The 57,671-nt window shown below is 44.5% G+C and carries 53 protein-coding genes (2 of these 53 running past the window's edge); 17 read left to right on the top strand and 36 right to left on the bottom strand.

Going from position 1 to position 57,671, the window contains the following annotated elements; translation table 11 throughout:
- Positions 1-1,210 carry the 3' portion of a transglutaminase domain-containing protein gene (locus tag L7D49_RS11050; RefSeq protein ID WP_238080899.1) on the top strand. It extends 515 nt beyond the left edge of the window, so the window shows 1,210 of its 1,725 coding nt (coding positions 516-1,725); the start codon falls outside the window, past its left edge; it ends in the stop codon at positions 1,208-1,210.
- Between the two features lie 98 nt (positions 1,211-1,308).
- Here the strand turns inward: L7D49_RS11050 and L7D49_RS11045 are convergent, their stop codons facing one another.
- Entirely contained in the window at positions 1,309-1,686 is a 378-nt protein-coding gene (locus L7D49_RS11045) for an SET domain-containing protein (protein WP_238080898.1), read from the bottom strand.
- Positions 1,687-1,847: 161 nt separating this feature from the next.
- Between L7D49_RS11045 and L7D49_RS11040 the strand changes: the two genes are divergently transcribed.
- The 5 genes from L7D49_RS11040 (at position 1,848) to L7D49_RS11020 (ending at position 7,206) form a co-directional block, all read left to right on the top strand.
- Entirely contained in the window at positions 1,848-2,636 is a 789-nt protein-coding gene (locus L7D49_RS11040) for an EcsC family protein (RefSeq protein ID WP_238080897.1), read from the top strand.
- A gap of 115 nt (positions 2,637-2,751) precedes the next feature.
- Positions 2,752-3,891 (top strand): YibE/F family protein, encoded by a 1,140-nt coding sequence (locus tag L7D49_RS11035; protein WP_238080896.1) that lies wholly within the window; start codon positions 2,752-2,754, stop codon positions 3,889-3,891.
- On the top strand, positions 3,888-4,661 hold the full coding sequence (locus L7D49_RS11030; protein ID WP_238080895.1) for a YibE/F family protein: 774 nt from the start codon (positions 3,888-3,890) through the stop codon (positions 4,659-4,661). Before L7D49_RS11035 ends, L7D49_RS11030 begins: the two co-directional genes overlap by 4 nt.
- Positions 4,662-4,740: 79 nt before the next feature.
- Positions 4,741-5,172: a hypothetical protein gene (locus L7D49_RS11025; protein WP_238080894.1), complete on the top strand. Its 432-nt coding sequence runs from the start codon at positions 4,741-4,743 to the stop codon at positions 5,170-5,172.
- A gap of 402 nt (positions 5,173-5,574) precedes the next feature.
- A complete protein-coding gene (locus L7D49_RS11020; RefSeq protein ID WP_238080893.1) occupies positions 5,575-7,206 on the top strand; it encodes a midas domain-containing protein in 1,632 nt (543 codons plus the stop codon).
- A 169-nt stretch (positions 7,207-7,375) separates the two neighbouring features.
- Here L7D49_RS11020 and L7D49_RS11015 read toward each other — a convergent pair whose 3' ends face one another.
- The 5 genes from L7D49_RS11015 to L7D49_RS10995 all read right to left on the bottom strand — a co-directional run bounded on the left by L7D49_RS11015 (position 7,376) and on the right by L7D49_RS10995 (position 11,622).
- A complete protein-coding gene (locus L7D49_RS11015; protein WP_238080892.1) occupies positions 7,376-7,816 on the bottom strand; it encodes a hypothetical protein in 441 nt (146 codons plus the stop codon).
- 189 nt (positions 7,817-8,005) lie between these two features.
- Positions 8,006-8,644 (bottom strand): FusB/FusC family EF-G-binding protein, encoded by a 639-nt coding sequence (locus L7D49_RS11010; protein ID WP_238080891.1) that lies wholly within the window; start codon positions 8,642-8,644, stop codon positions 8,006-8,008.
- Between the two features lie 300 nt (positions 8,645-8,944).
- Complete coding sequence (locus L7D49_RS11005; protein ID WP_238080890.1) at positions 8,945-10,306, bottom strand: MATE family efflux transporter; 1,362 nt, start codon at positions 10,304-10,306, stop codon at positions 8,945-8,947.
- 50 nt (positions 10,307-10,356) lie between these two features.
- Entirely contained in the window at positions 10,357-11,040 is a 684-nt protein-coding gene (locus tag L7D49_RS11000; protein WP_336246387.1) for a helix-turn-helix transcriptional regulator, read from the bottom strand.
- Positions 11,041-11,181: 141 nt separating this feature from the next.
- Positions 11,182-11,622 carry a DUF4362 domain-containing protein gene (locus tag L7D49_RS10995; RefSeq protein ID WP_238080888.1) on the bottom strand — a complete coding sequence of 147 codons (441 nt, stop codon included), beginning with the start codon at positions 11,620-11,622 and terminating at the stop codon, positions 11,182-11,184.
- 137 nt (positions 11,623-11,759) lie between these two features.
- On the opposite strand from L7D49_RS10995, the gene L7D49_RS10990 reads away from it, so the two are divergent.
- On the top strand, positions 11,760-12,212 hold the full coding sequence (locus L7D49_RS10990; protein WP_238080887.1) for a hypothetical protein: 453 nt from the start codon (positions 11,760-11,762) through the stop codon (positions 12,210-12,212).
- A gap of 635 nt (positions 12,213-12,847) precedes the next feature.
- Here L7D49_RS10990 and L7D49_RS10985 read toward each other — a convergent pair.
- The 7 genes from L7D49_RS10985 to L7D49_RS10955 form a co-directional block, all read right to left on the bottom strand.
- On the bottom strand, positions 12,848-13,444 hold the full coding sequence (locus L7D49_RS10985; RefSeq protein WP_238080886.1) for a histidine phosphatase family protein: 597 nt from the start codon (positions 13,442-13,444) through the stop codon (positions 12,848-12,850).
- A 34-nt stretch (positions 13,445-13,478) separates the two neighbouring features.
- Positions 13,479-14,255 carry a GNAT family N-acetyltransferase gene (locus L7D49_RS10980; RefSeq protein WP_238080885.1) on the bottom strand — a complete coding sequence of 259 codons (777 nt, stop codon included), beginning with the start codon at positions 14,253-14,255 and terminating at the stop codon, positions 13,479-13,481.
- Between the two features lie 45 nt (positions 14,256-14,300).
- Positions 14,301-15,221 (bottom strand): hypothetical protein, encoded by a 921-nt coding sequence (locus L7D49_RS10975; RefSeq protein ID WP_238080884.1) that lies wholly within the window; start codon positions 15,219-15,221, stop codon positions 14,301-14,303.
- A gap of 464 nt (positions 15,222-15,685) precedes the next feature.
- Positions 15,686-15,991, bottom strand: coding sequence for a DUF2628 domain-containing protein (locus L7D49_RS10970; RefSeq protein ID WP_238080883.1), 306 nt, complete (start codon positions 15,989-15,991; stop codon positions 15,686-15,688).
- Positions 15,992-16,344: 353 nt separating this feature from the next.
- Positions 16,345-16,728 (bottom strand): YbgA family protein, encoded by a 384-nt coding sequence (locus L7D49_RS10965; protein WP_238080882.1) that lies wholly within the window; start codon positions 16,726-16,728, stop codon positions 16,345-16,347.
- 35 nt (positions 16,729-16,763) lie between these two features.
- Positions 16,764-17,297: a hypothetical protein gene (locus L7D49_RS10960; protein ID WP_238080881.1), complete on the bottom strand. Its 534-nt coding sequence runs from the start codon at positions 17,295-17,297 to the stop codon at positions 16,764-16,766.
- 27 nt (positions 17,298-17,324) lie between these two features.
- On the bottom strand, positions 17,325-17,882 hold the full coding sequence (locus L7D49_RS10955; RefSeq protein WP_238080880.1) for a DUF4256 domain-containing protein: 558 nt from the start codon (positions 17,880-17,882) through the stop codon (positions 17,325-17,327).
- A gap of 126 nt (positions 17,883-18,008) precedes the next feature.
- Between L7D49_RS10955 and L7D49_RS10950 the strand changes: the two genes are divergently transcribed.
- Complete coding sequence (locus tag L7D49_RS10950) at positions 18,009-18,716, top strand: DNA alkylation repair protein (RefSeq protein WP_238080879.1); 708 nt, start codon at positions 18,009-18,011, stop codon at positions 18,714-18,716.
- Between the two features lie 73 nt (positions 18,717-18,789).
- On the opposite strand, the gene L7D49_RS10945 is transcribed toward L7D49_RS10950, so the two are convergent.
- Together L7D49_RS10945 and L7D49_RS10940 are read right to left on the bottom strand one after the other, a co-directional pair.
- Complete coding sequence (locus L7D49_RS10945; protein WP_238080878.1) at positions 18,790-19,251, bottom strand: CoxG family protein; 462 nt, start codon at positions 19,249-19,251, stop codon at positions 18,790-18,792.
- Between the two features lie 14 nt (positions 19,252-19,265).
- Positions 19,266-20,945 (bottom strand): FAD-binding protein, encoded by a 1,680-nt coding sequence (locus L7D49_RS10940; RefSeq protein ID WP_272493174.1) that lies wholly within the window; start codon positions 20,943-20,945, stop codon positions 19,266-19,268.
- Positions 20,946-21,144: 199 nt separating this feature from the next.
- On the opposite strand from L7D49_RS10940, the gene L7D49_RS10935 reads away from it, so the two are divergent.
- On the top strand, positions 21,145-21,738 hold the full coding sequence (locus L7D49_RS10935) for a TetR/AcrR family transcriptional regulator (RefSeq protein ID WP_238080877.1): 594 nt from the start codon (positions 21,145-21,147) through the stop codon (positions 21,736-21,738).
- 58 nt (positions 21,739-21,796) lie between these two features.
- On the opposite strand, the gene L7D49_RS10930 is transcribed toward L7D49_RS10935, so the two are convergent.
- Positions 21,797-23,005 (bottom strand): MFS transporter, encoded by a 1,209-nt coding sequence (locus L7D49_RS10930; protein ID WP_238080876.1) that lies wholly within the window; start codon positions 23,003-23,005, stop codon positions 21,797-21,799.
- 529 nt (positions 23,006-23,534) lie between these two features.
- Between L7D49_RS10930 and hpaB the strand changes: the two genes are divergently transcribed.
- Together hpaB and L7D49_RS10920 are read left to right on the top strand one after the other, a co-directional pair.
- Entirely contained in the window at positions 23,535-24,983 is a 1,449-nt protein-coding gene (hpaB, locus tag L7D49_RS10925) for a 4-hydroxyphenylacetate 3-monooxygenase, oxygenase component (RefSeq protein ID WP_238080875.1), read from the top strand.
- Positions 24,984-25,305: 322 nt separating this feature from the next.
- Entirely contained in the window at positions 25,306-25,845 is a 540-nt protein-coding gene (locus L7D49_RS10920) for a GNAT family N-acetyltransferase (protein ID WP_238080874.1), read from the top strand.
- Between the two features lie 298 nt (positions 25,846-26,143).
- On the opposite strand, the gene rlmD is transcribed toward L7D49_RS10920, so the two are convergent.
- Both rlmD and L7D49_RS10910 read right to left on the bottom strand, forming a co-directional pair.
- Positions 26,144-27,541 carry a 23S rRNA (uracil(1939)-C(5))-methyltransferase RlmD gene (gene rlmD / locus L7D49_RS10915; protein WP_238080873.1) on the bottom strand — a complete coding sequence of 466 codons (1,398 nt, stop codon included), beginning with the start codon at positions 27,539-27,541 and terminating at the stop codon, positions 26,144-26,146.
- Between the two features lie 172 nt (positions 27,542-27,713).
- A complete protein-coding gene (locus tag L7D49_RS10910) occupies positions 27,714-28,595 on the bottom strand; it encodes a LysR family transcriptional regulator (protein WP_238080872.1) in 882 nt (293 codons plus the stop codon).
- A gap of 134 nt (positions 28,596-28,729) precedes the next feature.
- Between L7D49_RS10910 and hutG the strand changes: the two genes are divergently transcribed.
- The 3 genes from hutG to L7D49_RS10895 all read left to right on the top strand — a co-directional run bounded on the left by hutG (position 28,730) and on the right by L7D49_RS10895 (position 32,114).
- Positions 28,730-29,677 (top strand): formimidoylglutamase, encoded by a 948-nt coding sequence (gene hutG, locus L7D49_RS10905; protein WP_238080871.1) that lies wholly within the window; start codon positions 28,730-28,732, stop codon positions 29,675-29,677.
- A 3-nt stretch (positions 29,678-29,680) separates the two neighbouring features.
- Positions 29,681-30,874, top strand: a complete 1,194-nt coding sequence (gltS, locus tag L7D49_RS10900; protein ID WP_238080870.1) for a sodium/glutamate symporter — start codon at positions 29,681-29,683, stop codon at positions 30,872-30,874.
- Positions 30,875-31,064: 190 nt separating this feature from the next.
- Complete coding sequence (locus L7D49_RS10895; protein WP_238080869.1) at positions 31,065-32,114, top strand: ATP synthase beta subunit C-terminal domain-containing protein; 1,050 nt, start codon at positions 31,065-31,067, stop codon at positions 32,112-32,114.
- Positions 32,115-32,182: 68 nt separating this feature from the next.
- Here L7D49_RS10895 and L7D49_RS10890 read toward each other — a convergent pair whose 3' ends face one another.
- From L7D49_RS10890 to L7D49_RS10835, 12 genes are all read right to left on the bottom strand, one after another.
- Entirely contained in the window at positions 32,183-32,773 is a 591-nt protein-coding gene (locus L7D49_RS10890; protein WP_238080868.1) for a hypothetical protein, read from the bottom strand.
- Between the two features lie 112 nt (positions 32,774-32,885).
- Positions 32,886-33,878, bottom strand: coding sequence for a tRNA dihydrouridine synthase (locus tag L7D49_RS10885; RefSeq protein WP_238080867.1), 993 nt, complete (start codon positions 33,876-33,878; stop codon positions 32,886-32,888).
- 183 nt (positions 33,879-34,061) lie between these two features.
- Positions 34,062-35,126: an alanine/ornithine racemase family PLP-dependent enzyme gene (locus tag L7D49_RS10880; RefSeq protein WP_238080866.1), complete on the bottom strand. Its 1,065-nt coding sequence runs from the start codon at positions 35,124-35,126 to the stop codon at positions 34,062-34,064.
- A gap of 23 nt (positions 35,127-35,149) precedes the next feature.
- A complete protein-coding gene (locus L7D49_RS10875; RefSeq protein ID WP_238080865.1) occupies positions 35,150-36,559 on the bottom strand; it encodes an alanine/glycine:cation symporter family protein in 1,410 nt (469 codons plus the stop codon).
- Between the two features lie 1,067 nt (positions 36,560-37,626).
- Positions 37,627-38,697 carry a S26 family signal peptidase gene (locus tag L7D49_RS10870; RefSeq protein ID WP_238080864.1) on the bottom strand — a complete coding sequence of 357 codons (1,071 nt, stop codon included), beginning with the start codon at positions 38,695-38,697 and terminating at the stop codon, positions 37,627-37,629.
- Positions 38,690-39,196: a sigma-70 family RNA polymerase sigma factor gene (locus tag L7D49_RS10865; RefSeq protein WP_238080863.1), complete on the bottom strand. Its 507-nt coding sequence runs from the start codon at positions 39,194-39,196 to the stop codon at positions 38,690-38,692. Before L7D49_RS10865 ends, L7D49_RS10870 begins: the two co-directional genes overlap by 8 nt.
- 274 nt (positions 39,197-39,470) lie before the next feature.
- Positions 39,471-40,271 carry a histidine racemase CntK family protein gene (locus L7D49_RS10860; protein WP_238080862.1) on the bottom strand — a complete coding sequence of 267 codons (801 nt, stop codon included), beginning with the start codon at positions 40,269-40,271 and terminating at the stop codon, positions 39,471-39,473.
- 194 nt (positions 40,272-40,465) lie between these two features.
- Positions 40,466-41,776 carry a Na+/H+ antiporter family protein gene (locus L7D49_RS10855; RefSeq protein WP_238080861.1) on the bottom strand — a complete coding sequence of 437 codons (1,311 nt, stop codon included), beginning with the start codon at positions 41,774-41,776 and terminating at the stop codon, positions 40,466-40,468.
- Between the two features lie 155 nt (positions 41,777-41,931).
- Positions 41,932-43,422: a histidine ammonia-lyase gene (hutH, locus tag L7D49_RS10850; protein ID WP_238080860.1), complete on the bottom strand. Its 1,491-nt coding sequence runs from the start codon at positions 43,420-43,422 to the stop codon at positions 41,932-41,934.
- 176 nt (positions 43,423-43,598) lie between these two features.
- Positions 43,599-44,870, bottom strand: coding sequence for an imidazolonepropionase (gene hutI, locus L7D49_RS10845; RefSeq protein WP_238080859.1), 1,272 nt, complete (start codon positions 44,868-44,870; stop codon positions 43,599-43,601).
- Positions 44,867-46,546, bottom strand: coding sequence for a urocanate hydratase (gene hutU, locus L7D49_RS10840; protein WP_238080858.1), 1,680 nt, complete (start codon positions 46,544-46,546; stop codon positions 44,867-44,869). Before hutU ends, hutI begins: the two co-directional genes overlap by 4 nt.
- Before the next feature lie 199 nt (positions 46,547-46,745).
- Positions 46,746-48,221 carry a response regulator transcription factor gene (locus tag L7D49_RS10835; RefSeq protein WP_238080857.1) on the bottom strand — a complete coding sequence of 492 codons (1,476 nt, stop codon included), beginning with the start codon at positions 48,219-48,221 and terminating at the stop codon, positions 46,746-46,748.
- A 270-nt stretch (positions 48,222-48,491) separates the two neighbouring features.
- Between L7D49_RS10835 and L7D49_RS10830 the strand changes: the two genes are divergently transcribed.
- A complete protein-coding gene (locus tag L7D49_RS10830; RefSeq protein WP_238080856.1) occupies positions 48,492-50,402 on the top strand; it encodes an FUSC family protein in 1,911 nt (636 codons plus the stop codon).
- 53 nt (positions 50,403-50,455) lie between these two features.
- On the opposite strand, the gene L7D49_RS10825 is transcribed toward L7D49_RS10830, so the two are convergent.
- Entirely contained in the window at positions 50,456-50,893 is a 438-nt protein-coding gene (locus L7D49_RS10825) for a VOC family protein (RefSeq protein ID WP_238080855.1), read from the bottom strand.
- A gap of 127 nt (positions 50,894-51,020) precedes the next feature.
- The gene (locus L7D49_RS10820; protein ID WP_238080854.1) at positions 51,021-51,782 is read right to left on the bottom strand and encodes a glucose 1-dehydrogenase; all 762 of its coding nucleotides are present in this window, start codon (positions 51,780-51,782) and stop codon (positions 51,021-51,023) included.
- Positions 51,783-52,039: 257 nt separating this feature from the next.
- On the opposite strand from L7D49_RS10820, the gene L7D49_RS10815 reads away from it, so the two are divergent.
- Both L7D49_RS10815 and L7D49_RS10810 read left to right on the top strand, forming a co-directional pair.
- A complete protein-coding gene (locus L7D49_RS10815; protein WP_238080853.1) occupies positions 52,040-52,567 on the top strand; it encodes a sigma-70 family RNA polymerase sigma factor in 528 nt (175 codons plus the stop codon).
- Positions 52,560-53,894 (top strand): DUF4179 domain-containing protein, encoded by a 1,335-nt coding sequence (locus L7D49_RS10810; protein WP_238080852.1) that lies wholly within the window; start codon positions 52,560-52,562, stop codon positions 53,892-53,894. The genes L7D49_RS10815 and L7D49_RS10810 overlap by 8 nt, the downstream gene beginning before the upstream one ends.
- A gap of 284 nt (positions 53,895-54,178) precedes the next feature.
- Here the strand turns inward: L7D49_RS10810 and L7D49_RS10805 are convergent, their stop codons facing one another.
- From L7D49_RS10805 to L7D49_RS10790, 4 genes are all read right to left on the bottom strand, one after another.
- A complete protein-coding gene (locus L7D49_RS10805; RefSeq protein WP_238080851.1) occupies positions 54,179-54,751 on the bottom strand; it encodes a hypothetical protein in 573 nt (190 codons plus the stop codon).
- A 488-nt stretch (positions 54,752-55,239) separates the two neighbouring features.
- Complete coding sequence (locus tag L7D49_RS10800) at positions 55,240-55,761, bottom strand: GNAT family N-acetyltransferase (RefSeq protein WP_238080850.1); 522 nt, start codon at positions 55,759-55,761, stop codon at positions 55,240-55,242.
- A 91-nt stretch (positions 55,762-55,852) separates the two neighbouring features.
- On the bottom strand, positions 55,853-57,313 hold the full coding sequence (locus L7D49_RS10795; protein WP_238080849.1) for a PH domain-containing protein: 1,461 nt from the start codon (positions 57,311-57,313) through the stop codon (positions 55,853-55,855).
- Positions 57,310-57,671: the 3' portion of a PH domain-containing protein gene (locus L7D49_RS10790; protein WP_238080848.1), read on the bottom strand. Its footprint extends 139 nt past the window's final position; 362 of the gene's 501 nt are visible here — the last part of the coding sequence; its start codon lies beyond the right edge, outside the window; the stop codon is at positions 57,310-57,312. Before L7D49_RS10790 ends, L7D49_RS10795 begins: the two co-directional genes overlap by 4 nt.

The following is a 57,671-nucleotide window of genomic DNA, read 5'->3' as shown; positions in this document are numbered from 1 at the left end:
CAAAGTTTTCAACGTAAATCCAAGTATACAACGAGACATGACGTTTACTCCCTTTGCTCAAGAAGCCGGGTTGAAGATACAAGATCCGGATAGTGGATACTTAAAGGGAAATAAAGTTTTTACACTGACAGGAACAATCGATTCAATAAACGAAGATAAAAATCTGCTTATGGTAGAACTCACAAAGGACACACAATCTTGGAAACATATCATCCCCATTAAAAATGGTGAGTTTTCATATGATATTCCTTTATTTTATGGAAAGGGCGTACACAAATTAAAAGTCTATGTCCCCGACAAGGAAAGAGATAACTATTATCAAGATGGTACCGTCCTATATATCGATAACGAGTCAGACCTTGTGACAGAGCCCATCATTTATATGACCACCTATGAAGAACGGGGGGTCCATCTCATTTCTCCTGCTTATGGTGGTCAAGAAACCGATTTGACGTATCGAATAAAGGGAAGCATCGATAAAGATGCTCCCTTTGCAAAAGAAACAACGCATCTTTACATTTCAACGAAAAAGGATGGCGAAGAGGCACTCGACGTGATCCCAGTCGAACATTATCAATTTGATGACGAATTCTATTTACGATTCGGTCCAGGAACATACGAAGTAACTGTAAGTGTTCCGGAAATAAAAGAAAAGAATAGCGACAGGTTTTATTATTATAATGTAGCTCAATTCTCCGTAACCAATACTGCGAAGGATCAACGTGATTTATTGCCATCTCGCGGGGTTCAATCTGATTCTCCGAAAATCATTTCAATTGCCAATGACCTGATGAAGAATTCGATGACAGAGCGAGAAAAAGCCAAAGCAGTTTATGAGTATACTGCCAAAAACATATCCTATGATGTGGATAAGATGAAGAATAGCGAATTTGAGTGGGATGATAGTGCATTGAAAGTGCTCGAATTGCAAACAGGGATTTGCCAAGATTACACGTATCTTGCTATTGCCCTGCTGCGAGCAGGCGGCATGGAAGCGCGTTATGTTGCTGGGACTGCAGGAGCCGGTTTTAATTATTCCCGCCACGCTTGGGTCGAAGTAAAGGTAGATGGCGAATGGCTGACTATGGATCCCACATGGGGTTCGGGTTACATTGAAAAGGATAAATTTGTAGCACACTATAATGAGGATTATTTTGAACCGAATAAAGAAGCATTTAAAACGCACACTCGGCACGGTGTAGAGTACTAATACAGCAAGACAGAGAAAAACGTCAACTTTTACAATGAAGCTGACGTTTTTTCATAAAGAAGCTTTACATCGAAGCAATTGGCATTCAGAACACCAGCCTACTCCTTGTCAAACCAAAGTTTTTCTTGATCTTCTTCGTCACCGTTGTAATTAATCAAAATCTCTTCGCCCGCTTTAATATCCGTATACGCAAAAAAATCAAACGTATGCTTGTCGAATCGAATCTCATAGGTCGCATTCGGTTGATAGGAATGATTGAAAAGCATTCCGTAACCAAGAAGAATGGCGGTATGATTAATGCCATATTCAAAAGCATAATCAGCCAATATCGTTTGTTCAATGTGGTGATGTTGGTCGTTTGGATAAGCAATTACAGGAGCTTCATGCAACAAGGTCCCTTTTTTAATGTCGCAAGTCGCGAATACTCCCCTGTTAAATTCTCCATCACTTATCGTAGATGTTTTCACTTCAATCATGCTGTTCACCCGCCTAACTTTAAAATTCACCTGCTAACTATAACATTAATTTCCCCATGGCGTCCTTTTATTTACTTTCTCTTGCCCTCTCTTAATGAAAATGAACCTTTACGAAAGCAAATACGTATTACTAGTATTCATAGAAATCGGAGGAGTGCGCAGTGACTGAATCACAAGAGTGGTTGGCAAATGAGTTAGTAAAAATAGAGGACTGGGAAAAGGATCAGAAGGATTTATGGTTTTGGGAGAAGCTCGGCCGGCTCCCATTTAAACTTTTGGACAAATGGACACCCGCTTTCATTCAAACGAAAATCGGAACACTGCTTGACGAACTTGGGCAATATATTCAAACCGGGGGCAGCTATTTAAGCTCCGTTTCAAAGCTCCCTTCTTATTATCCGAATCTGTCCGTGGATACACTGGAACAGGTAAAGCATCTACCTATCGCTACGATGGATGATGCGGTAGATAAAATTACGGTAAACAGAAAAAAGATAGCGACTCTTCAAGGAGCGAGCACAGGTGTCGGAGGCATCTTTACCTTATCCATCGATATCCCGCTATTGCTTGGACTGCAAATCAAAACCTTGCAGGACATCGCCATTTGTTACGGTTTTGATCCAAATGATAAAGAGGAACGTGTATTTGTCGTCAAATGCATGCAATTCGTTGCGGCAGACATCGTCGGGAAGGAAGCCATCTTGGCGCAACTCTCCCAATTTGATTCGCAAGATGAGATGAAGCGGGAAGTCCTTTCTGAACTGCAAGGCTGGCGGGAAGTTGTATTTTCGTACCGGGATCAATTCGGCTGGAAGAAGCTGTTTCAAATGATTCCAATCGCAGGGCTTGTTTTTGGTGCCTTCACAAACCGGGCTGCCTTGCAAGACCTTGCGGAAACCGGGAAGATGCTGTACCGCAAAAGACGGATTCTAGATAGATTGGATTCGTGAATAATCGACTCCTCCTCTTGCTAACGTTTGACGGACGAAAACTATTTGGTCTATCCTTTTAGTCGGTGCCCGTCCGTACAAACGGTTCACGCAGACCCCAAGGAGGTGTCCCCTGTTGAATGGATTTTTGACTAATCGCAATAAACCCGGGAGGAAACAGATTTCATTTTACACTGTCCTGTTCATTTGCTTTATCGTTTCCATCCTATTCGTGAATCACAACTATTCTTTTTATGACCGTCCGATCGCCAAAGTCGTTCAGGCTAATCTGATGGAAGAAACAAACATAACGGATCCAGTTCAAAACAAAGATATTTTATATAAACAGCAGCTCGTCGCAGTTCTGCAAAATGGAGAAGAAAAAGGGCAATCGATTCAATTGGTAAACGAGTACTCCGCTTCCGGCGCATTCGACCAAGAATACAACGTAGGCAATGAATTATTCGTACTTCTGGAAAAGGATCCAGCAGGAACGATAAAATCGCCAGCGATCATTTTGGATGTCAAAAGGGACAAGTACGTCGTTCTCCTCGCATGGATATTCATCTTTGCTTTGTTAATCGTCGGCAAACGGCAAGGATTGTTTGCCATCGCCAGTTTCGTAATCAATGTACTGATTTTATCCTTCGCGCTGGATCTTTACGTTAAACACTCCGCAGTTAATCTACTCGTTGTCTGCGGCATTTGTATTTTATTGTTTACTGCCATCTCCTTACTGTTCGTCAGCGGCTTCACCGAAAAAACATATGCCGCCATCGTCGCGACACTTCTCGGGACGTTCGCTTCTCTGGCCATCACGTTTGCAATCATTTGGCTCACATCAGGCAATGGCTTGCGTTACGAGGAAATGCAATTTGTGACGCGACCTTATAAGATCGTGTTTATGGGCGGCCTCTTTATCGGCTCTCTCGGTGCCATTATGGATGTGGCCATTACAATGTCGTCCTCCCTGTTCGCGCTGTATGAACGGAACCCCGACATCTCTTTCCAAGCTATTAAAAAGTCGGGCCGGGAAATCGGACGGGATATAATGGGAACCATTACAAACATCTTGTTCTTTGCCTACATAAGCGGGTCGATCCCAATGCTCATCTTGTTTTTACGGAATGCCTCAGCCCTCGGCTACACCCTGTCGATGAATCTCTCGCTCGAGATTGCCCGTGCATTAGCAGGCGGCATCGGCATTGTTCTTACCATTCCGATTGGCCTGTACACCACCCTATTTTTCATTAAACGAAAGAAGGCCGGCGTATGAACACAATCACTTGGCTAGGAGCCATTCTATTGTTATTGATGGTACTGATCGGTGGGAAAAATGGCGTGCGCTCATTCATCTCGCTATTCCTCAACTTTGGCGTGCTCTTCATTGCAATGTTTTTCATGCTCAGTCCGACCGTTAATCCAATTCTGATTACCTTCATCGCAAGTATTCTGATCGGATGCATCAATTTGTTCTATATTAATGAAGTGAACCGGAAAACAGTGACAGCCTTCCTCTCTACGATGATCACCATATGCATCTTGCTGTTTTTCATTGTCATCGTCTCGGAAACCCTAATGATCCAAGGGTTCGGCGAAGAGGAGACCGAAGCCCTCAGCGGACTGTCCCTTTACATTGGCGTCGACTTCATAAAGATTGGCGTATCCGTCATCATCATGAGCACCATTGGCGCAGTCATGGATGTGGCCATCTCCATCGCTTCCTCCATGCATGAAATGTTTCGCAATAACCCGGCTATCAGCAAAAAAGAGCTCTTTGCATCAGGCGTCCATATCGGCCGGGATATTTTAGGCACGGATACCAACACATTATTTTTCGCCTTCTTCGGCGGCTACTTGGCACTACTCATCTGGTTTAAAGACTTGCATTACTCCTTCGGTGACATCATCAACTCCAAAATATTCAGCTCAGAACTAGCACTCATCCTGTGCGCCGGCACCGGAATCGCCCTCGTCATCCCGATTACCGCCTGGATCAACGTCTATGATCTGTTTCGGAAGAAGAAGGCCGTAGAGCAGGAGTAATTGGAGGGTGCGCGGGGGTCTAGTGCTTTATTTTGTTTATTGGCGTTCAGCTTGAGGTATTGGTGTTCGGCCGGAGTTATTGGCGTTCGGCTCGAGTTATTGGCGTTCAGCTCGGGTTATTGGCGTTCAGCCTAAGTTATTGGCGTTCAACTTGAGTTATTGGCGTTCAGCTCGAGGTATTGGCGTTCAGCTCGAGGTATTGGCGTTCAGCTCGAGGTATTGGCGTTCAGCTCGAGGTATTGGCGTTCAGCCTGAGTTATTGGCGTTCAGCCTGAGTTATTGGCGTTCAGATCAGGTTTCTGGCGTTCGTCCCGATATTCTGGCGTTCAGACCAGGGTTCTGGCGTTCGTCCCGATATTCTGGCGTTCGTTCCGATATTCTGGCGTTCAGACCAGGGTTCTGGCGTTCGTCCCGATATTCTGGCGTTCAGCCCTGCTATCTAGCGATCACATATCCATCCAATTCGAGTACCTTCTCGAGGATGGATTATTTTTTTGCCTTCAGATTGTAATACATTGTAATACAAACTGCTAGATCATTCTGACCACTTCCTCCTGCCATCAAAAAGTAATGCGAGGCCTTCATGACCTACAATAATAGTGAGGAATAAATTGGCATTACACCATCCAATAGATTAGATCCCATCCTTTTTCTGTCTGAAGATTGTATTACAACGGTTAATATTTCCTCCGTTACTTGTTAATTGGTTGTTACACCACTGTCATTTTCATTTGGTATCGTTATGTACAAGCAGACGGGGCACTGCTGCGCAAGTTGGTTAGCCGAACATGACCCCAGATTCTCAGCTTGCAGTCGAAGGAGGCAGATAGATATACCGACATACTGATTCCGAGCTGTTCATTTGATGTAATCGTCCAGATCAAAAAAATGTGAAAAAGGAGTTTGATTATTCTTGGTTAAAGAAACGAACCCAACAGAAAAACGCACAAAAAAGATCTTGCCATTTGTCATGTCCACTTCCATGCTAACTGCAGCCATTTTCGGTGCAGGCGGCTCAGCTTTTGCGGCTGAAAAACAGGACCAGGAGTTTAAGAATCATGGAGCGGAAGTATCCCATTATGCGACCAGCATTCCAGGCTCCCCTGAAAAAGGTAAATTCATGCGCACCATCGCTAACAAGAACCTTGTAGCTGCAACGCCAGACGAAGAGGAACCGGATCAACCGGCAGATGATGAAGAAGCTACGAATACACCAAGTGATGAGGATGTAACGACAGATACTCCTGTAGATGAAGAAGAAGCTGTGGAAACTCCGGCAGACGATGAAGTAACTGCTGATACGCCTGCTGATGATGAAGAAGCTACAGACACTCCAGCAGACGATGAAGTAACTGCCGATACGCCTGCGGATGATGAAGAAACTGCGGAAACTCCGGCAGACGATGAAGTAACTGCTGATACGCCTGTAGATGATGAAGAAGCTACAGACACTCCAGCTGACGATGAAGTAACTGCCGATACGCCTGCGGATGAAGAAGAAGATGCGGAAACTCCGGCAGACGATGAAGTAACTGCTGACACGCCTGCAGATGAAGAAGAAGCTGTGGAAACACCGGCGGACGAAGATGTGACTGCCGATACGCCTGCGGATGATGAAGAAGCTGCGGAAACACCAGCAGACGATGAAGTAACTGCCGATACGCCTGCGGATGATGAAGAAGCTGCGGAAACACCAGCAGACGATGAAGTAACTGCCGATACGCCTGCGGATGATGAAGAAGCTGCGGAAACACCAGCAGACGATGAAGTAACTGCCGATACGCCTGCGGCTGAAGAAGCTGTGGATCAAACAGAAAAGCCAGCTGACGAAAATATCAATGAAGATACTTCGACAACTGACTCATCAACCAACTCTATTATATCAGACGAGCATGTCAATGAATATAGAACCATCTTACAAAATTATGTAAGTTTAATTGATTATTATAACCTACTCATCCAAGACCATTTAGGTATCGAAGTGCCGAAAGGCGAGGATGAGAAAGTCCCGGCTGACGACGCCGATACGGAAACGCCAGTTGGCGATGAAGCGGCGGATGACAAACCAGCTGCTGAGGACAGTGTAGTTGAGACACCGGCAGACGATGAAATCGTTATTGAAAAGCCGGATGTTGAGGAAAACACAGATGAAAAGCCAGCTGTTGATGAAGTTGTTGCTGAAACTCCAGCTAACGACGAAGCTGCTGCTGAGGAACCAACTGCTGATGATAACGCTGCTGAAACTCCAGCTAACGACGAAGCTGCTGATGAGGAACCAACTGCTGATGAAAACGCTGCTGAAACTCCAGCTAAAGACGAAGCTACTGCTGAGGAACCAGCTGCTGACGAAAACGCCGCTGAAACTCCAGCTAACGACGAAGCTACTGCTGATGACAGCGTGACGGAAACACCTGTGAATACAGAAGATGCAGTTGAAGTTCCAAGCACAGAAGCTGTCCAAACAACGGTATGGGACAAGTTAGTTGGATATTACCAGCAAGTTGTTTCTGCATACAGCTCACTATTTGGTTCATTGAAAAAGTAAGATTGTTCAACCAACACAATTGAATAGCAACACATCCAACAGGGATTTGTTGAGAAATTCCTGTCTAACCGGAAAACTTCCGGATCATAAAATCTCTATCGTTGATTGACCATCGAAAAGCCCTTGGAAACTTCACTGTGAAGCGTTCCAAGGGCTTTTTTCTATTATCTTATTTCACAAACACATTAAAAATCAGTCCCATGGAGACCATGAAGAACAGCATGATCGATGCGCCCAACATCAGCAAATATTTAAGCCGCAATTGAAACAAGCCTTTATGGTCCCGAACTGAGTTGGTTTGCCGAAACCAGCGCTTTTGCCCGCATTCATCACAATAAAAGCGATAGCGTGTTTTATGGACCGTGACAGAAGCCGGGCCTGCTTTGACCGTGGCACTCTGCTCTTTCTGCATTGTGAAATGAAATTTCCAATTTGTGTCCGATAGTTTAATTGCCTTCTTATGAGGACAATCAACGGATTCGAATTCATATTGAAATTCATCATACCAATCTGCACTTCTCAGTTCCTTTTGATAGCGCTTGGTGATGAAGATAATCATGGTGACGAAAAGTACTACGAGAATTCCGATGGCGATGAGTAGCAATTTCAAACAGACGCCTCCTTTTCTAGATAGGAAATTGGCTTAGGAAGATAAACTTTAGGCTACCACACACACTATTTCGCTTCAAGTAAACTTATAGGCTTAAAAGTATCGATTGCAGTAGAAAAAGTTCTCTTACGAACCTTCTAAAAAACCCCCGCCACACATGAACATGTGGCAAGGGGCTTCCAAGCTTACTTATTTTATATTCTCAACAAACGTTTCGATTTTTTTCAGCGACAATACATGCTGGTTGCAATCATCCGCGTCTTGGCAAATGTAATTTCCTTTTTTCGTATAAGTGCCGATGCTCTCGCCTTTTGTTTTCGTCATAAACATACAAACAGGTGTGAGCCGGTTGCATATGGAACAAATTTGCTTGGTCCTAGTTTCTTCATACGTGCCTGTCAGTCCAACCAGGCCTTTTGAAGTCGGCACAACCATATATCTCTTTTTCGTTCCGATATCGTCAAAACTAATAAATGTCATTCGTCGAAAGTTCAATTTTTCCTTCGGCAGCTTCATCTTCTTCACTTTCGGGAAAAGCTTTTTCAGCTTTTGCTCCGAAGGCTCCTGAAATGGAATGATAGATTTCTCCAACTCCAATAGGTACTGTTCGGCCGTCTCTTTATCGGCAACTTGTACCATTTCGTTGAGCATCTCCCGTTGCGCATCCGTCAATACGGAGAACGATTCGACCACTTTTTCAATTGATAGGGATTCCATCGCGTCGATTACATGTGGGTCATTCACCGTTGCATGGCCGTTTACCAAGTGGAGTACTTGCCGTTTAATTAAATTGAATTGATCGTTGCGAATAAAGGGTTCTCTTTTCATTTCTGTCAGCTCCTCTGTTTTGATTGTTTCTAAACAAAGCGCAAAGCCTTCCTTTCAGAAATGGAGAAACTCCCATCAAGCGATTAACCTATCGTTCGCCCCATGCAAAGTATCGCCTTTTCATCTTCTGGCTTTGCATGAGTCCTTGTTGAAGCTGGCAATGCCATTTGTCTTGCCATCTTCACATCACCTCCCGATGATTCACCCTGTCTCTTCCCGGGCTACATCCTCTATCATACTGCTATCTTTTTTCCGTGGCAAGAATGGAACGGGCGAAGAAACGATCTCTGGTTCTCCGCCTCAAAGCCTTCTGCTCCAGACGCCCCGACTCAAAATCAATGAAATAAATAACGTCGCTGCATCGGCCAGTGGGATAGCGAAAAATATAGAGAACGCGGGACTGACATTCCAGATACTATAGGTGCCAAACAGCCACGGCAGCATGACAACGAGCGGAACCATCGCAATGACTTGTCTTGTGATGCCAAGCATTACCACGTGCCATTCCTTTCCTGTCACCTGAAATAAAGTCATAATCGTATAAGTGATTCCAAGCAAAGGAAACGTCACGAAGATCACTTTGATAACGGCCGTGGCAGCAGAAAGCACCTCTGCATCGGAAGTGAAGATGTGAAGCATCGGTTGGCCCAGCCAATAGATGACAAGCGTGATTATCACTCCATAGGCAACCGAATATCCCATCGTCTTCTTGACAATGGCCGCCTTTTTCGTCGCATCCCCTTTCCCGTTAAAGTAAGAAATGATGGTTTGGACAGCTTGCGTAATGCCGATGATTGGCATCAAAAGGAGCATGTATAATTTATTCGCGATGTTCCAAATGGAGACGTGGGAGGTTCCCCCTGTGCTGATCAACTGTTGATTGACAATAAACGCTGTAGCGCCGGCTAATACTTGTATGATCGTTTGGGCAAAACCGATCTTGAATAAAGAGAAAGATACAGCGAGACCCTCTTTCAACTTGATGCGCTTCGCATGGAACCACTGGCCTTTTCTCTGTAAGTACATCATTGAAATGACAGCACAAATCAGCTCGCTCAGCAATGTCCCAAGCGCGATGCCGGTCATTCCGAGATGCATGCCAAACGTAAAAATGGTGTTACCGATTATGTTAATTAAAACAGAAAGAGTAATTATGACCGCTTCCGCTGTCGGATTTCCAAATGCACGAATGACGCTCGTCAGTGTATAACCGACCGAACTAAATACGACACTCAGCAGATAGATACGGAAATACGATTGAGCGAGAGTGCGGACTTCCCCCTCAGCTCCGAGTAAATTCAAGATTGGATCCATCAACAAAAAGGCTGCCAATGCCGATCCAATACCAACGATCAGTGTCATGAGGAATCCCGTTTGAAAATACGTATGGAGGCGTTTACTATCCCCGCTCCCCAAGTAGTTCGACACCATAATGGCTGTGGAAATAGCGAAAAGCGTCTGCAAGGCGACAAAAACAACTTGGACAGGTGACAGTAATCCCATAGCTGCCAGGGCGCTCTCGCTTTGATTGCCCAAATGCCCTGCAAAAGAAGTATCGACGACTGCAGTCAGCATCTCAACGATCAATGAAAAAATTGCTGGAATCGAAAACATAAAGATTAGTCTCGTTACGGATTGACGCTCATACAGATTTTGTTCCATCACTATCCCTCCGTAGAGAGTATAGCGACCCTAACCGGACACTCTATGTCTTATTTGACAATAATGTTTTGATTTTCTTCGTACTGGAGGAAATTTCGCTCGAATTCCTCTCCCGTCACTTTTGAATAAAGGATGTCGGAGACCTTGATCAATACATACTCTTCTGCAAAGGCATATAAATACAAGCCATCTGCCCGCAAAACGTAGCTGATTGGTGCAACCTTCATTCGCTCGGATCCTACAGTTATGTCCAGCAAATATTCCTCATCCAGACACGCATTAATATGCTCATATACCATTCCGCTCAAATCAAGTTTCTCCTTGAACAGGTCCACAACAAAATATTCGTTGGCATCTTTGGCAAGCAGATAAATCATATCCGGCGAAATAAGGGCTAATTTTTTCAAGATTTCCTCCCCGTGATTTCGCTTTGAAACGCTGTCATACAGTGACAAAGCGAACACAATGCTCTGCAAATCCTCATTTGTCAGAAGGGTTCGGGACAACTTATATTTCTCGTCAATCAGAATTCCCCCTTGATTCCCCTTTTTGCATGTAACCGGAATTCCCATCACTGATAAAGTATCAATATCCCGCTGTATCGTTTTGATGCTCACTTCAAACTTCTTGGCAAGCTCTTCATGTGTTGTCTTTTTAACTTTCAATAAATAGAGCAGCATCTCAATCTGCCGGCTCTTCATCATCAAGATTCCCTCGCTTTCCGAAATAAGCACGTTTCCTAATCACATTTTACACAAACCTTCACCTTGGCAGTACAGTCAGCGAACCGGACCATTTTTTGACTGTACTAAATCCAGTGCATGCAAAAAAGCGGATGCCGTCATGAACGACATCCGCTTTAATGTTTGAAACACCTAATGCTCATGGTCCATCTCTTGCTCTTTCAAGATGTTCAGCAAGGTAAAGCTGGAGTCTGAATCGCAGCCTTGCAGTGAATACATAAACAATTGCTGTCCTTCCTCACGCGTCAGCTCCGTACAAGACAAGCTCTCCTTGGCCGGCTTGTCCCCCCGTTCCTTATCCCTCGATCGATCAATCTCCAAATCAAACTCCGCTCCATCAAATGTCACATTGTACAAAATCGGGTTGCCCTCAAGGGTAAAATTCGAAATCCGCACGAAGGCAGAATCCTCCGCTTCAACCCGCTCCATGAACTCCTCAAAGTGAACAAAATTGTAGATCGGCCCATGCATATTAATAACGTCCCCGTTTTTGAGCGCCTTCTCACTGTCATATGAACAAGCCCCCAGCAAACAGACTCCGAAAAGCAGAAGCCCATAGAAGATTCTCTTCATCTGATTCCCCCAGTTTGGTACATGATTCTCCACTTCACTTTATGCGGTCAGGCGGAAAGTTATCCGATAAACATAATTAATATATTTTTCTGCCTTCAAAAGATGTATAATAAAGGAAATTAAAATCAGGAGGGCTTATGAGGAAGAAAATACTTTTGTTAGTATCTGTAGTTTTAATTTTGGCCGGTTGCAATAATCTTCTTGAACAACAAGCTAAAAACAGTATCAATAAATATTACAAAGCTCTTAAAGACCAAGATTATGAAGAAGCTTATAAGCAGCTATATTTGTTTGACAAAGATGTTTCAGAAGGAAAAACTTCAATGTCCAGTAAAAAAGCGAAGTCCGTCTTTCTAGATAAAACAAAGAACTTGGAAAAAGAAAACTATAGACTAGTAGATTTTAAAATAAATGATATTGAATATGAAGATGGACATTCTTTCTGGCATGATATCTTTATTACAATCGAGCATAATGGCAGTACATTTGATTATAACGAGACCGCCTTTTATCATGAAGGAAAACTACAAATTAGCGGGGAAGATCCATTCATTCAATTTAGAGATGGTAAAATGGATAACCATCCATGATTCATCGACCATTTATTTTTAAGGATCTACTGCAAGGGCACATACGCTTTTCGTATGTGCCCTTCAGACTGTAGACAAAGTCACTTTGAGATGAATAGAAATGCATAAACCAACCGGCAGGGAGCGCAACTTCGCTTTCCATGGGCTTGGCTTCAGCCTCCTCGTCACTCCGTTCCTGTGGGGTCTTCAGCCTCCTCGTCACTCCGTTCCTGTGGGGTCTTCAGCTCAAGCTATTCCCATAGGAGTCTACGTTGCGCTCCCTGCCTTTGATAAAATTTCTTTATGGTTGAGTAAATACATGAAGATTCTTTCAACTTCCTATATACAAGGTCTTCCATTTTAATTATTAATAACAACATACCTTGTTAGCAGAACATCCGTTGATTGAAGCGGAAGGCGGCGACTCCTGGGGGATGAGCGGGACAGGTGAGACCCCACAGGGAGCGAAGCGGACGAGGAGGCTCACCGCCCGCCCCCCGGAAAGCGACCGCCAGAAGCGGAAATCAACTTTTCTAGGATTCTAATGTGAGTAACGGTTGTATATTATTTTTATACGCGACAACAAATTAATATGCTTTTGTCTACGCTCTGAAGGGCACATACGCTTTTCGTATGTGCCCTTTTGGGTTATGGAGTTATAACAAATGATCTTGCCGATTCAGAAACCGGACAAAGCGCATATCTTCTTGCTGCTCGAGCAAATGAATTCCAGTATCGCCCGTGGAAAATGCGAACTTGCCATTCGGTTGATGGAGGAACGCTTTGATTAGATTGGAAATGAGTCCCCCATGAGACACGATGGCGATCCGCCGGACATCCCGATATTCGTATAAAACATGATGAAGCATCCATTCCGCACGATAGCGAAATTCCAATTCTGATTCCCCGTCTTGAATAGGGATGTGGGCGGGCCTTCCCCCTTTAGGCAAGGGATGCGTAATGGCCGCTTCCTTTTTCGATAATCCCGCCAACACGCCATTGTTATATTCCTTGAGTTCATCATAATATTGAATTTCGCATCCAATCGTTTTCTGCAAGACCCGGGCTGTGGCGCTAGCCCTTTTCATAGGACTGGCGAGAATCAAATCTGGCGGAAGATTTTCCGCAAGATAGACAGCCATCTTTCCGGCTTGTTTCCTCCCCAATTCTGTTAAAGGAAAATCGGCTCGCCCTTCGTGTACACCGAGTAAATCGGCTTCTGATTGTCCATGTCGAATAATAACTAATTCCATCCCTGATCCCCCATCCTTCTTCCGAAAGGAACTTTCATTCCAACTCAGGTGATTGGCAGCCGTAGCAATACGTCAAGCGCGAAAAGCCGTGTTTCTCTAATATTGGCTGGCTCGTCGGCCTCGCATCCACCGTGAGGAATGAATAGCCCCTCTCGAATGCCTTTTTAGCACGTACAGCCAGCAACTCAGTATAATAGCCTCTTCCCCTATAGTCGGGGAGTGTGGACCCGCCCCACAGACTTGCAAAAGACGAGTTGTCCTCGAAATACATCCAAGCTGCACTGACGAGCCGATCTCCGTTGTAAATTCCGTATATATACAGCGACTCTGGATCATTCTGTTTGTCCCGCCAAAGACGATTCCCGAGCTCTTCATGCGAGTCATCCCAAATGAAATCGATTAATGCAATCATCTCGCGAATGCCCTTTTCATCTACGATTTCCCTGAGATGCTCCGATTCGCCCCAAGTGACAAAAGGATGATTCTCTTTGATTTCCATCACCATCAGCGCTTCCCGCGGCTCAACGGCAAAGTTCTCTTGTTCCAATAACTCAACCAAGTTCTCAGGTTTGTCATAGCTGTACACTTTCCACTCGAACCCAACACCCAGTTGCCGGAAATAGTTCATTTCCTCCCGAATGACCCGCTCGGCATTCTCTTCATTCACGTTGGAAGAAATGATCAAGCCCCTTTCCCCATTCAGCGATACATGTCGAACGACATGTTCTGTTTCCTCCCGGCGACTGCCTGGCGATCGTAAATTCTTTCGAAGTTCCTTATCAAATAAATCAAGCATTTCGGTTTGATTCACAATCCAACACCCCTCTCTGTTCTCTCTCTGACTTATGCCAGTGGTTTAGTCCACTACCTCATACCGATATAATTCCGTGCCGTCCAAAAATAAAAGCTGTCTGCCACGATTGCTCGTAGCTTGCGGACGAAGCAGTGACCCGTCCGGCTTGCGGAACTGGATAAGCCGTTTCGTCACATATCGCGAGCCGTCCCGCTCCAATTCAAAAAATTGTTCTTGGTCGCCATAGCCGCCATTCATGATCAGCTTATCCCCATGCACGGCAAAGCGGCTGGCCCCCTTCACATCCGGCTTATAATAGACGGTCTGCCCCGCCTTGCGAACACCTAGTTCAAAGTCCATATAATAATAAAACCAAACTTCCTCATCAGACACGACATTCATCGCATAGCAATCACTGATATGATGATCGCCTGAGGAATCATGGTGCTCCAGCTGTCTCCCCTTATCATCCCAGCGAATTAATCCATGCCGGCCAATCGGAGTCTCCCAGCCAAAATTCCCATATACCCCTTCATCAAAATAACTCGTCCAAATGGAATTGTCCGGCGCTACATACAAATCTTCAATTCCGTCGCCCAAGCAAAACGATCGGAGACACTCACCTTCCATCGTAAACACGCGAGCATTCTCTTCGATATGATCTGCGCTGTGATATTCCGACCGTGCCCCCGCAAGCAGGGCTCGCTCTTGATCTAACGGTTGTACGAAATGATAATTCCAATGCTCGCTTGGCAGATGAAGAACCTGTTTACCTGTCTCTCGCAAGATTACTACTTTGTAGTCATATGCCTCTTCCGTAACCGTCTGCGGAAACAATCCTTGATGGAGCGGCGGCTGTTCTTTCGTCAATAACAGACATGGCTCACCGTTCGGTCCGATGGAAATGGAGACCGGCATATACGATTGCATCTCTTCCGCCAAATCAGTAATTGGTGTTAGAGAGATGATGTTGGTCTCTTTCATAGTTTGTCTTCCTTTCTATTATTTTTGTTATCTCTCAAATTTATCTAAGTGTACCATAGGGACATCTTAAAAAGCCGCAGGTATCCAGAAGTTTGGAGGATTACGCAACAGCATGCAACATTAATATAAAAGCCTATTGAATGGTTGGATCACTTGATGAAGTAGATATGGTAACGGTAGGGAGAAATCGGACAGGCGTCATCATTGCAGGGGATTGTGTAAAAATCGGCAGCGCACTTTTCTGCTGCTAATAGCTATGCCAATCAGAAGAAGAAAGTGTTTTTACATTACAAGAAAATCTTATACCCATTTCAATAACAAGAACGATAGAATTAATTGAAAAAGGCTGTAAGAAAACTATTTAAAGTTTCCATCACAGCCTTTTTATAAATAAAAAAATAAATATAATTACGAGTAATACAAATGTGCTAAGTATCTTAACATATAGTAATTTTATTACTGCTTCACGCTGCTAAAATTTGGTTGGTAACTAATACTGAACGTGAATGTTCATCCGCGGGATAATACCCTTTTTCGATGAGTTCTTTAATATAAATTTTATTATAGATGAAACAAAATACCAAACTAGTAACCCATGCCCCGATACCAAAAGTAAATGAACCTAATACACTAGCAATTATAAACATGATAATCGCCCATTTTAAGTCTCCTCGGAACAAAGCTGGCAAAAAGCCGAAGAAAAATGTGGTCCAACTAAATCCTACTTTCACTCTTTTCGACAATCCTGCATTATTTGTCATCGTAATCATTCTATATCCTCCTTCCTCTAACTTGATAGGCAATTTCTCATAGCGCCTGATAAAACATCCTACCCGTCACTACATCAAAAAGCAGTGATAAAAAACACTATTTAGTCATCGCTGTAACATCATTCCTATGACTATGTACATATTATCAATCACACGAATAAGTATCAATACTTATTTGCAATAGCAAAGTCGATAGTTATTGATGTTTTTAATCATAGGTCATATTACATTCCATCTTATACTTTTTGCATGCAAAAAAAGCGCTAGCCTTTGTGCATTTGGAGGCCTGTACACTAATCTTTAATAAAAATAATTAAACTATTTTCTACTATCTCCACAATATAATAACTTTTTCATTCTCCTATTCCACTTTTTAATATGGTACTTTTAAGCAAGTATTCGACACCATATTTGACAGCAAGCCGCTTCAAATATGCTAACAAATCGTCACTGCCCAATTTATCGTCCATGAAGGCATCCAGCTTCGAACGGTATGCCTCCCTCTCTTCCTCAGTCGCATTTTTCTTAAAGTAGCCCCACATATGCTGATACGCATTACTGACCGAGCCCTTTGTCGGTTCGATCTTTCCCGCTTCTTCAATGAGTTGATCGACCCGCTCTATGTCCTTGCCTTGCTTCAATACCTCTCTAATTTCGTTATAATGCTTCTGGCTATGAAACATGACCCGGTATTTTTCCCGGCTCCACAGTTGCTGTTTCTTTGTAAGGTCGTTCATCCGATCACTCCTGAATCAATGAAAGTAAGAGCTTCCTATCTTCCATAGGATTCTAAATACTCCAGTACATCCTCAGACCCTAAACTTCCACGATCTGTACTGACTGCATGTGCAACTAATAAAACTCGATTATTAACCGAAAAATATTCAACAGTCAAATCGAAATCGGCTGGACTGCCTATATCCAACTTCTCATCATTCGCCAGATAATAAGCGACGATGCTATGTTTTTCAAAACGGCCAAGCTCTTCTGTTGGTCTTGCAAATCCTACTGTAATGATCTGTTCAGCGGCCGGCCGTTCTGATACTGAACTGGTAACCCCTTTTTCCCGAAGACCCCATTTGTTTGATTTGGAATAAATGAGTCCGATCCTGTCTGAATTGGCCAACATGAAAAGCGTTCCAGTTTCATCTTCCAGCACAGAATACTTTTCTTGCAGTACAATATCTTCTTTCGAGAAGCCCTCATCTTTTAAAATATAGGCGACACTCACATATCTGTAATCGAAAATACTTAACAATCCCAGGCTAATTAATAAAATGACTCCCCCAATAAATGCCCGTTTCATGATTTCCCCCAAACCATATGAGTTGATTTACACGCGCAATGAACCGCGGAAGCCCCTTGCAGCATAATAGGAGTCCGCGCCATTATGATAGACGAAGACCGTATCGTAGCGGCGATCACAAAATAGCGCCCCGCCCAGTTTCCGAATCGCCGGCGGTGTTTGTACCCAGCTTGACGTTTTCAAATCAAATGCCCCAAGTTCCTGCAGTTTCCGATATTCCTCTTCCGTAAGAATTTCGACGCCCATGGCAGCCGCCAGATCCATCGCACTGTTCTCGGGCTTATTTTTCTTCCGTGCTTCCAACGCTTCGCGGTCATAACAAAGGCTTCTGCGACCCGCAGGGCTTTCTTTCGAACAATCGTAAAAAATGATTTCGCCTGATGCTGCGTCCAGGCCTACTACATCCGGCTCCCCGCCGGTTCTTTCCATTTCATAAAGTGACCCCAGCTTTTCTGGATTTGCTTTCAATCTCGCTTCGACTGCACCCCACTCCATCTCCACATGACGCTCTTTGTTTTCATCAAAACGGGCTTGCAATGTTTGAAGCAGTTCTCCAATTTCTTCAGCTGATAAATTGTTTTTCATTCGATATGCTCCTTCTTCTCTTATTACGTATCACTATTATGCTTGACGTGTACCCATTTCGCCATTCTTAATGATAAAATAGTACGTATATAATCGGGAGCAACTGTTAGAAAGGGAGTGTGGGCATTGGACTTTGAAGCTGTGATGCAGGAGATGGAGGCCCTCGGCAAGGAGCGGACGAAAAAAATATATCTATCCAACGGGGCGCAAGAGCCTGTTTTCGGCGTAGCTACCGGGGCGATGAAACCGATTGCCAAAAAAATTAAAATCAATCAGCCATTAGCTGAAGAACTGTATGCGACCGGAAACTATGATGCCATGTACTTCGCAGGCATTATCGCAGACCCAAATGGCATGACGGAATCGGATTATAATCGGTGGATCGACGGCGCGTATTTCTACATGCTTTCTGACTATGTCGTAGCGGTCACTTTATCTGAATCGGCGATTGCACAAGAGGTTGCAGACCGATGGATTGAAAGCGGCGATGAACTCCGAATGTCGGCAGGCTGGAGCTGTTATTGCTGGCTGTTAGGAAATCGGAAGGACCATGAATTTTCGGAGAGTAAAATTTCCAAGATGCTTGATATCGTGAAAGATACGATTCACGATTCCCCTGAACGGACGAAATCATCTATGAATAACTTTCTCTATACAGTTGGCATTTCTTATGTACCCATGCATGAAAAGGCACTCGAAACGGCAAAGGAAGTCGGTATTGTAGAAATCAAACGGGAAAACAAAAAACCTAGCCTTCTGAATCCCTCTGAGAGTATACAAAAAGATGTGGAGAAAGGAAGGCTTGGTTTTAAGCGGAAGTATGTAAGATGTTAACGTAATAGCGGCCTTCCTGGATTATAGGAAGGCCGCTATTGCTACGCAGTTTTCAGTTCGTTCACAAGGTCGGTTACACTTGAACACCTTTCAGTTCAATGCTCGTAATCTCCTCTGCAATAGCTTTTGTCAGGTCTTCAGCGGTCTTCGGGACAAAAGATTTCAAAATGGCATTGATCATCGGGCCCATTACCCCTTTTGCCGTGATGTCCAAATTCCCGTGCATCTCCGTTTCGGAATCCGAAATGGCTTCTGCTTTAAAATATCCATCACCTGCAAAGTTTTCGTTTACTCCTGTTAAGTTGAAGGTAACGAGAGATGGCTCTTTCCATTCAGTAATGTCAATTTGCAGCTTGACTGTTTTTTGCATGATCCCGATGTCACCTTTAAATGTCCAGGTGGACTGTGTGTCACTTAAGATTTCATGTTCCATATAGCCGGGGACGAGTGGTGCCCATCTATTCATATCACTGACGAAATTCCACACCTTTTCAATCGGTACATCTAGTTTGATCACATGAGTTCCGCTTGGCATATCAAGTTCCTCCTTTACGGTTGCAGTACTTCTTCCAATTCGCTAATTTCGCGGGCCGTCACGTTGCCGACATGCTTTCCGGCCAAGTAGCCGAATGTCAATGCAGGTCCTATCGTTCCGCCTGCTCCCGGATACGCCCCGCCCAAAATGCCCATTGCCGCATTTCCAGCAGCGTACAGTCCCGGAATGACTTCTCCGCGCAGACTCATCACTTGCCCATGTTCGTTAATGCGAGGTCCGCCATTTGTGCCTAAGGAGCCTGGATAGATCGGCAGTGCGTAGAATGGTCCCTTTTCAATCGGGCCAAGCATCGCTTCCGGACCTTGGAATCCTGTCGCAAATTTCTCAAAATGCAGCGAGCCTCGGTTAAAGTCAGGATCCTCCTGGTTTCGCGCATGCTCATTAAATCGCTCGACGGTCGCTTCCAATTGATCCGGATCCAGCCCGATTTGTCCAGCGAGTTCCCGTATGCTATCTGCTTGAGCAATCCAGTCCGGCGCTTTTTCGCCTGGTGCCATTGTTACGATTAATGTGCGATCTTTCAATTGTTGATCAAAAATCATATATACATTGGATTGATTCGGAAGTGACTGCGTATTTTGATCATATGTGTAAAAAGACTTCGGTAGATCCATATAAGTCGAACCTTCATTCACAAAGCGCTTTCCGTGTTGATTCACAATAATTGAATTCGCCATCGTACGCGCCTGCGAATCGATTTGATTGTAAACTCTGCCCTCATATTCCACAGTAGGATCTACAAACGCCGGAGACCACCAAGCTTCACTCATGTTGCCTAGTGCAGCGCCCGCTTCCATCGCCATGATTAGACCATCACCCTCGTTGTAGGCTGGTGTATGCGGATGCGTAATGGCTCCTTTTAAGAAAGAACGGACAAGCTCTTTGTTCCATTCAAACCCGCCAGAAGCGATCATGACCCCTTTCCGCGCACCGATAAAGAAATTGGTTCCGTCCTCTTTTTCTGCACGGACGCCGATGACGGCCCCTTCCTCATTCATCACAAGTTCTTTTCCAGGAGTTAACGTGAGCGTGACAATCTTCCGATCAAGCACCGCTTTAAATAGACTGCCAGCCAGGGCCCGTCCCATTGTGGTAATGTTCTTCTCCATCCGGGATGCGACAAGTGTAAAATCAATATCTGCCGGATCCACAGCTCCGCCCTCTTCCAGCGTCAATGGAGGAAAAATTGGGTTACGTCTAATTTTCTCTGACCACTCTCCCAAATCATTCAATGGAAATGGCAGAGGATCGAGCGAGCGTCCTTCCTTCTTACCCCCTGGCAGATCCGCGTAATAATCACCATAGCCTTTCGGGACGGAAAATTTAACAGGCGTATGCTCATGCAAGTAATCGATCATCTTCGCGCCGCTTTCAATGAAAACATCAATTAACTCCGCATTCGGCTCATTGCCGTGCGTCAGTTTTGTTATATACGTTTTGGCTTCATCATGCGAATCTTCCAAACCTAATTCCTTCATATAGCGGTTATTCGGAATCCAAGGTATTCCCCCAGAAAATGCAGTCGTCCCACCAACTTGATCCGATTTTTCCAGAATGATGACTTCCGCTCCTTGATCATGGGCAAGAATAGCTGTAGTTAAGGCCGCACCTCCACTGCCTACTACAACGACATCTGTTTCCACATCCCATTTCATCTCATTTTTTAAGATCAACTCGATTCCTCCCCTTCCCATTTTAGAAAACGCTTACATGACCATGAATAAATTGTATTTATTGACATGGCGTTGTCTTGTATAATTATAGATAAGATAATAAGTAACACAATAAACATTTTTCAGATAAATGGTGAGTTATAGACAAACATAGAGAGAATGTCAAAAAACAACGTACAAATCGACAGGGGGATGTGAATTGTCTACTAAAATTGACCCAAGGATCCAAAGAACAAAAGCGATGTTTGAAGAGGCACTACTGGAGCTGATGGAAGAAAAGGAGTACAAAAAGATCACTGTTCGGGAAATCTCCGAACGATCCACTTTGAATCGGGCCACTTTCTACTTGCATTACTACGATAAGGATGAACTGCTGGAACAAATGCTTGAGGATGCGCTGGATAAATTACGGGTTTGTGTTCAAGTCAATGAAATTGAATTCAAATACGACAGCGAAAATCCACATCCGATCTTTGTTCGGTTATTCAATAAATTGATGGAAAGGCAACGGTTTTACAAAGTGATGCTCATCAATGAAAAAGCGCCCTACTTTACCGAGTCCGTCAAAGACATTATCGAAATACTAGTCAGAAGAGGTTCGCAGTATATGATTGAGGACGGAACGGAGTTTACAGTGCCCCTCGAAATTTCAATTGCGTATATTACAACCGCCTATTTGGGTGTCATCATGTGGTGGCTGAGAAATGATATGCCGTACACCCCCGCCTATATGGCCAAACAGCTGACGAGAATGTCGACGATCGGTCCCTACGCGGAGAATCCTTACCTATGAACTGAAATAAAAAAATGCCAGGCACTCAAACCTATTGAGTGCCTGGCATTTTTATTTGTTAAGCAACCGCTTCAGTAACCTTCTGCGCATTTGCTCTCTTCACCGTCAGCATGACTACGAAGGAGATGCAATACAAGCCTGCTAGGTAAAGCATTGCCACTTTCATATCGTAGCTTTGCAAAATATAGCCGACCAGGATCGGGGAAAATCCGCCGACTGCCCGTCCGATGTTGAAGATCGTATTCGTCGCTGTGCTCCGGATTTCCACCGGATACAAGCTGCCGATCAACGCGCCGTACCCTGCGAACATTCCGTTTGAGAAGAAACCGACAATGGCTCCGCCTACGAGCACCATGACAGCACCTGTCGCACTGGCATACAGAAACACCGCACAAGCAGAAGCAAGTAAGAACAGGCCATACGCACGCTTCGCTCCAAACCGGTCCATGATCCGGCCAAACGTCAGCATCCCGATAATCATGCCGACTGCTGTACTGATTGTCCAAAGCGCGGAACCCGAAACCGATAGGCCTTGTGATTTCTGCAACATCGATGGCAGCCAAATCATCAAGCCGTTGTAGCCTGCAATTTGAACCGTCGCCATGAGGACCAACGCCAATGTTGTACATGTCGTTCTTGGATTTTCAAACAACTGAAGCAGCTTGCCTTTATCCGCTTTAGCAGTCTTTTTCATTTTCTGTGCAGCAAGCCACTCTGGCGATTCGTCCAAATTCTTGCGGACGATAAACGCGAAGATGACAGGCAATACACCAACAAAGAACAGCGCTCTCCATCCAAGAGTCGGCAAGATGATTGCGCTAAGCAACGCTGCCAAAATAACACCGTATTGTGCACCAACACTAACATAAGAGGAAGCACGGCCTTGCTTATTCTTCGGCCACGCCTCTGCTACAAGCGCCATCCCGATTCCATACTCACCACCAGCACCGATACCGGCAATAAACCGGAACACATACACTTGCTCAATACTTGTCGCAAGTCCCGTCAAAGCTGTCCCGACCGCAAACAAAATAATCGTGTACGTAAACACTTTAACGCGGCCATACTTATCCGCCAATATCCCAAACACAATACCACCAAGAAGCATGCCTATATTCGTAATAGATGAAATCAACCCGCCTGTTGCAAGGTCGATGTGAAATTCTGCAATGATCAACGACATGGCAAACGAGATAAACATAATATCCATGCCTTCCAGTGTCAAACCTGTAACCGACGCCACTACCGTCTTCTTACGATAATCCATTCCGTATTCCTCCAGTGTCCTCAAGATGTACTGCGCCTCTTTTTGAAAGAATGGATTGATCCAATTCCCCTTACCGGCCTCACAGAACCGGTTTAAAAAGAGCTGCCTTTAGGTTCAGGCAAAATAAAATACCCTTCCGTCTGCAAGGACAAAAGGGCATGAATAAACAAGATATCGATATTTGAACTCAGCAGACGATCTTCTATCCACCATCCCGAATTCAAATCAACACGGCTATTCAGCTACTCTTTTCGGCCTCACAGGACCGGCTTAAAGTATTTTTTTATAGTGTAGCAGAAAAGCATGGTCCTTTACTACTGGAAATTACGGTGAAATAAAAAGTTCTATTTGTCTGTCAATAAAGCATGGATTCTACTCTTCGTCCAGCTACGTATAAGTGGACCGGAAATGAAGCGGGACTCCTATATCAGGATCCCATGCTTTGTGAAAAAGGTATATGTCCAAGCTCTGTATACATAGATTAATTTTATCAAAGATTGAGCGCTTGTTTAAAATTGGGGAGTGAAATATGGGAGCGATCAACGGGAAAGATTATATAAACCGATTAAATCAGCTACATAATGAGATTTGGTATGACGGTAAAAAAGTGGAGGGGCTGGTCTCTGAACATCCTGCTTTCAAGGGACTGATTCAGTCAAAAGCGGCTCTTTATGATATGCAGCTTGACCCGAGATTTATTGATGAAATGACTTTTATTTCACCGGAATCCGGAGAACGCATCGGCCTTTCCTATTTGCAGCCAAAGACGAAAGAGGACCTGCTCAAACGAAGAAAAATGATGGAACGTTGGGCTCGGTATTCAGGCGGGATTATGGGGAGAACTCCAGACTATTTAAACACGGTGCTAATGAGCTTTGCTTCCTCAGCTTCTTTTTTTATTAATAAAGACTACTGTTTCCCAAATCACCTGCAAGCATTCTATGAAATGGCCCGGGAAAATGACTTATCCTTTACTCACACCTTCATTTCTCCCCAAGTGAATCGTTCAGCGATTTATATGGAAAATACCGATGAGCCCATCGCTGCAAAAGTAATTGAGAAAAATGAAAAAGGACTCATTATTAAAGGGGCTCGCCTGCTAGCGACACAAGGCGGATTAACAGATGAGGTATTAGTATTCAGCGTTGGGAAGTTTCTATTCAATGAAGACGAAGCGTTCGCTTTTTCAATCCCTTCCAATACGAAAGGTCTTAAGTTCATTTGCAGGGACAGCTTCCTAGGTGGTACATCTGCCTTTGATCACCCGTTAAGCTCGCGGTTTGAGGAGATGGATTCCATAGTTGTCTTTGATCATGTCTTAGTGCCGTGGAATAGAGTATTTTATTACAACAATGCCATAGCAGCTGAAGAGTTTCCCACTCAAAGCTCGTTCCATCCTTTTGCCAAGCACCAGGTTGTCACTCGCCAGATTGTAAAAACAGAGTTCATCCTAGGGATTGCTGAACATTTGATCCAAATAATCAAAATTAGCGAGTATCCGCATATCCAAGAAAAGATGTCCGAAATCATCACGGGCCTCGAAACCATGAGAGCCTTGCTCGAGAAGTCGGAAAACAATGCAGCGGTAGATGAATGGGGGTATATGCGCCCTGAAATTTTCCCGCTTCAAGTCGCGGGAACCATCTTCCCTAAAATCTATCCTCGATTCACCGAAATTATCCAGCTGATCGGTGCAAGTGGAATGATTAACCTGCCAACCGAAAACGCCTTTCATTCGGCCATACGAAGTGACCTCGATTTATATCTTCAAGGAGCCACGAAGACCGCAGAGGAACGGGTTAAAATCTTTCGATTAGCGTGGGATCTGACGATGAGCTCATTCGGAACAAGACAAACCCAATACGAACGGTACTTTTTCGGTGACCCGATTCGATTGTCAAGCGATTTATATAAGAAGTATCCGAAGAGTGAATATGTAAAGACAGTGAGCCGTTTCTTGGACTTTGATGATAAATGACTCTATGCCGAAGTAATTAAAAAAGCAGAAGGTAATCCGGAGAATTCACCAGCAATTCTCGGATGCTCCTGCTTTTTTTAGTGCGATACTAGTAACGCCAATTTATTTATACATTCTGTTCTTCAATTTCAAATGGTGCCTGAATACGAAGTCCTGTACCAACCAGTATGATTATATCATCATATCGTGGAAACATTTGGGTTTTTATACTATACTGGTGTCGTTAAGGTACGGAGGACGGGGAACGCTCTTGCCCTTGGGGACGGGAACGGCGTTACGGGCAGATGCAGCGAATTTATTTTTTCGGAAGTAGGGAAGAAAAATGATTGAGTTAAGAAAAATTACCCACGATAATTTTGAGGCAGTGTTGAAGTTAAGCATAACAGACGAGCAGAAAGGAAATGTGGATTCTAGCATATATTGTTTGGCTAAAGCCTATGTAAAGATACTCAACGACGAAAAACCTCCTATGATCTTCGCTATATGCAACAATGATGAGGTCATAGGATATGTCGATATTGGATTTTTCGAACTGGCGGAAAGTGCATTTTTATGTGAAAAATATGGAGATAAATCTACTTATGGACTTAATCGCTTTATGATTGATAAAAATCATCAAGGCAAAGGATTTGGCAAACAAGCAATGATGAAAGTTATTGATTACATAAAGTCGTTTCCACAAGGAAAAGCCGATGCAGTTTCAACATCATATTGGATGGTAAACGAAGCCGCCCGGAAGTTGTATGCGTCTGTCGGTTTCGTTGAAACAGGAGCGATATGGGACGGACAAACATTCGGTAATTGGAATGCAGAAAGAAAAGATATAGAGTATGCAGAAGTAGGTGCCAGACTCGGATTATAAAGCTAACAATTTAAATAGTGCATCGTACAGTATACGAATAACTATGCGAAGTCAATAGCAAAAATTGAAGACAAGTTGCTACATTTAGAAGTCGAGAAAAGCCAACTTCAAAAAAAGATGGAGGAAAGCTACTCAGCGAGTAAACTTTTCTCCATCAAAGAACAATTTAAAAAGCAGTGGCTTTCGAAACTTTGACTACAGAGACTCTTTTACGCTTCGTTGAAAAGATTGAAGTCAACGAAGATAAAAGCATCAAGATTTAATATAAGTTTGCCATGGTTGAGCGATTATAATCCACTCAACCTTCTTGTAAAACTAGCAAAGCCACACACTCCACATGCACCGTATGCGGGAATAAATCCACAGGCTGCACAGTCTCCAGCGTATAGCCAAACGGCAGTAATTCGGCAACGTCTGTTGCGAATGTATCCGGGTTGCATGATACATACACAATCCGTTTCGGTTGGGCACGTCCAATTCTGCGCATTACTTTGCCGCCGGCTCCGCTGCGCGGCGGGTCGATGAGCAAGAGATCCGCAAGGCCCCAGCTTTCGTGCACTTCGTCGATGCCCCGGCGTGCGTCGCGAGCGAGGAAAGTCGTGTTGTGCAAATCGTTATCGAGTGCATTCCGTTTTGCGGATTCAATCGAGGTCTCCACGATTTCAATGCCGGCGAGCTCCTTGACGCGCGCAGCAAATGGCAGGGAGAATGTTCCGACTCCGCAAAACAGGTCGATCATCTTTTCTTCCTTCTCCGGCTTGCCCATCTCGAGTGCCAAATCCACGAGCTTTTGCGCTTGTACCGGATTTGTTTGGAAGAAAGTATCGAACCAGAGACGGTAGCGATAGCCGCCAAGTTCGTCGTAAATGAAGTCCCGTCCCGCTAAAACGAACGTTTCTTCCGACTGCGTACGATCCGCCCAATCCGTGTTGACGAGCCACAGCAGGCTTTTCACGTTCGGATAGTTTGCCGTAATTCTAGCAATCAAATCCTCTGCTGCCTTTGCGAGATCTCCCTCTGGCGATTCTGTTGCAAACAATGCCAGCATGACCTCGCCTGTCGCGAATGACTCGCGGACCATTAAATGACGAAGCAGTCCCTGGTGTGTGTCTTTGTTGTAACCATTCAGCTGATGCTCTTTCACCCATTTGCTTACTTCCATCGTAGCGTCCACCATATTCCGGCCTGCAATCAGGCAAGTTTCAAGCGGAATGATTTTGCGGAAATTTCCTTGCTCATGAAGGCCGAGATCCCCTTCCGGCGAGAAAGTGAACTCCATTTTATTGCGATAATGCCAAGGTTCCTCCATGCCAATCGTGTCCTGCACGAGAGACGGATCCAAACCGACGCTTTCCAGCGCCTCTTGAACATGTCCCGTTTTATGCTTCAGCTGACCTTCGTACGACCAATGCTGCCAAACACAGCCCCCGCAAAGCTCGAAATGCGGACAAGGCGCTTCCACCCGTTCGGGATTCGCCTTGAGTATCTTCTCCGGCAACGCCTTCCGTCTTCTCTTTTCCGGCTGGTCCACAATTACTTGTACCGTTTCGCCCGGCAAAGTCTGCGGAATCGTCAGCTTCAGCTTTTTCGGATTGCTGCCCTGCTCGCTCTCCCGCCAAAGTACGGCCTGTCCGTTCCCCTTCTTATCCAGACGGTGGACATCTGCGACCAATGTCTCTCCAATTGTAACAGTCATAATTACAGCCTCCTTTAAACCCTATCATTCTCTATTCAACGGCTTCGCCTAGTTTTGTGAAGTGATGCACTGACCTATTATAGCGAAGTTTGGATGGGTTCACCATACTGAAATGCTAGGGAGAGGGGCATTATTACCATGTCGTTTGCCTACAGGTATCACATACGCGGGATTATCTGAAGAAGAGAATGGTTTCTTCAATGAAAGCCTCAATGGCCGGTGCCATATAACGATCCTTCAAGTATGTTAAATAGACTTTGCGTTCCAAAGAAGACGAAACGATTTCTTTATGGACCAGCCGCGCGCTAAGTCGATCCGCCAAGTAATTTTCAGGAATGAGCGAGACGCCAAGATTTTCGAGGATTAGACTTAATGCTGTTTCGAAACGTTCTACTTCATATTTGATATAGGGAGAGATGCCCTTAGCCGTAAACGTCTCCAAAACATCCTCTCTTGTTTGAAACCCTTCACTTGTTATGATAAACGGTTCTTCCTGCAAGTCACTCAATTCAACTGCATCCTTATTAGCCAATGGATGGTCCTCATGTACGACGAGTACGAGTTTTTCTTTGTATAAGGGCACCGTTTGAATATCATCCTCATCGATTAATTGATTGGTAATAATCGCATGGGATTTATATTGCCGCAATGAACGTTTTACATCTTCTCCACTTAGCTCTTCTGTCAGAAACAGATTCATATCCGGAAACTTCCCCTCATACTTTCGGATAACTTTTGGAATCCAATGTTTCACTGACTCAATCATCCCTAATCGCAGCTCTCCTTTTCCAACGAGACGCGCTTCCTGCATTTCTTTTTCCAAAATAGTCATGTCGAGCAAAATGTGAAGCGCTCTCTCGTATAGTAATTGGCCGGATTCTGTTAGCCCAATATTCCGTGTATTGCGCTCCAGCAGTTTAAATCCTACCTCCTCTTCCAGATTTTTGATGGCATTACTTAGAGATGGCTGGGATATATGAAGTACACTGGCGGCTTTCGAAAAGCTTTTCTGCTCAACGATTGTGACAAAATACGTTAACTGTTTCAAATCCATTTTGATTTTCCGCCTGTCCATTTATAGTTTTAAGCTATCGTATCATAGAAACTGCATATTAGTATTTATAAGTATTCCATTTATAATTGACTCAAGAAGGAATTTTCAGCATTTGAAAGGGATGTGAATATACAATGCGAAGCAATGCGGATAAAACGATCTGGACAGGACGTACAGACCATGATTCGAATAGAGCAAGTTTCCGTTATCATCAAGTCATTGAATTTGAAGGTGTAAAGAAAGCGGATTCACAATGTGCACTCATCGGCTTTGTATGCGAAGAAGGCGTTCGTCGAAACAAAGGACGTTTAGGTGCAGCTGCTGGACCGAATGCCATGAGGGCTGAACTTGCAAAATTGCCTTGGCGGATGAATGAAAATAAAAGCGTAGCGGACATTGGAAACGTGATTTGTGAAGGTGAACGTTTGGAAGAAGCACAAGGCCAGTTAGGCGATGCTATTGCAGAAGCGCTATCGAACGGTTCGATTCCGATTATTCTGGGCGGTGGACATGAAACAGCGTACGGCCACTATCTCGGAATTAGAAAGTTCATTGGAAGCGAAGCGAAACTCGGTATCATTAATATCGATGCGCATTTCGACTTGCGTTCCTATGAAGAACAGCCTTCATCCGGAACGATGTTTAAGCAAATTTTGGAGCATGATAAGAATAGCGATTACTTAGTGCTTGGTATCCAGCGATACGGCAACACGCAGGAACTGTTCGATACAGCAGATCAGCTCGGTGTCACGTATGTGCATGAAGAGGATATGACGAACAACTCAATGGAAGACACCATTCGCACACTGGAGTCATTTATAGCAGATCACGACTACGTCATGCTGACATTGTGCACGGACGTATTAAACGCCGCGTTTGCCCCTGGCGTCAGTGCCCCTTCTCCATTCGGACTGGATCCGTTTGTCGTTCGTAACATCATTCGTACTGTTACCTCCAAAAAGAATACGCTTTCATTCGATATTTCGGAAGTCAACCCGCTCGTGGATGAAAACAACCGTACCGTTAAACTCGGCGCATATTTTGTGAATGAAGCCATCATGGCCTTTTTAGGGAGGAATTAATACATGACAATTGAATTGAACCAAGTGACGACCATCTTCTTAGCGATCGCATTACTTGTATTAGGCCGTTTATTGGTCAATAAAGTCGGCGTGCTGCAGAAGTTCTGCATACCGGCTCCTGTTGTCGGAGGGCTCTTGTTTGCCATTCTCGCTACCGTTTGTAAAGCAACTGGACTCGTTACGTTCTCATTAGATACATCTCTGCAAAGCCTTTTCATGCTGACGTTCTTCACGACAGTCGGTCTTGGCGCAAGCTTCAAGCTCGTTAAGCTGGGCGGGAAGCTCCTCATCATTTACTGGCTCGCTTGTGGCTTTTTGGCCCTCATGCAAAACGTAATCGGCGTTTCCATGGCCTCTCTCTTTAACATTCACCCGCTCATCGGGATGATGGCAGGGGCTGTTTCTATGGAAGGCGGACATGGCGCTGCCACTGCGTTTGGCCAAACAGTAGAAGATCTCGGTATCGATTCGGCTCTTTCTATCGGAGTCGCGGCCGCGACATTTGGGCTTGTAGCCGGCGGACTCATTGGTGGGCCTGTCGTTAAATTTCTCATCTCTAAATACAATTTGAAACCAACAGAAACAGATGACGTGGCTGGAGAATTCTCTGTTGAAAAAGATGAAGCAGAAATTCAAACGAACACGTTCTTCACGCAAATCTTGCTGATTACTTTCTGTATGGCGCTTGGCACGTATTTAGGTGACCTGTTCTCCTCTGCTACCGGATTTGTCCTTCCGGGTTATGTCGGCGCAATGTTTGTAGCCGTCATCGTGCGGAATATTGTCGATAAGGTCAATTCAAAGGCTATTCATATGAAGAGCGTCGGTTTGATCGGAGACATTACGTTAGGTATTTTCCTCTCCATGGCCCTTATGAGCATCAAGCTCTGGGAAGTTGCTGGACTTGCTCTTCCGTTGCTCGTCATCGTCTTTGTACAAGTTGTCTTTATTGTCTTGTTCGGCATCTTTGTTTTATTCCGCCTGCTTGGCAAAAATTACGACGCCGCTGTTATGGTAGCCGGCTTTACGGGACACGGACTTGGCGCGACGCCGAATGCCATGGCTAATATGGCAGCCGTTACCGAAAGGTTTGGACCTTCGCGCAAAGCGTACCTTGTGGTTCCAATCGTTGGCGCGTTTCTCATTGACGTATTTGCAATGCCAATCATAATTACGACCATCAATTTATTTCAATAAATGATTGAGAGTCAAGAATACGAAGGAAAATGCCCCCAGACTGATGGTTTGGGGGCTTTTTGTTGCCAATAAAACACTACGTTAATTCGAAAATAGATGATAACGTAAAAATAATTACGCTATAAGGTAATTACAGTTTGCTTTGTAGTGTAAATTTTATTACTATATAGAGTAATAGGGGGTGAATAAATTGGAAAATGAAAGTTTACGTTTAAATGTTTCATTGCTAAGAAGACGGGTGCCGAATTTGACGAGTGCCGCAAAAGCAGTCGGGTTGCGGCCAGCCACAGTATCGAATTTATGCACGGGGAAAATCTCTGTCGGCAAGTCGGAAGTGCGCACGCTTGTAGCCCTGGCGGATTTAGCGGGCTGCAGTTTGGATGAATTGATTATCAGAGGGGAGAAAATCGAGATGATCGAAACGAAAATCAAGACGCTGGATCTTTTTGCACCACTTGCGAAAGGCGGCACCGTTGGATTAGTCGCACGAAAAAACATGGGGCAGCTTGTTGTACTGAGTGAAATCTTTTATCGTTTGAAAGCGCAAGGGGTTTCGACCATTCTGCTCATGCCGCAAGGGGAATATCCCGAGCTCGCTGACGTTCTAGGAAACGCTGAGCTAGTGACTCATTCAATTGATGAAACATACGAGAAGATCGCTGCGCTAGGAAGCGAAAAAGAAATCGCATTCGCAGCAGATCGAAGCCACGTCGTATCAGGAGACATCTACGACATGCAAGAGCGGCTGCAGCAAATTGGTATCGACTCCGTGACAACTTTCTTATTGGACTTAACAGGAAATGCAGTGGACGAAGATCTTCCGTATGGACCGCTTGAAACGCTATGGCAGTTCGATGCGGATCTTTCAGCACGCCATTGCTATCCGGCAGTAGATCCAATCAGTTCCACTTCGTCTGTGCTAGAAGGTGCACATATGGACCAAAACCACTTCATTATCCAGCAAAGAGCACAGAAACTGCTTCGGCGTTACCGGGAATTACGCTCACTCGTCAATGTAAATGGGTTGGAAAAACTGCCAGCTTCAGAAGTAATGACCTTTACACGCGGCGAACGTCTTGAAGCGTATTTGACTCAGCCATTTTACGTAGCAGAGGAATTTACGAAGAAACAAGGGGAATCTGTATCACTACAGGAAACATTGAAGGATGTCCAGGCGATTTTAGATGGTTCATTCGATCAGGAGAACGTCGATCGGCTCCGCTTCATCGGGAAGATCTAACATAAAAAGATGCCAGGCACTCATTAATTGAGCGCCTGGCATTTTTCTAAAGATATGTTGCCTATCACTTAATTTGAAATCATTTCAACGTCAATGATTGTTTTAGTAGCATCCAAATAAGTAAAACGATACGTCTGTCCCTGCTGTATGAGAAACCTCTCCCAATGAATAACCATTTCACCTTCGGTCGTTTCAACAAGGGTTATCTTAGAGGTTGCAGATCCTCGATATACATCCGTCACCGCCAAGTCCTTTACTATCCATTTTTCATTAGCATAAGCTTTTATATCCTGCATGGACTTTTTTGTTTCATTGGCCCCAAACAGGAAGATGGTTATCGTAACGAGTATCGTGATAATCCAGCCAATCACAAACTTAACAACAGAAGACTTTTTGAGACGCTGCGGATTTTTAAAGACGATTACAGTGTAAAGATAAAGGAAGAATGAGCAAAGCCCCAAGCCCGCCGCAATGAGAAACGACGTTCCTACGAAGTTAATGACAAACCCGGTATATAGATCTTTCACAATAAACCAATTCACCGTAAGAAGACCAGCTGCTATAAAAGTAAGAACAATCGTGATCATCAGGATAATAAAAGAAATTCGCTGCCTTTTGTTATTCTCCTCTTCTGTCGACCTTGCACCTTTTCTCCTCATTTCTCATCCCCCCACCGTTAGTATTGGATACGAATAAAGTCCGGCAAAGTTTCAAAGAGAAAAACAAACAACAGGCACTCCTTGAGTTGTCGTCAGAGAGTGCCTGTTGCCATTATTCTTCTATTGATTCCGTCAGATTAATTTTAGATTGAAACTCCGCAAGCATCTCCCGCACTTCATCCGTCGAGCTCGTATCCATTAATTGATGGCGCAGCTCGCTCGCTCCCCGGAACCCCTTCACATAAATCTTGAAAAAGCGGCGTAGCGGTTTGAATGGACGCGGCTCTAGTTCGTCTGAGTATTTATCAAACAAGTCAAGATGAAGCCGCAAGAGATCGAGCAATTCCTCAGGGCTATGCTCCCGCTTTTCCACCTCAAAGGCGAACGGGTTTTTGAAAATACCACGCCCGATCATGACGCCATCCACGCCATACTTCAACGCGAGCTCCATGCCCTTCTCGCGGTCCGGAATATCTCCATTGATCGTCAACATGGTGTGCGGTGCAATCTCATCCCGCAGCTTTTTAATCTCCGGGATCAATTCCCAGTGTGCATCAACATTACTCATTTCTTTTCGCGTGCGCAGATGGATGGACAGATTGGCGATATCTTGCTTCAGGACATGCGTCAGCCAATCCCGCCATTCGTCCACTTCCGTGTAGCCCAGACGCGTTTTCACGCTGACTGGTAATCCGCCTGCTTTCGCGGCCTGAATGATCGCGGCTGCCGTCTCGGGATGATTGATTAACCCGCTACCCTTCCCTTTCGAAGCGACGTTCGGCACCGGACAGCCCATATTGATGTCCACACCTTTAAAGCCCATTTCCGCCATCCCGATGCTCATCTCACGAAAATGATCCGGCTTGTCCCCCCAAATATGCGCTACAATCGGCTGCTCATCTTCTGTAAATGTCAGACGGCCGCGGACACTGAAAATCCCTTCCGGATGGCAAAAGCTCTCCGTATTCGTAAACTCTGTGAAAAACACATCTGGACGTGCCGCTTCACTTACGACATGGCGAAACACCACATCCGTCACATCTTCCATAGGTGCCAATATAAAAAACGGCTTCGGTAAATCGAGCCAGAAATTATCGTTTGTCATAATAAACCCTCTCCTAGTTGACTTGTCCTTGCACAATTACGTTCATGGCAAGTGCCAGCCTTCCTATTATACAAAAATCCCGCAGGAATGTTCCACTATCTTGGAACTTTGCATGCAGGTTATTGTAAGGCATTCCACCATAAAAAAACACCAGACGCTCACTTGTCGTCTGGTGTCTTCCGCTTACCCTATATATTGCTTCGTCACATACTTGGAAGTAAAGGCTCGCATCGTGGAAAAATACCCTAATTGAAACTCGATGAGATCCCCGACCTGGTAGTCCTTTTCGCTGTCCGTCACATCTACCATCAGATGGTCGGAGCTGGCTCCGAGTACAATAAGTCCAGGATCAGTGGCTGTCGATGTTTCCACATCAAAGTCTTGCTTACCAATTGCGCAAATCGCTTTTTTCCTCATGCCTCTATCAATGAAAGACGGCGTATTTCCATACGAATCAACGCCAATTTCTCCCCATGGCATAGAAGGCTTCTCTTTTACTTCAACAATCTCACATTGAAGAGTGAAAACGTCTCGGTGAGTTCCAGGCAAATACGTATACTTAGCCCGTTCCTTACCGAATAGGAGCGATTCGCCCAGCCGTAAATTATTGACGCGGGCCGGGATGCCATCTCGCAACATGAGATCCAGCGTAGCCGAATTCCCGCCGCTGACCACTTCCAACTCTCTACCGATCCGTTCGCTAATGGCGGCCGCTACTCTCGCAAGCGTCTCCATCTTTTCTTCATCGGATTGGACGAATGAAAAACAAGTCAGGTTCACACCGATGCCGTACAGATGGACGCCAGGCATTTTTTCGGTCTCTGCTGCTACTTCGAGGAGCTCATCATGGTCAATAAAGCCTTCTCGAATATCACCAAGGTCCACCATCAGAATAATGCGATGCTGTGTGCCCTTTTTCAGCGCGGCATCACTAATCGCCTGAATGGTAACAAGCTCCGAATTTAGTGAAGCATCCGCAAAGGCAACCAGATCTTCGACCTCCGACAGCATCGGCGGACGAATCAGCCATTTCTCTGCCTCTACGCCTTGCAATTGCTTCAAGTTCTCTATTCGAGAATCACCAAGCCGCTTCACGCCGCCTTCCACATAAACACGTGCGATTTCCGGATCAGCGCCAAACACTTTTGTTACACCTGTTACTTCTATATGTTTCTCTGCACAAAGTGCCGTAACTGCACGGACATTTTCAAGCAGATGTTGTTTATTCACACAAACCAATGGATACATGGTACAAACCCTCTAATCCGAATTTAATTCCAGAAATCTGTTTTCTCTTTAAGCCCGATCGACTTCGCTTTGAAGACCGGGTTTTTGCCTTCCTTCTTCTGCTTCGTATAATCATCCAAACATTTGAAGGCCGTGCGTCCAAGAACCAAGATGATTGGAATGTTGATCAAAGCCATAATTCCCATCAATACATCCGCTGTATCCCATGCAATGGAGAAGTCGAGCTGTGCTCCGAAGAATACAATAACGACAGCAGCTAAACGGAAGATCATCAGCCCTGTCTTCCCTACATTCTTCTTGTTCAGGTACTTAAGATTCGATTCCGCGTAGAAGAAGTTCCCGATAATCGATGTAAATGCGAAACAGAATAACGCAAAAGTAATGAACCAAATACCGAAATCACCAAATGTTGTAGAAACTGCCGCCTGCGCAAATGGCACACCTTTCAATTCCTCTGTCGGTGTAACCCCAGAGCTTAAAAGCATGAAAGCTGTAGCTGTACAAATTAACAAAGTATCGATGAAAACAGATAGCATTTGGACAAGCCCTTGTTTCGCCGGGTGAGATACACTTGCAGATGCCGCAGCGTTCGGAGCAGAACCTACCCCTGCTTCGTTTGAATAAAGACCGCGTTTAATACCGTACATAATAGCAGAACCTGCAAAACCGCCAAATGCGGATTTGAAATCAAATGCTTGTTCAAAGATAGAGACAAACATGCTTGGCACAAGGTTCAAGTGAGTCACTACAATGACCAATGCAACGACAATATAAGAAATCGCCATGACAGGAACGAGGATACTCGTAATCTTGCTCAGCGTTTTGCCGCCTCTAAAAATACTCAAACCTGTAAGAACCGCCAAAATGGCACCAACAATCAATGGCGTAGAAGAATTATAAAAGCCAAAACCTTCAAATGCAGAAGAAATATTAAAAGCGGCAACCATGTTGAAACCGCCCATATACGTCAAAATCAAGGCAACTGCGAAGACAACGCCTAAGAAACGGCTCTTCAGTGCAGCTTGGATATAATAAGCCGGCCCACCATACGAGCCTCCGTCCTTATCGCGCACTTTGTAGATTTGAGCCAAAGTACTTTCAATAAATGCCGATGCGCCTCCGATAATGGCGATCATCCACATCCAAAATACAGAGCCTGCGCCCCCTAACACAATCGCAGTGGAAACCCCTGCAATGTTACCGACACCAACGCGGGAGGCAGTGGATACCATCAGTGCCTCAAATGCGGAAATCGAGTTTTTGTCCTCTTTCGGCTCTGCGACCAGCTTGATCGACTCTTTAAAGAAACGGAACTGAACAAACTTTGTACGAATTGTAAAATACAAACCTGCACCAATTAACAAGATAATGAGAATGTAACTATACAACCACGTACTGAAACTGCCAATAAAACTCTCATAGATGTCATACATGTTGAAACACTTCGCTTTCTATAATCAGAATAAATGCCGTATTCAAGAATGAATCCGTTTTCATTTCGACATGATTCATTGCTTGAACATAGTAAATTATTTTATCTTAATTTCGATATTTTACAATAGAAAATCCTGACAAAGAGAGGAAAAATCACATCGAAAGTATGAGGAAATGGTAGCTCAGGTGCTTCTTTTCTCCTGTTGATGGTTCACTCAGCAGCTCAAAAAAGCTGTTATTTCAGGGGCAGGCAAACATTCCGTGTATTTCATGAAGAGTTGCTCGTTCGTTTTAAATTTTTTTGAGCAGGGGGCAGCAGACGGAATAAACCAGTCAGCTGGTAGGGATGGAGCTGGAACACGCTTGGAAACGGAGGGGTAGGCATGGGTGACAGCTCCTTATGCTCGGGTGGAGGGGACTTATGCGCGGGTGGCAGCTCCTTATGCTCGGGTGGAGAGGACTTATGCGCGGGTGGCAGCTCCTTATGCTCGGGTGGAGAGGACTTATGCGCGGGTGGCAACTCCTTATGCTCGGGTAGAAGGGACTTATGCGCGGTGGCACTTCTTATGCACGGAAAGGGTTATTTGAAAGAAGAAAGAATTCGCGTGGGATGGTTCGGGTCTTTGAGGTGCTTTAGATCCCCCGGAATGCTCTTGTTTCATTAGTACGGCTGCTTCTTCTAACCGTCCGAACCAAACAAAAAATTCCGCCGGCTTGTTCCATGAATCATGAACAAAGCCGGCGGACTATCTTAAAACCGTGGTATGAGGTTCTCAAGTATCCAATGTCTTGACGGACATACAACTATTACAATTTTCCTTGCAAGGCAGACTGCTTGGCTTCCTACGGATTATCGTAACACAACTCCCATGAGCAGCTTTCCCTAATGAAATGCTGCATATCGTGTTACGAATCACACTAGTAAACGTTGCAAACCAGGTTGACATGCCATATATCATGAGCGGTTGGTTGACGGCTTGTTCTACTCGACAGCGCCAAACTGGTTTACAAAAGATCGTGACACTCGGAAGCCAGTACGGTAACCACCCCCTTTCCGGTTCCTTTCCTATTGTTCAATCATCCACTGACCAGAGCCTGGATCCTGCGTCATAGAAAACGTTCGGTCCGCGACACCTTCCCGTCCATACTGATAGCGGATTTCAATATGATCGCCAGCTTGCGTCGCGTTCCGATAAGACGCCTCCACAAATAATTCCCCTAACCGGGTTGTGCCAGCAAATGCAGAAGGCTGTGGCCATCTCTTGTCACCCAGCAGTGTATCATACAAATACAGATCAAAATATTGCTCCGGCGAGTAGACGCCATCCTGCCGATCTGCCAGATAATCCATATAAATCGAAGTCGTGCGCTCTTCTGTTGCGATGCCGGCCACTTGTCCATAAATTTTATGTACAGGCGTGATGGTCGCTCCCTGAACTGTTCGATCCGCCGGGAAATGGTTCAGGAGAAGATACTCCCTTGCATTCAGCACTTGATCATACCCTCCTGCAATTCGCACGTTCTGCTCTTTGTAACGATCCATCAGTTCGGATTCGAGAGGCTTGCCATTAATCTTCAGCACTCCGTCCTGCAACTTAACCCGGTCTCCCGGTACCGCAATCACTTCATAATAGACATCTTTATACGTCGGCAAATGACTTGTCGTATCGGTCATTGTCCGAACCACATCGCCCGCCTGGTAGGCTGCACGATCGTAGATATCGGCTTTGCGTTCGATAACTGTATGGAACGTTTCAGAACTTCCTTTCCTGCTGAAAGGTACAGGATCCACGTAATACAAGCCATCCACTACATCAAAATTCGGCAGTTTGGCAAATTCCTCAACATCGACAGCGGATAGTTGCTGCTTTTTTTGAAAAGCAGAGATCTGCGCCAAATCGTCCAGCGGATCATACGGCGTTCCAGGTCCCTGATCAGAAGAAAACAGATTGGCAGGGTTCATTGAAAAGAATAGTAGCAGCGCGACGGCCGGCAGCGCTACGGAGACCATCGCCACCTTCCACGAAGACTTTCTGGCAGACGGCCGTAATCTATTTTGCACACCTTGTTTGATGCGCCTTTCCTGCTCGGAGGTGTCCCCCATCATCCGATCCAATTTGCGTTTCATATCACTCATTGTTCATCACCTCCTCGTCCTCTTCCTCAAAGAACTCCTTCAGCTGCTGTTTCGCTCTCCGCAATCTCGTTTTCACCGTATTTTCATTGAGCTCCAAATAACTTGCGATTTCTGCGATGGACTGCTCGTCGTAATAATATAAAATCAACGGCTCACGGTACTTCAGCGGCAGCTGGAAAAGATGCTTCCGAAGAGACATCAGCTGCTCCTGTTCCAGCAATTCATCCTCCGCTCCTTTAGTAGCAGAGAAAGCAGCGCCAAGAAGCACATCTTTCTTATGCTTCCATGAACGCAAATAATCCTTTGACCGATTGGCCGTCATTTTTGTCAAATACGTTTTCAGAGATGCATCCTTGCGAAACTGGTCACTCTTTTGAAAATAGGTCACAAACACCTCTTGCACAATATCTTCGGCAGTCGACCAATTCTTCACATACAAATAAGCGATTCGCACCAAATAGCGCGTATGCTCATTCATCACTTGCTCCATTTCATGCATATTCGTTACTCACTCATTTCTATGGCCATGGCAGGTCCCAATTTTTCTGTCACGCCATACCGGCATATTTCCTCAATTAAACCATAATAAAGTCACTCCGAACATCTAAGCACCCTACAGACGGAGTTTTTCAGAAAAAGTTTCAAATCTTTTTAAGGAAATTTTAGAGCTGGTGTAGCGTCTTGCGGATAAACCGGAATAAAGTTTAAATGTAAAAAAACATTCTGCCCTCCTTCATGAGTGGCAGAATGCTTTTATAATCATAAGAAACTATTTACAAATCAAGATTTACTATACCTTCAGATGTAAATCTGACATCTGTCGAAATATAATTTTTGTCACCGGTTTCTACATATATGATTCCACCCGGCTGATGAATATTCAATTCATGTTCTCCATTTTTCATTGATAAACAGATGCCGAGGGCCAGAGAACCGGATCCGCAGGCTTGTTCGAAGAATCGGCTTCCTGTTTCTGTTACGTACACGAATGGCCAAATCTCATACTCCTGTCCCGCACGTTTTCGATAGGGAATGATTCCAATCGCTTTATCTTCAACTCTTTCAGTAACTACCTCAATTAGGGAATCAAAGTTCTCTTTGCTGTTTGGCCAATAATCCGTCACGAAATGTGTAATTCCGTCTAACTTCACAACGCTGCCTGATATACAATGTTCATTAAAATCTATAGTAATATCACTAATCGAGAGAGGACTTGGCATCTCGGCTTTCGCTTCAAAATGTGTTGGAGACTTCTCCACTACAACACATTCGAGTGGTATATCAGATCCAGATGCCTCCAACAGAAACTTGTTACTATTTGTTATGCCTTTATATATACAGTAAGCCGCAGCGCTTAATACCGCATTTCCGCAGAACTCCCCGCCTGACATTTCTAATCGTAACACTGACTGTTCGCCTTTTGGTGCTACCAAGAATCCTACCTGTTCCGCATGCAAATATTCATAATCCATAATCTTACTGGCTATTTCCGCATAATGAGCGGGTGGTACATAATTAGTGATGAACGCTGTCATATTCTTTGATGGACTAACCTTAACAAAATCCAGTCTCATTACGCTTGCCTTCCTTCTCGTCATAGAATTAATTATTATCATTTTCCATTTTACTAATAAGACAAATTTTCACCTTCATGCCAATAGAGGCTGAGCCCCGTAACATAAAAATGAATATTATTATACTTTCTTTTCCATGGTTTCTACTCTTTAATCATAGCTCTCTTACACCGACACGTTGCCTTCAAAGCTATTTAGAGTACCATGGCTGCAATAATACCAAAGATAAAGAGAGGGATATTATAATGTACAAATGTAGGTACACATGTATCCCAAATATGATGGTGTTTTCCATCTGCATTCAACCCAGCTGTCGGGCCGAGTGTACTGTCCGATGCAGGCGATCCCGCATCCCCAAGAGCCCCTGCCGTACCAATTAAAGCAGCAGTTGCCAACGGCGAGAAGCCGACTGCAAGACAAATGGGAACAAACAATGCAGCAATAATCGGGATTGTTCCAAATGAAGAACCTATTCCCATTGTGATTAATAGGCCAATCAGCAGCATGACGGACGCGATTACCAATTTATTATCACCTAAAATGCCCGTCGCAGCTTCGACCAGCTCATTGACTGCACCTGTCTCTTTTAATATTGTTGCATAACCTGATGCGATAAGCATGACAAACGCAATCATACCCATCATAGAAATCCCGTCATTCACAACTTTCTCTCCATCTTTAAATGGAACGACTGTGAATATAAACATTAACGCGATACCAGTAAGCGCTCCCAAAACAAGAGAACCGGTCGCCAACTGTACAACCAATGCCCCAATGATAGCAGCAATTGTCAAAAAGTGACGCGTTGAAAATTTCAGTTCCGTTTCTTCATGCGTGTCGATAGCATTAAAAACTCCTTGATCACCGGCTGGCAGCTCGCGCGGCTTTCGATACGTGATGAAAACAGCAATCAGAAGGCCAACAATCATACCAAGACCCGGAATCAACATGGCATAGGAGACAGACAATAAAGGGATATCCATGCCACTCGCTTTCATTTCATCTGCGATGATTCCGTGAAAAATAAGACCGAACCCAGCTGGAATCATAATATACGGTGCCTTTAATCCGAAGGTCAATGCAGTAGCTACACCCCTGCGATCAATTTTCATTTTATCAAACAAATGAAGTAGCGGGGGGATGAGAATCGGAATAAACGCAATGTGTATCGGCACTAAATTTTGGGAGAAGCAAGCGACTCCCGCAATTGTCAACAACAGGATGGAACGTTTTCCTTTAAGAACGTGGACAAGCCTTTTAACCAAAAACCCGGTTATTCCTGAAAGACCAATCATTACAGCGAACATTCCAAGCAAGACATAACTTAAAGCGGTATTCGCTTGCCCCCCCATTCCTGAAACAAGCATGGTCGTGGTTTCTGTCAATGACAAGCCTTCCATTAACCCGGCAACACCTGCTGCGACTAAAATCGCAAATATGACGTTAACACGGAGAAGACTCAACACGGACATTACAATAACTGAAATTACTACTGTACCTAACACAGAACCACCCCTTTTACATTCTTTTTATTATTAAAATTCAGACACATGATAATAGAGAAAGCGGCCATTTATTCATGGCCATATAATGAATATCAAAACCGCTTCCTGCTAGGTGAAACAAATTTCCCGATTTACATTATCCCATTTTTCAACTTTTAGAAGTTGAAGGTCCCCTCTTTTAACCATTTATTCATCGCTTCAATATCCGGAGAAAACACACGATCTTCTGTAATATACGGGACGATTTGTCTGCCGTTTTCAAGGAAATCTCTTGTACTAGAAGACATCTTTTCTTTCCCACGGAATTCCACTGCCTGCATGCTGCAAATCGCTTCAATTGCAAGCACACGGCGAGTATTCGTTATCACTTGATAGGCGTGTCTTGATCCGATTGTTCCCATGCTGACATGATCTTCCTGATTCGCAGACGAAGGAATCGAATCGACGCTTGCCGGATGTGCCAATGTTTTGTTTTCCGAGACAAGTGAAGCGGCAACGTATTGTAGAATCATCGCACCTGACTGTAAGCCTGGTTCTGGACTTAAGAATGGTGGTAAGTCATTTAATTGTGGATTGACTAAACGTTCAATCCTGCGTTCCGAGATATTTGCCAGTTCCGCTATAGCGATTGCCAGGAAGTCCATCGCAAATGCGATCGGCTGACCATGGAAGTTACCACCAGAAAGCACCTTTTCCCCATTGTCAAAAATCAATGGATTATCAGTGGCTGCATTCATCTCGATTTCCAATTTTTCTTTTACGTAATTCATTGCCTGCCAGGTTGCACCATGCACTTGAGGGATACATCTGAGGGAATACGCATCTTGAACCCGAAGTTCCCCTTGCATTGTTGTTAATTTACTATCAGCGAGCAGATTGCGAATTCGTTCAGCCACTTCCACTTGCTCTCTATACCCTCTAGCTAGATGGATATCTTCGTCAAATGCATCAATTATTCCATTCAAACTCTCAATCGTCAATGACGCTATTTGTTCTGATTGATAAGCCAATTTTTCTGCTTCTAAATAGGCCACCACACCCATAGCGGTCATTGCCTGCGTACCATTGATTAGAGCAAGTCCTTCTTTTGCCGTCAAGACGACCGGTTCGATTCCTTCTTTTTCTAATGCTTCCTTCGCAGGAATTCTCTCGCCTTTATAGAAGACTTCCCCTTCCCCAATTATTACAAGTGCCAAATGGGATAGAGGCGCCAAATCACCACTTGCCCCAAGAGATCCTTGCTGAGGAATCACTGGATGGATATGTGCATTCACTAAATCCAGCAATCTTTCAATGACAACAGGACGCACTCCTGAAAACCCTTTTAATAATGCATTCGCGCGCAGCAAAGTCATAGCCCTCGAAACAACTTCCGGAAAAGGATCCCCCACACCACAAGCATGCGAACGAATTAGATTCAGCTGAAGTGATCCAACATCGTCTTTATCAATTAATACATCACTAAATTTCCCGAAGCCTGTTGTTATACCGTATACAACTCTCTCTTCACTTACGAGTCGTTCGACAGCTTTTCGGCTTTCTTTAACTTTTCTCATACTTTCTTCTGAATAAGTGACTTGATCACCATTAAAAAGTATGCCGTACATCTCTGAAAGATTCAGTGTTTGACCATTTAATACAACCATGTTTCCTGTCTCCCTTCAATTCTGTTATTCTGGAGAAATTAGCTGTTGTTAGCCTGATTCTAATACGATGAGACAGGCGCACGAGCAAGCGAGTAGAAAACTAGCTACTGCACCTGCCGAAAAATCAGAACGGTAGTTTCTCTTTTATCAGTGCCTAATAATATGACCTTACTCTGTTAGCTTGTCGGATTCCCGACAACCTGCACTCCTTTTTTCCAAACTGACTTTACATGATTTACACCAAATAAATATTGCAGTTCCTGATAATTTTTAACGTTCCACAATACGACATCACCTTGTTTACCAATTTCCAACGAACCAATCTTCGCCTCGCTTCGAATAGCGCAGGCGGCATTATATGTAGCAGCTGTTAAAGCCTCTGCTGGCGTTAAACGCATTGAAATACAAGCCAAGTTCATGACAAGCGGCATAGAAGTGGTAGGCGAGGAGCCTGGATTGCAATCTGTCGAAATGGCTACTGGCACACCTTCGTCAATCATTCGTCTTCCCGCGGCTGCTTGTTCCCGTAAATACAGTGCTGTCGCCGGTAGAAGGCACGCGACTGTACCTGCTTTAGCCATTGCCTGAATTCCTTCTTCGGATGTTTTCAGGAGATGTTCGGCAGATATCGCACCGACTTTCGCCGCCAGTTCCGCACCACCATACGATTCAATTTCGTCCGCATGGATCTTTGGAATTAGCCCGACCCGTTTGCCCGCCTCTAATATTCTCTCGGATTGCTCAGGAGTAAAAACACCTTTTTCACAAAATACATCTATGAAAATCGCCAGCTTCTCCTCCACCACTGCAGGCAATACGGTTTCAATCAAATACTCAATAAACTCATCTTCCCTACTGGAATATTCAGGAGGAACGGCATGGGCTCCCATGAAAGTGGGCACAAGATCGATCGGATGTGTTTCTTGTAACTTCTTCATCACTCGCAGTTGTTTTAGCTCCGTTTCCAGATTCATTCCATAGCCGCTTTTCCCTTCCACAGTCGTCACACCATGTGCAAGGAAAGAATCAAGGCGGCGTGTTGCCTGTTCCATCAACTCTACCTCAGATGCCTCCCTTGTCATACGGGTCGTTGCATGAATGCCTCCACCTGCATTCATGATGTCCATATAAGTTGCACCTTCCAAGCGCATTTCAAATTCGCGCTCACGGCTTCCCCCGTATACCACATGTGTGTGTGGATCTACCAGGCCAGGGGTCACGAGACATCCGGAAGCGTCCACAACGCTAGCCTCTTCTGCTCTCCCGGCATACTTTTCTTCAAGTGTTTTGGTTGTACCAACAGCCTGGATGACACCGTTTTCAATCCACAGACTGCCATCTTCGATAATTCCGATTTCCGACATATCTTTTCCCGCCCGGGGGCCTTGCTTCCCGGACGCCAAAGTCGCGAGCTGGGAAGCATGTTTAATCCAAACTATATTTTTCATGAAGGCTCATTCCCTTTTTGTAACATCGGAATTTTGACACCTTTTTCTAATGCTGTTCTCTCAGCAATTTCATATCCAGCATCAACATGGCGTGCTATTCCCATGCCAGGGTCCGTAGTTAACACGCGTTCAATACGAGCAGCCGCTTCCTTCGTTCCATCTGCTACAATGACAACTCCAGAATGAATGGAATAACCCATACCGACACCTCCACCATGATGGAGAGACACCCACGTCGCGCCTCCTACTGCATTAATCATTGCATTGAGGATTGGCCAATCCGCAACTACGTCAGAACCATCCTTCATTGCCTCCGTCTCCCGATTCGGGGAAGCGACGGAACCTGAATCCAAATGGTCACGACCGATTACAATCGGAGCACTCAATTCACCACTTGCGACCATGTCATTGATAATCTTTCCGAACCGAGCACGCTCTCCGTAGCCGAACCAGCAAATACGGGCAGGAAGTCCTTGGAATTCGATTTTTTCCTGTGCCATGCGGATCCAGTTGCAAAGATGCTCATTATAGCTGAACTCTTTCAAAATCACTTCATCCAATTTATAAATATCCTCCGGATCTCCTGACAAGGCAGCCCAGCGGAACGGTCCTTTTCCTTCGCAGAATTGAGGGCGAATATAGGCAGGGACAAAGCCCGGAAAATCGAAAGCGCTTTCAATTCCTTCGTCTTTTGCTACTTGACGAATGTTGTTTCCATAGTCAAAAGTTATCGCGCCTTTGTCCATCATATCCAGCATTGCCTGGACATGTTGCGCCATGGAAGCTTTCGAGCGTTTCACATATTCTACAGGGTCACTTGCACGAAGGGTCTCAGCTTCTTCCAAAGACATTTTAGAAGGAATGTAACCATTCAATGGATCATGCGCAGATGTTTGGTCAGTCAATACATCTGGAATAAAGTTGCGTGCAATCATCTCCGGCAAAATATCAGAAGCATTCCCAAGCAAACCAATCGATAATGCTTTGCCTTCTTTTTTCGCCTCTTGTGCGAGTCGGATTGCCTCGTCCAATGAATCCGTTTTCAAATCTGTGTAGCGTGTTTCGATACGGCGATCAATACGTGTTTCATCCACTTCAATTGCAATACACACACCACCAGCCATAGTCACTGCAAGCGGCTGTGCTCCACCCATTCCGCCAAGCCCTGCTGTTACTGTAATTGTTCCTTGCAAGTTGCCATTAAAATGCTTTTTGCCAAGTTCCACAAATGTCTCATAGGTTCCTTGGACAATTCCTTGTGATCCGATGTAAATCCAACTTCCGGCTGTCATTTGCCCATACATCATGAGTCCTTTTTTATCGAGTTCATGAAACGTTTCCCAATTGGCATACGCGGGAACGATATTTGAATTTGCAATAAGGACACGCGGCGCATCCACGTGGGATTTGAATATAGCAACCGGCTTACCGGATTGGATGAGCAATGTTTCGTCATTTTCAAGTTCTTTCAGTGACTTGACGATCGCATCGAAACTCTCCCAATTTCGGGCCGCTTTTCCGATTCCACCGTACACAACAAGATTTTCAGGATGCTCAGCCACTTCAGGATCCAAGTTGTTCATCAGCATCCTCAGCGCCGCTTCTTGTAACCACCCTTTTGTATTCAACTCAGAACCTCTATAACGAATTACTTTCTCTTCAGCAATTGTCTTCATAAGTAAAGTACCTCCTTTTTTCGGTACCTTTATTATACATAGAAGATTCTAATTATTTTTTATTAACTGTTGACTTTTTTATATTTTACTTGCATTTATAAATGTATTTCATCTCCAATTTTCTAATTAGTTTTTATTTTTATATTTTATTTAATCGTTTCGAATAAAAAAAGAACCTTACTTAGGTAAGATCCTTCTCTCATGTATAAAACTGATAGGAGGAAGGAGTCCTTCCTTCCAGTTGTTTAAACTTCATTGTAAAGTAGCTTTGGTTGGAGTAGCCTGTCAAAACTGAGATCTCTTCCAAGGACAGATCAGTTTCCTTCAGTAAGCGTTTAGCTTCTCGAATTCTAACTTGATGCAGTACATCCCTGAATAATTCACCCGATTCCGCGGAAAACCGCCGGCTAAGCGTACTTTTGTTAAGTCGTAGCGCATCTGCGCAAGCAGTTAAACTCCATTGTGCATTCCAATAATTCGCCTCAATTAAGGCCTGCACTCTTTCGACGAGTGACTGCTCCTGCGTTTGCGTCTGAATATCGCCTCCTCCAAATAAAAGAAGTTCGGTAATAAACGAGAGTAGCTCTTGTACAATTTCATGAATGACCGGTTTACGAATAATCTGTTGAAAAACTGCTTGATAGGAACTCTCCCACTCTTGCGTTTGAATGTTATATGATTTCATATAACGACGCACTTGGGCCAGAACACTTGTCAATCGGATCCGTACCATTTCTGGATCAGGATAAGGCTCTTCATATGTAAAAAACTCCTGTTCCACCCAGTGTCGAATCTCTTTCACGTCCCGCTTTTCCAACATTTCAATCCATTGTCTCTGCTCCAACGGGGTCAAAAAAGGATCCATCTCAGACCACTTGCGATGTTCACTGCTCGAAATAACAATATCGTAACCCTCAAAAAATATCTTTTCCTTCAATTGTTTTGTTTGAACATACGTCTCTTTCAGAGAATAAAAGGAAGAAGTATCATTAATAACAATAGCCAACGATTCACCAGTTCCCTCTTTCCACCAAGCAAGAAATGCATGATACTCCTCCTGAAACAACGCAGCTTCTTTTGTATACTGAATACACAACACACAATCCGATAGCGCGAATAATTGTTGTTCCGTTGTAAAAGGAAACTGATGCAGTTCTTGATATAATCGCGGCAATGCAGACAGATTGGGCGTCATAATCGCAATCATCGTAAACGGCGGGGTAGTTTTACGCCCTGACAAAAATAGATCAGGATAGTCGATTCTCATTGGATGATCTTCATGTCGCGAATCTGTTATCCCCCGTTCTTGCTCGCTTCTAATTTGAAAGCGAATCTGTTGAATTTGTTTAATCAAATCGACAGGAGAAAAAGGACGAAACAAGACATCTTCTGCCCGATACCGAAGACCGCGGTACGCTGTTTGAAAGATACGTTCAGATGAAATGCCCAACCAGCGGACACTACTTTGTTTCAATAATTCACCAAACCTTTCATCGTGTTGCATCCAGGCGTCCATATCAAGTAGAAGCAGATCCGGCTCCCCTTTTTTAGCCGCTTTAAAAAACTCCTCGATGGAATCCCATTTTGATAATTCAATACCGGTCATCTGAGATTCAACAAGCCAACGAATCCCCTCGGCCTCCAAGTTATCCTTAGCCAACAAATATATTTTCAAGGCAGTAACCTCCCCTTAGCCAAAATTCAACCCATTCCGAAACTTTTTTTTAGTTTAGCATGAATATATCTACATGTCGTGTAGCTATAGGGCGCTCACGTTCTCCTATAGAAGTTTCAAAATTTCTTTTGGGGACAGAATGGACTGTATACTGCCACATAAACCTAAGGAAAGAAGATCAACATCCCTGTTCCCAGCACAATTGTTTTACTCGTATATATTTTAATGTTAAAATACCCCTTACGTATTATACAGAGGAGTAGTGAATCCATGCAGCTGAACAAGAAAACGATCATCTCGAATACAGTGCTATTTGCTTTCATTATCGGTTTCATCATGGCATTTGGCGCACTTTTCGGGGACGCCAATATTCTCATCGGTGTGTCGACAGTGACGGCAATGCTTATGTTGTTAGAACGTGATTTGACGAGTCATCCATTTGCGAACACGATGACGTTCGTCCTGCTGAACCTGTTTATCGGCGTGGCCGCTTTTCTTGCGGGATTCAACGTTTGGCTTGCCGTGCCCATCAACTTCCTGGTCATGTTCGTCATCAGCTATTCGTTGTTATTCAACTTGAAAAATCCACTCTACTTGCCGTTCTCGCTCCAGTATTTATTCCTGCTGTCGGTACCTGTAGAAATCGATCAACTGCCTTTGCGTCTCGCTTCCCTGCTTGTCGGGGCATTGGCGATCATGGGCTTGCAGTTGGTGGTCAATAAAAACAAGATTACGAAGAGCGGGGACAAGAAGATTCAGGCCATCTGCTCGGGTTTGATTGAAAAAACAAAGCTCCTGCAGAACGGCGCGCCGCATGATGCGCTGGATGAACAAATTGCTGCGGATATTAGCGGGCTGCGCAGCATCATTTACGACAAACGGGAAGAAAACTACTACCTGACAGAAGAAGGACGGCTGAAGCTGAACGTATCTGCCTCACTTGAAAAGATCAATCTGTTCCTCAATGAAGTTTCGAAGGAAGAGGAACATCTGCCGATCCTCGGGGATGTCATCGATTGTTTGACTGCCGTTTCGGAAAGCCTGGAGAAAAACGGTTCAACAAACGGTTTGGAAGAAGCTTCGAATAGCATCCTAGCGAAATATACGGATGCTCAGGTCGACTCTCTGCTCGTTTTGCGCATGCTCCATACGGTCGATTATTTGCTGGCCAACTTGGCCGATCTTAAGGGACTTGGCAAAAAAGATGCGAACGTTATCAAGAAACTGGAACGCATCCCGAACAAGTTCCGCAAACTGCGGATGAGTGAAAAGCCAAGCCATACGAACTCCATTAAACTGTCTTATGCCGTCCGGATGGCAGTTGCCATTAGTTTGAGCGGATGGATCGTCGACTTCTTCGACATCCATGAAGGCCGGTGGATGATGTTTACCGTACTGTCGGTCATCATCCCGCTTTACGAACAGTCAACGAAAAAAATGCGGGACCGTCTCTTTGCTACTGCAGCCGGCGCTATTCTTGTGGCAGGCTTGTTTCTCATTTTCCAAGGAAGCACTGCACGAACAATCTTGCTCATGACTGCCGGGTATTTGATGAGCTACGTGAAAGTGTATCGGTACAGCACAATACTCGTGACGTTTTCCGCAATCGGGGCGGCAGCACTCCTGACCGATGCAACGGAAATTCTGACACTGAGCCGAATTGCTCTCGTCGCCGGTGGCGTCCTGCTCGCATTGCTTATTAATAAATTCATCCTTCCGTATAAACTGGAAGATGCGAACCGTGATTTAAAAGCGATGCATGCGGATACGATCCGAGAAATGCTAGTGGAAACACGCAGGAAAGCGGAAGGAAAAGATCGAGACCATGCCATGAAGAACCTTGTGCTCATTGCCAATATGATCGAGGACCGTCTGAAGCTCAACAACCAGGGGAACGTGAGTGAAGAGGGAATTGCGTGGTTAACCCGCCAAAGACGTGCAGCCTCCACAATTTACGAGTTGTTCGGTTGGCTGGATAAACCCGGAATTCGGGAAAAGAATTCCGAGCGTGTCGTTTCCCAATTGGATTTATTACTGGACCGAACTCGCAATCGTGAGCAATTGACCGAGTCAGAGGCAAGCATGCGAGAACGCATTCCTCTTCTGTCGCATATGGGAGACAAGCTCGTTGCAAGTATGTTAATCGAAATTACGGAAGACCTCGTTTCACCTGCTGATTGAATTATGCAGAACATAGATAAAGACACTTGGCCTTTTTTCGGCCAAGTGTCTTTTTACTTGATTTTCTCCGCCAGCTCCAAAATAATGCCCTCGGGACCACGAACGTAGCATAACTTATAGCTTTGTTCATATTGCTCGATCTCACTAAAGATTTCCGTGCCCTTCTTTTGCAGCTTTTCGACAATGCCGTCAATATCCTCCACAGCAAAGCAAATATGTCGGAGGCCCAGCGTATTGACTAATGGTTGTTGCATCTTTTGTTCGTCCAACGGCGAATAAAATTTGACCAGCTCGATCCACGTCTGACCATCCGGCGTCCCCAAACCTACACACGCCGTTCTCACATCTGTCAGCCCAACAATCCGGTCCAACTGTTCCCCTTCCAATTCCCATTCCGCTTGCACTTCAAGCCCTAAATCAACAAAAAACGCTTTTGCTCCTGCCAGATCATTTACGTTTATGCTCACATGATCTATTCTATTGATTTTCAAATCGCATACCTCCTTGGAATGAAATACAAACGTCTTAATCAACTTGTAACTTTATTATAATAAAAAGCTTTCCGGATGGCCGAACATATCCGGTATCCGAAAAGCTTTTCATTTTTTCTAACTGAACTTAGTATGCACTCCAGCCTGCATCTGCAGCCAGTGCCACACCGTTAATATAAGCCGATTCATCGGATGCGAGGAACAAAGCAATGTTGGCAATGTCCTGAACTTGTCCAGACTTCGGCAGCAATTTAATGCCGCGAATTGCGACTTCCATGCCAAACGGATCAACGTTCGTCATGGTCTGCGCAAATCCCGTATCAATATTCGCTGGAGCGATCGCGTTGCAGCGGATGTTTTGCGGTCCGTACTGAGATGCCACGTTTTTCGTCATCCCGACAACCGCATGCTTCGCAGCTGTATAGGCAAGGCCGCCGCGACCGCCTGTCAAACCGGAAATCGAAGCCATATTCAAAATCGTGCCGCCCCCGTTTTCAATGAAATGAGGGATAATGCTGCGAAGTCCGTGCATGACACCATTCACATTAATGTCCATTACACGATTCCATGTCGCATCCTCAACATTCGCAGCCGCCTGCATGTTGTCGCCAACACCCGCGTTATTGACGAGAATATCGGCTTTGCCAAACGTTTCAATCGTCTCCTGCACCATGCGTTCCACGTCTTCCCGCTTCGCTACGTTCACCGCAACGCCATGCACCCCAAACCCGCTTTCCTTAAATTCTTCCACCGTCTGCTTCATCGCTTCTTCATTGAAATCAGCAATGACGACTTTCGCGCCCTCTTTCGCAAACGCTTTGGCAATCTCTTTCCCGATGCCTGCTGCACTTCCCGTAATGATAGCCACTTTGTCCTGTAAACGCTCCATTATGATCACCTGTCCTTTTGATGTACTACTTCTTTCATTATATCAAAAAGGTTTAACGTTTAAATATTTTAAGATTGGAATTCAAGTAATGTTCACTGGTGATACGTCGATTTGACGTCAGATGCTATTTAATAGATTAAGGAAGTAAAAAGCCAGATACTTGATGTAATCACTTTGGCAGAGAATAACCAAATTCTTTTGAAACGAAAACAGTCCGTTGCGGGTCTAACTGGTGTCCGGACGAAAGGAGTGGCCTCATGAAGTATGAAAAACTACTGAAGAAAGCCCAGACAGGCAATGAAGAGGCTTTCTTGAAACTGATTGAAGTGGAAAAGGAAAAATTATATCGTATGGCATTCATTTACGTACGAAATGAAACAGATGCTCTCGATATCGTGCAAGAGACGATTTATAAAGCTTACCGGGGAATCGTGAGTGTAAAGGAATCGGCCTATTTTTCAACATGGCTAACAAGAATTCTAATTAATAGCGCACTCGATTTCATTCAAAAAACCAGCAAGATAGTACCAATCGAGAAGGACACGCTGGAAAGGATCGAAGCCGTAACTTCCACGTCTCGGGAAGATGCACTCGATTTACAAGAAGCCATTGGGCAACTGGAGGAAAAATACAAGACGGTCATCTTACTGAGATTCTATCAGGATTTAACTGTCCCGCAAATCGCGAATGTGCTGGATTATCCAGAAGGCACGGTAAAGACAAATCTACATCGCGCCATTAACCAATTGAGAATGACATATAAGGAGGTTTGCAGCAATGAATGAACCAAGACACGAGGTCAAACAGGCAATTGAGAAAATCGAGGTGCCGGAAGGGAAATTAGATCAGGCCATCCTAAAAGGAATCGGCAAAGCGAAAGACCAACAGAAGAGACCATCTAGGAAGATTTATCCCTTCTTTATCGCCGCAACTGCTGCTGTTTTCCTGACAGCCGGTTCAGCATTCGTCTCCCCCGCCATGGCGAGGATGCTGTCGTCGGTACCTGTCTTCGATTCCATTTTCGAGTTCGCTGGTGATTTAGGATTAGTCATCGCCAGTGAACGAGGGCTTTCCCAAGGCATCGGTCAAACCGTCACGGATCAAGGGATCAGCCTGACAATCGAGGATGTCTATTATGACGGAACTCGACTGTCCCTAAGTTACCTTCAAGAAGGTATCGATGAGAAGGGCCGAATTGACCAGCTAGGGGAATTGCAATTATTCGTAGACGGCAAGGAAATCAATTTTGGCGACAGCAGGACAGGAAAGCAACTAGGCGACACACAATATGCCGGGGTTATCAACATCCACTCGGTGGAAAGCCTGCCAGATTCATTTGAACTGAAGATAGGGGCACGGCATATAAGCGACGTGTCAGGCTCATGGAATTTCACAATACCTGTGAAGAAAGCAAAGGAAGCTGTGAAGACTATTTCGTCTGGAGAAACCGTAACGTACGAGGACCAGATCATTACTGTAAAGGATGTGAAGATTGGTCCCGCAGGCACGAAGCTGTCATTGTCTATCTCTGCCCCGGATGCTTCTTCTTTTATGATGGTCGATGATCACCTTATACAGTTCAACTTACTCGATGAACAGGGAAATGCACTCACATTACTCGACGCTTATGGTACAGGGGATGACTTGAAGGATGGCAGACATATAATTGAGATGGAATTCCGCTATGAACCGCTATCTGATGACGTCAAAGCATTGACAGTCAGTCCGTACCTCATGCCTGTTAATACAGGGGCCCCTGTGAAAATTGAACAAGAACTACTACCGGATCATCTGCCGCTCACAGTCGATCAAGGAGAGATGGGCTCGATCATCGTGCATTCCATCCGGCATGGGGACGACCGGATGGTGCTGACATTTGAATCCGACAGCGAATTCCCGTTTGATGGGTATTTCCAGTACAACACACTTTGGCTGGAAGACGAGGCTGGCAACAATTTAACTTCATCCAAGAAGGCCCTTCCAGAGCGCATCCGTCCAAATATTTATGAACAAGAGTTCAAGAAAGCTGATGGTCCACTGACGCTTGTTACGTTCGAAATGCATGAACTGAAGATGCTGAAGGAGTACGAGGTTTCGATTCCACTTCGATGAGAGTAAGAGCAACTGATGGAGCCTAGTATAAACGAAAAGCCAATCCGCTAAGTGTAACGGGTTCGGTTGACGGGGAGAAACGTGCAATTAGCAATTCAAATAACAAGTTAATCAGCAGCTATTTCAACAGCGAAATAGCTAGATACAAAACAAGTAAAAACGCTCAGGAATGAGCGTTTTTTTGGTAATATATTTTAATATCCTTATTCAGCTAAAGCACCAGTAAGTTTAAGTACATTCCTTCACAAACTTTGCCCTTTATTTCATTGTTAACTGCAGTGTGTTCATTTTAAAACTGTCTCGGCTGGGGTAAATGCTTCCCATGGATTATATTTCGTTGTTATTGATGAAATAAACCAATACTCTTTAGATGGTTCTAAATTCTTTTCCACGATTATAATCTTCTCCCCACCACCAAAATCTCCATATGACGCCCATAAATCATATTTCACGGTATACCGCATTTTGGATTCACTAAGCTTTTCTACTTTTGTAAAACGAAAGTTCCTAACCGAAGGGCTTGACTGACCTGTTATCCAGTGAGTTTCCTCAAATTTACTCCTTGATTGTTTTCGAAGCGCAGGGGACAACATCGCATATTGAACAGAACCACTTCGATTATTTACGCCTAATATCCACAATTCTACGGCTTGTTTTGGTTCGCCTACCATCAAACCATATAGAAAAGACATTAATTGGCTTTCTAAAGGAGTGAGTTGTTTACCTTCAATAATTTTTTCCTCAAAGGAAGGAGAAGTATCGTTCACTTTTGCATTTACTGTTCCATAGTACAGCCCACAAATTAGTATACAAAATAAAAAAAACAATAGAAGAGTTTTATCTTTATGCAATTTCATCACCCTAAATTATATTTAGGTTTAGTTTGTCCTCTTCATATACAATCATTCCTTCTTCAACGAACCTGCTCCGTTAGTTGAAGAGCGCCATTTCACAATCGTCAATTTATTTTAACATAGATTTCTATTCTCCCTTCCATATTTTTCTTTTCGATATCCAATTAGCAAGTGTTTTAACAATGGAATTAACAAGGGGGCATAAATTTATGTGCTGCTGCTAATACCTGTGCCAATTGTGGTACCAATTCATCAATAGCAAGCATCTAAATGTTGATGGAAATACAAAAACAGGGACATCAATTCATATGCGAATTGTGTCCCCAAATGCAGTGTTTTTTATTATTTTCTCCCAATCAACCCACCCGTTACGCTAAGTAGATTGGCTTTTTCTCTTAGTTCTTTTGATTAGGGTCAAGATCTTGCGAAGGATGCATTCACTTAATGATTTCCTCAACTTCTGTATCAGAGACTCTTTATGAAAATCCTCGTTACAAGAAAAGTGCCATGGAAAGACTGTCATAATACCGTTCTCCATCAAACGATTCCTGACGAAAAATCCCTTCCTGCTGAAAACCGAGTTTTTCATACAGTGCGATCGCACGGTCATTGTCCGCGCGCGTGACGAGGGTGATTTTCTTCGTCAGACCATTTCCTTTTGACCAATCAATCAAAGCGTTCATCAGCTGGCGGCCCAGTCCGTTGCCACAATGCGATAGGCGGATGACAATACCGAGGACCCCCACATGCTTGAATCGAAATTTTGGGCTGGAATGGATGGTGCCGATACCTATAATCCGTTCCCCCTCCATCATGAGGAGCATGCAACTGCCGCTAGAGTTGGCCATTCCTTCAATCGAACGAACGACCTCATCAGCAGTTTGAGGATATTCCCCCTGTCCGAAAGACAAATAATCCGTTTCCCCTCCGACTTCATTATAAAACTCAACAATGTCTGCTCCGTCCTCAGGTCGAGCATGGCGGATCGCTAATTCTTCGATGCGTTTTGTCATAAGTGGTTCCTTCTTTCGTATCATTTCATTCTTTCTATTCTCCCCATTCAGCTATCGTAGCATCCCACTCGAAAAAATTCACCCCGTGCTTTTACTTCGTCTTTATTTCTTCGACTCGTCCCGCGTACCAGGAGTAAAATCGGCCGGCTTCCTGAAGAGACACATCTTCCAGCATCTCATGCCGAACGGGTTTGGCTCGGTTAACGATGCCGATTGTCGCAAGACCTGTCCATTGCTGCAGTTTGCTTCGATTCACCTTGACCTCAACAATCTTATCTCTTCGCGAGAGATAGATGGCTTTTTCAAGTACGCCTTCACTGATTTGAATAAACCCATTCGTCATTGCATAGGTGGTGTTAACATAATTTACAATCCGAATAAGTACCGCTGCTGCAAGCAATAGTAACGAAGATATCCACCAGGCAGCATGCCATCCGAATGGCTCGGGCCGAAAATACACAAGAACCGCCGTTACGATGAGCCAAAACCAATAAGGCTTAGCCAGACGAACTAACAGGGATTTCGACGGAAGGCGTTTCGTTTCTCGCAGCACTTTATAGCCGGGCAACATTTCTTCAATCATCGAATAGGCTCGTTCCATAGGAAGGAATGGATACAGCGTGCTGATCTCCTGCTCTTCCTCTCCGAGCCCGCCTGCACTGATCAGCTTGACCTCAGCGAGTCCGAGCACACGCTTGATCAGCGATTGCGTTATCTCAATTGCCTGTACGCGCGTTTTTAAGATGGTGAATTCAGTTTCATCAATCATGCCTTTCCGGATCATAATTCGCTTTTCATCGGAGGCGATCTCATATTTCCCGTATTTGATATACGTCCAAACAAACCCCGCCAGCATCGAAACGGCCATTAGGATAATCGCAATGCCGGCAATAAGCCATCCGGAAGTCAGTACGGAAAGAACCCATCCCTCCACCTTATCCTCCAAATCAAATATTGTATCTAGTTTCGAAAATATAGAAGCCGCCAATGCGATAAGCACTAAAAAATTGAATGACGTAAACGTGGCTTTTATGATATCGCGATGGGTCGAGGAGAAATGAATCGTGCGCATCTCAACTTCTGGTAGTTCGCTCTCCGTTGTCATTTCCTCATGCTGTACTTTCACAAGTGATTCCAGCCGGTCTGCCTCCTGCTTTGTGACCATCTTGAACTCCACATTGGAATCGGATGCATCTGCAGCTGTTTCAAAGGTCATTGACGTCATTCGAAAGAGTTTATGAATAAAGGAAGTACGGCGCTGTACATTTTGTACTTTATCAAAATAGACCGTTCGCTCAGTTTTAGTAAAGAGACCCGATTTTAAATGAAAAGCCTGATGATCCACTGCATAACGGTTCGTCAGCCATTTGAAACCGAGGCTCACTACCGTCAGCACAACGATGACCGCAAAGAGACGCCGTCCCCAAACGAATAGAAAAGACTTTGATCCATAGTTCACGACAAAAAGAACAATTGCAACAATGGCCATGTTTTTCACAAACGTAAACAAGTCATAAACGAGAGTGAGCGGATGATAACGCTTCATGTTCATCCTTCATCCACCTCACGGATCTTGGCAAAATAAGCAATTTGATTCCGCAAATCCAGCGCAATCTGTTTCGGCAAACCCTCAATGCCGTGGGTAGATCCCATCGTTTGGATAGCAACCGAATACAAGTTATATCTTCTCAATATCGGTCCTTGATTAGTGGAAACCGCTTGGATCTTCGTCATCGGGACCAACTCATGATGCTCATGAAACGCCCCCGTCTTAATCTGCAAAAAATCTTCATTGATCTCATAACGTGTATTTCGGTAAATAAAATACGGCCGCAAGCCAATTCCCCAAATGGCGGAAAGGCCAATAACAATCGCAGCAATCCACAGCACCCAGGAAGACCAGCTGCCCC

Source organism: Sporosarcina cyprini (genome assembly GCF_022048975.1).
Taxonomy (GTDB): Bacteria; Bacillota; Bacilli; order Bacillales_A; family Planococcaceae; genus Sporosarcina; species Sporosarcina cyprini.
The sequence above is the reverse complement of the archived record's forward strand: the minus strand, read 5'-3'. Positions and strand labels throughout refer to the sequence as shown.

Coding starts and splice junctions, on each gene's coding strand:
- L7D49_RS11045 (WP_238080898.1), bottom strand. CDS start 1,686: ATGATTGAAGTGAAAACATCTACGATAAGTGATGGAGAATTTAACAGG.
- L7D49_RS11030 (WP_238080895.1), top strand. CDS start 3,888: ATGAACACAATCACTTGGCTAGGAGCCATTCTATTGTTATTGATGGTA.
- L7D49_RS11010 (WP_238080891.1), bottom strand. CDS start 8,644: ATGAAAAGAGAACCCTTTATTCGCAACGATCAATTCAATTTAATTAAA.
- L7D49_RS11005 (WP_238080890.1), bottom strand. CDS start 10,306: ATGGAACAAAATCTGTATGAGCGTCAATCCGTAACGAGACTAATCTTT.
- L7D49_RS10995 (WP_238080888.1), bottom strand. CDS start 11,622: ATGAAGAGAATCTTCTATGGGCTTCTGCTTTTCGGAGTCTGTTTGCTG.
- L7D49_RS10990 (WP_238080887.1), top strand. CDS start 11,760: ATGAGGAAGAAAATACTTTTGTTAGTATCTGTAGTTTTAATTTTGGCC.
- L7D49_RS10985 (WP_238080886.1), bottom strand. CDS start 13,444: ATGGAATTAGTTATTATTCGACATGGACAATCAGAAGCCGATTTACTC.
- L7D49_RS10975 (WP_238080884.1), bottom strand. CDS start 15,221: ATGAAAGAGACCAACATCATCTCTCTAACACCAATTACTGATTTGGCG.
- L7D49_RS10970 (WP_238080883.1), bottom strand. CDS start 15,991: ATGATTACGATGACAAATAATGCAGGATTGTCGAAAAGAGTGAAAGTA.
- L7D49_RS10965 (WP_238080882.1), bottom strand. CDS start 16,728: ATGAACGACCTTACAAAGAAACAGCAACTGTGGAGCCGGGAAAAATAC.
- L7D49_RS10960 (WP_238080881.1), bottom strand. CDS start 17,297: ATGAAACGGGCATTTATTGGGGGAGTCATTTTATTAATTAGCCTGGGA.
- L7D49_RS10955 (WP_238080880.1), bottom strand. CDS start 17,882: ATGAAAAACAATTTATCAGCTGAAGAAATTGGAGAACTGCTTCAAACA.
- L7D49_RS10945 (WP_238080878.1), bottom strand. CDS start 19,251: ATGCCAAGCGGAACTCATGTGATCAAACTAGATGTACCGATTGAAAAG.
- L7D49_RS10930 (WP_238080876.1), bottom strand. CDS start 23,005: ATGGATTATCGTAAGAAGACGGTAGTGGCGTCGGTTACAGGTTTGACA.
- hpaB (WP_238080875.1), top strand. CDS start 23,535: ATGGGAGCGATCAACGGGAAAGATTATATAAACCGATTAAATCAGCTA.
- L7D49_RS10920 (WP_238080874.1), top strand. CDS start 25,306: ATGATTGAGTTAAGAAAAATTACCCACGATAATTTTGAGGCAGTGTTG.
- rlmD (WP_238080873.1), bottom strand. CDS start 27,541: ATGACTGTTACAATTGGAGAGACATTGGTCGCAGATGTCCACCGTCTG.
- L7D49_RS10910 (WP_238080872.1), bottom strand. CDS start 28,595: ATGGATTTGAAACAGTTAACGTATTTTGTCACAATCGTTGAGCAGAAA.
- hutG (WP_238080871.1), top strand. CDS start 28,730: ATGCGAAGCAATGCGGATAAAACGATCTGGACAGGACGTACAGACCAT.
- gltS (WP_238080870.1), top strand. CDS start 29,681: ATGACAATTGAATTGAACCAAGTGACGACCATCTTCTTAGCGATCGCA.
- L7D49_RS10890 (WP_238080868.1), bottom strand. CDS start 32,773: ATGAGGAGAAAAGGTGCAAGGTCGACAGAAGAGGAGAATAACAAAAGG.
- L7D49_RS10885 (WP_238080867.1), bottom strand. CDS start 33,878: ATGACAAACGATAATTTCTGGCTCGATTTACCGAAGCCGTTTTTTATA.
- L7D49_RS10880 (WP_238080866.1), bottom strand. CDS start 35,126: ATGTATCCATTGGTTTGTGTGAATAAACAACATCTGCTTGAAAATGTC.
- L7D49_RS10875 (WP_238080865.1), bottom strand. CDS start 36,559: ATGTATGACATCTATGAGAGTTTTATTGGCAGTTTCAGTACGTGGTTG.
- L7D49_RS10870 (WP_238080864.1), bottom strand. CDS start 38,697: ATGAGTGATATGAAACGCAAATTGGATCGGATGATGGGGGACACCTCC.
- L7D49_RS10865 (WP_238080863.1), bottom strand. CDS start 39,196: ATGCATGAAATGGAGCAAGTGATGAATGAGCATACGCGCTATTTGGTG.
- L7D49_RS10860 (WP_238080862.1), bottom strand. CDS start 40,271: ATGAGACTGGATTTTGTTAAGGTTAGTCCATCAAAGAATATGACAGCG.
- hutH (WP_238080860.1), bottom strand. CDS start 43,422: ATGGTTGTATTAAATGGTCAAACACTGAATCTTTCAGAGATGTACGGC.
- hutI (WP_238080859.1), bottom strand. CDS start 44,870: ATGAAAAATATAGTTTGGATTAAACATGCTTCCCAGCTCGCGACTTTG.
- hutU (WP_238080858.1), bottom strand. CDS start 46,546: ATGAAGACAATTGCTGAAGAGAAAGTAATTCGTTATAGAGGTTCTGAG.
- L7D49_RS10830 (WP_238080856.1), top strand. CDS start 48,492: ATGCAGCTGAACAAGAAAACGATCATCTCGAATACAGTGCTATTTGCT.
- L7D49_RS10820 (WP_238080854.1), bottom strand. CDS start 51,782: ATGGAGCGTTTACAGGACAAAGTGGCTATCATTACGGGAAGTGCAGCA.
- L7D49_RS10815 (WP_238080853.1), top strand. CDS start 52,040: ATGAAGTATGAAAAACTACTGAAGAAAGCCCAGACAGGCAATGAAGAG.
- L7D49_RS10810 (WP_238080852.1), top strand. CDS start 52,560: ATGAATGAACCAAGACACGAGGTCAAACAGGCAATTGAGAAAATCGAG.
- L7D49_RS10805 (WP_238080851.1), bottom strand. CDS start 54,751: ATGAAATTGCATAAAGATAAAACTCTTCTATTGTTTTTTTTATTTTGT.
- L7D49_RS10800 (WP_238080850.1), bottom strand. CDS start 55,761: ATGACAAAACGCATCGAAGAATTAGCGATCCGCCATGCTCGACCTGAG.
- L7D49_RS10795 (WP_238080849.1), bottom strand. CDS start 57,313: ATGAACATGAAGCGTTATCATCCGCTCACTCTCGTTTATGACTTGTTT.